At 72.9% G+C, this 46,878-nt stretch carries 42 protein-coding genes and 2 tRNA genes; 11 read left to right on the top strand and 33 right to left on the bottom strand.

The window, feature by feature from the left end:
• Window positions 1–57: 57 nt before the first annotated feature.
• On the top strand, window positions 58–1,590 hold the full coding sequence (locus PV721_RS10210; protein WP_319722552.1) for an amino acid permease: 1,533 nt from the start codon (window positions 58–60) through the stop codon (window positions 1,588–1,590).
• Between the two features lie 90 nt (window positions 1,591–1,680).
• On the opposite strand, the gene PV721_RS10205 is transcribed toward PV721_RS10210, so the two are convergent.
• From PV721_RS10205 to PV721_RS10190, 4 genes are all read right to left on the bottom strand, one after another.
• On the bottom strand, window positions 1,681–4,647 hold the full coding sequence (locus tag PV721_RS10205) for a serine/threonine-protein kinase (protein ID WP_319722551.1): 2,967 nt from the start codon (window positions 4,645–4,647) through the stop codon (window positions 1,681–1,683).
• Between the two features lie 172 nt (window positions 4,648–4,819).
• Window positions 4,820–5,968 (bottom strand): FHA domain-containing protein, encoded by a 1,149-nt coding sequence (locus tag PV721_RS10200; protein WP_319722550.1) that lies wholly within the window; start codon window positions 5,966–5,968, stop codon window positions 4,820–4,822.
• Between the two features lie 187 nt (window positions 5,969–6,155).
• Window positions 6,156–6,530, bottom strand: coding sequence for a hypothetical protein (locus tag PV721_RS10195; protein ID WP_319722549.1), 375 nt, complete (start codon window positions 6,528–6,530; stop codon window positions 6,156–6,158).
• A gap of 245 nt (window positions 6,531–6,775) precedes the next feature.
• Window positions 6,776–6,849, bottom strand: a tRNA-Pro gene (locus tag PV721_RS10190).
• Between the two features lie 110 nt (window positions 6,850–6,959).
• On the opposite strand from PV721_RS10190, the gene PV721_RS10185 reads away from it, so the two are divergent.
• The gene (locus PV721_RS10185; protein ID WP_319722548.1) at window positions 6,960–7,445 is read left to right on the top strand and encodes a DUF309 domain-containing protein; all 486 of its coding nucleotides are present in this window, start codon (window positions 6,960–6,962) and stop codon (window positions 7,443–7,445) included.
• Here PV721_RS10185 and PV721_RS10180 read toward each other — a convergent pair.
• From PV721_RS10180 to PV721_RS10165, 4 genes are read right to left on the bottom strand one after another with little or no spacing between them, the layout of a single operon-like run.
• On the bottom strand, window positions 7,422–7,817 hold the full coding sequence (locus PV721_RS10180) for a VOC family protein (protein WP_319722547.1): 396 nt from the start codon (window positions 7,815–7,817) through the stop codon (window positions 7,422–7,424). The two genes, PV721_RS10185 and PV721_RS10180, sit on opposite strands and share 24 nt — an antisense overlap.
• 4 nt (window positions 7,818–7,821) lie before the next feature.
• Window positions 7,822–8,478 carry a LutC/YkgG family protein gene (locus tag PV721_RS10175; protein WP_319722546.1) on the bottom strand — a complete coding sequence of 219 codons (657 nt, stop codon included), beginning with the start codon at window positions 8,476–8,478 and terminating at the stop codon, window positions 7,822–7,824.
• Window positions 8,475–9,947, bottom strand: coding sequence for a lactate utilization protein B (locus tag PV721_RS10170; RefSeq protein WP_416371070.1), 1,473 nt, complete (start codon window positions 9,945–9,947; stop codon window positions 8,475–8,477). The genes PV721_RS10175 and PV721_RS10170 overlap by 4 nt, the downstream gene beginning before the upstream one ends.
• A gap of 17 nt (window positions 9,948–9,964) precedes the next feature.
• The gene (locus tag PV721_RS10165; protein ID WP_319722544.1) at window positions 9,965–10,720 is read right to left on the bottom strand and encodes a (Fe-S)-binding protein; all 756 of its coding nucleotides are present in this window, start codon (window positions 10,718–10,720) and stop codon (window positions 9,965–9,967) included.
• An 18-nt stretch (window positions 10,721–10,738) separates the two neighbouring features.
• Here PV721_RS10165 and cobF point away from each other — a divergent pair, with 18 nt between their 5' ends.
• The gene (cobF, locus tag PV721_RS10160) at window positions 10,739–11,491 is read left to right on the top strand and encodes a precorrin-6A synthase (deacetylating) (RefSeq protein WP_319722543.1); all 753 of its coding nucleotides are present in this window, start codon (window positions 10,739–10,741) and stop codon (window positions 11,489–11,491) included.
• Here cobF and PV721_RS10155 read toward each other — a convergent pair.
• The 3 genes from PV721_RS10155 to PV721_RS10145 form a co-directional block, all read right to left on the bottom strand.
• Window positions 11,478–12,740, bottom strand: a complete 1,263-nt coding sequence (locus PV721_RS10155) for an aminotransferase class V-fold PLP-dependent enzyme (RefSeq protein WP_319722542.1) — start codon at window positions 12,738–12,740, stop codon at window positions 11,478–11,480. The genes cobF and PV721_RS10155 overlap by 14 nt on opposite strands.
• Before the next feature lie 227 nt (window positions 12,741–12,967).
• On the bottom strand, window positions 12,968–14,641 hold the full coding sequence (locus PV721_RS10150; protein WP_319722541.1) for a glycoside hydrolase family 71 protein: 1,674 nt from the start codon (window positions 14,639–14,641) through the stop codon (window positions 12,968–12,970).
• Between the two features lie 303 nt (window positions 14,642–14,944).
• Window positions 14,945–16,363, bottom strand: coding sequence for a family 2B encapsulin nanocompartment shell protein (locus PV721_RS10145; protein ID WP_319722540.1), 1,419 nt, complete (start codon window positions 16,361–16,363; stop codon window positions 14,945–14,947).
• Window positions 16,364–16,664: 301 nt separating this feature from the next.
• Between PV721_RS10145 and PV721_RS10140 the strand changes: the two genes are divergently transcribed.
• On the top strand, window positions 16,665–17,819 hold the full coding sequence (locus PV721_RS10140) for a family 2 encapsulin nanocompartment cargo protein terpene cyclase (protein ID WP_319722539.1): 1,155 nt from the start codon (window positions 16,665–16,667) through the stop codon (window positions 17,817–17,819).
• 25 nt (window positions 17,820–17,844) lie between these two features.
• On the opposite strand, the gene PV721_RS10135 is transcribed toward PV721_RS10140, so the two are convergent.
• Both PV721_RS10135 and PV721_RS10130 read right to left on the bottom strand, forming a co-directional pair.
• Window positions 17,845–18,399, bottom strand: coding sequence for a hypothetical protein (locus PV721_RS10135; protein ID WP_319722538.1), 555 nt, complete (start codon window positions 18,397–18,399; stop codon window positions 17,845–17,847).
• A gap of 69 nt (window positions 18,400–18,468) precedes the next feature.
• Window positions 18,469–19,845 (bottom strand): tetratricopeptide repeat protein, encoded by a 1,377-nt coding sequence (locus PV721_RS10130; RefSeq protein ID WP_319722537.1) that lies wholly within the window; start codon window positions 19,843–19,845, stop codon window positions 18,469–18,471.
• A gap of 318 nt (window positions 19,846–20,163) precedes the next feature.
• On the opposite strand from PV721_RS10130, the gene PV721_RS10125 reads away from it, so the two are divergent.
• The 3 genes from PV721_RS10125 to PV721_RS10115 all read left to right on the top strand — a co-directional run bounded on the left by PV721_RS10125 (window position 20,164) and on the right by PV721_RS10115 (window position 24,454).
• Window positions 20,164–21,573 carry a family 2B encapsulin nanocompartment shell protein gene (locus PV721_RS10125; protein WP_319722536.1) on the top strand — a complete coding sequence of 470 codons (1,410 nt, stop codon included), beginning with the start codon at window positions 20,164–20,166 and terminating at the stop codon, window positions 21,571–21,573.
• Between the two features lie 12 nt (window positions 21,574–21,585).
• A complete protein-coding gene (locus PV721_RS10120; protein ID WP_319722535.1) occupies window positions 21,586–23,850 on the top strand; it encodes a terpene synthase family protein in 2,265 nt (754 codons plus the stop codon).
• A gap of 190 nt (window positions 23,851–24,040) precedes the next feature.
• The gene (locus tag PV721_RS10115; protein ID WP_319722534.1) at window positions 24,041–24,454 is read left to right on the top strand and encodes a hypothetical protein; all 414 of its coding nucleotides are present in this window, start codon (window positions 24,041–24,043) and stop codon (window positions 24,452–24,454) included.
• 16 nt (window positions 24,455–24,470) lie between these two features.
• On the opposite strand, the gene PV721_RS10110 is transcribed toward PV721_RS10115, so the two are convergent.
• The 8 genes from PV721_RS10110 to PV721_RS10075 all read right to left on the bottom strand — a co-directional run bounded on the left by PV721_RS10110 (window position 24,471) and on the right by PV721_RS10075 (window position 32,719).
• Window positions 24,471–25,205, bottom strand: coding sequence for a hypothetical protein (locus PV721_RS10110; protein ID WP_319722533.1), 735 nt, complete (start codon window positions 25,203–25,205; stop codon window positions 24,471–24,473).
• A 276-nt stretch (window positions 25,206–25,481) separates the two neighbouring features.
• Window positions 25,482–27,701 (bottom strand): NADP-dependent isocitrate dehydrogenase, encoded by a 2,220-nt coding sequence (locus tag PV721_RS10105; protein WP_319722532.1) that lies wholly within the window; start codon window positions 27,699–27,701, stop codon window positions 25,482–25,484.
• 202 nt (window positions 27,702–27,903) lie between these two features.
• Window positions 27,904–28,257, bottom strand: coding sequence for a DUF805 domain-containing protein (locus tag PV721_RS10100; protein ID WP_319722531.1), 354 nt, complete (start codon window positions 28,255–28,257; stop codon window positions 27,904–27,906).
• 313 nt (window positions 28,258–28,570) lie between these two features.
• The gene (locus PV721_RS10095) at window positions 28,571–29,386 is read right to left on the bottom strand and encodes a chitosanase (RefSeq protein WP_319722555.1); all 816 of its coding nucleotides are present in this window, start codon (window positions 29,384–29,386) and stop codon (window positions 28,571–28,573) included.
• 139 nt (window positions 29,387–29,525) lie between these two features.
• A complete protein-coding gene (locus PV721_RS10090) occupies window positions 29,526–30,155 on the bottom strand; it encodes a GNAT family protein (RefSeq protein ID WP_319722529.1) in 630 nt (209 codons plus the stop codon).
• Window positions 30,156–30,242: 87 nt separating this feature from the next.
• Window positions 30,243–31,325 carry a magnesium/cobalt transporter CorA gene (gene corA / locus PV721_RS10085; protein ID WP_319722528.1) on the bottom strand — a complete coding sequence of 361 codons (1,083 nt, stop codon included), beginning with the start codon at window positions 31,323–31,325 and terminating at the stop codon, window positions 30,243–30,245.
• Window positions 31,326–31,398: 73 nt separating this feature from the next.
• Window positions 31,399–31,791: a TOBE domain-containing protein gene (locus PV721_RS10080; protein ID WP_319722527.1), complete on the bottom strand. Its 393-nt coding sequence runs from the start codon at window positions 31,789–31,791 to the stop codon at window positions 31,399–31,401.
• A 10-nt stretch (window positions 31,792–31,801) separates the two neighbouring features.
• Window positions 31,802–32,719 (bottom strand): LysR family transcriptional regulator ArgP, encoded by a 918-nt coding sequence (locus PV721_RS10075; RefSeq protein WP_319722554.1) that lies wholly within the window; start codon window positions 32,717–32,719, stop codon window positions 31,802–31,804.
• A gap of 69 nt (window positions 32,720–32,788) precedes the next feature.
• Between PV721_RS10075 and PV721_RS10070 the strand changes: the two genes are divergently transcribed.
• The 3 genes from PV721_RS10070 to PV721_RS10060 all read left to right on the top strand — a co-directional run bounded on the left by PV721_RS10070 (window position 32,789) and on the right by PV721_RS10060 (window position 35,800).
• On the top strand, window positions 32,789–33,412 hold the full coding sequence (locus PV721_RS10070) for a LysE/ArgO family amino acid transporter (protein WP_319722526.1): 624 nt from the start codon (window positions 32,789–32,791) through the stop codon (window positions 33,410–33,412).
• A 91-nt stretch (window positions 33,413–33,503) separates the two neighbouring features.
• The gene (locus PV721_RS10065; protein ID WP_319722525.1) at window positions 33,504–34,538 is read left to right on the top strand and encodes an NUDIX hydrolase; all 1,035 of its coding nucleotides are present in this window, start codon (window positions 33,504–33,506) and stop codon (window positions 34,536–34,538) included.
• Window positions 34,539–34,594: 56 nt separating this feature from the next.
• Entirely contained in the window at window positions 34,595–35,800 is a 1,206-nt protein-coding gene (locus tag PV721_RS10060; protein ID WP_319722524.1) for an MFS transporter, read from the top strand.
• 44 nt (window positions 35,801–35,844) lie between these two features.
• Here the strand turns inward: PV721_RS10060 and PV721_RS10055 are convergent, their stop codons facing one another.
• The 4 genes from PV721_RS10055 to PV721_RS10040 all read right to left on the bottom strand — a co-directional run bounded on the left by PV721_RS10055 (window position 35,845) and on the right by PV721_RS10040 (window position 41,554).
• A complete protein-coding gene (locus tag PV721_RS10055) occupies window positions 35,845–37,290 on the bottom strand; it encodes a glyceraldehyde-3-phosphate dehydrogenase (RefSeq protein ID WP_319722523.1) in 1,446 nt (481 codons plus the stop codon).
• A gap of 132 nt (window positions 37,291–37,422) precedes the next feature.
• Window positions 37,423–39,081, bottom strand: a complete 1,659-nt coding sequence (locus PV721_RS10050; protein ID WP_319722522.1) for a phospholipase D family protein — start codon at window positions 39,079–39,081, stop codon at window positions 37,423–37,425.
• Window positions 39,082–39,233: 152 nt separating this feature from the next.
• Window positions 39,234–40,148, bottom strand: coding sequence for a hypothetical protein (locus PV721_RS10045; RefSeq protein ID WP_319722521.1), 915 nt, complete (start codon window positions 40,146–40,148; stop codon window positions 39,234–39,236).
• Window positions 40,145–41,554 carry a phenylacetate--CoA ligase family protein gene (locus PV721_RS10040; protein ID WP_319722520.1) on the bottom strand — a complete coding sequence of 470 codons (1,410 nt, stop codon included), beginning with the start codon at window positions 41,552–41,554 and terminating at the stop codon, window positions 40,145–40,147. The genes PV721_RS10045 and PV721_RS10040 overlap by 4 nt, the downstream gene beginning before the upstream one ends.
• 397 nt (window positions 41,555–41,951) lie before the next feature.
• On the opposite strand from PV721_RS10040, the gene PV721_RS10035 reads away from it, so the two are divergent.
• Window positions 41,952–42,719: an IclR family transcriptional regulator gene (locus PV721_RS10035; RefSeq protein WP_319722519.1), complete on the top strand. Its 768-nt coding sequence runs from the start codon at window positions 41,952–41,954 to the stop codon at window positions 42,717–42,719.
• A gap of 69 nt (window positions 42,720–42,788) precedes the next feature.
• Here the strand turns inward: PV721_RS10035 and PV721_RS10030 are convergent, their stop codons facing one another.
• From PV721_RS10030 to PV721_RS09995, 8 genes are all read right to left on the bottom strand, one after another.
• Window positions 42,789–43,040, bottom strand: coding sequence for a hypothetical protein (locus PV721_RS10030; protein WP_319722518.1), 252 nt, complete (start codon window positions 43,038–43,040; stop codon window positions 42,789–42,791).
• Window positions 43,041–43,254: 214 nt separating this feature from the next.
• Window positions 43,255–43,328 (bottom strand) — tRNA-Pro (locus tag PV721_RS10025).
• Between the two features lie 154 nt (window positions 43,329–43,482).
• Window positions 43,483–43,845, bottom strand: coding sequence for an MmcQ/YjbR family DNA-binding protein (locus PV721_RS10020; protein WP_319722517.1), 363 nt, complete (start codon window positions 43,843–43,845; stop codon window positions 43,483–43,485).
• Window positions 43,846–43,917: 72 nt separating this feature from the next.
• A complete protein-coding gene (locus PV721_RS10015) occupies window positions 43,918–44,487 on the bottom strand; it encodes a GAF domain-containing protein (RefSeq protein ID WP_319722516.1) in 570 nt (189 codons plus the stop codon).
• Entirely contained in the window at window positions 44,484–45,134 is a 651-nt protein-coding gene (locus PV721_RS10010; protein WP_319722515.1) for a GTP-binding protein, read from the bottom strand. The genes PV721_RS10015 and PV721_RS10010 overlap by 4 nt, the downstream gene beginning before the upstream one ends.
• The gene (locus PV721_RS10005) at window positions 45,112–45,531 is read right to left on the bottom strand and encodes a DUF742 domain-containing protein (RefSeq protein ID WP_319722514.1); all 420 of its coding nucleotides are present in this window, start codon (window positions 45,529–45,531) and stop codon (window positions 45,112–45,114) included. The genes PV721_RS10010 and PV721_RS10005 overlap by 23 nt, the downstream gene beginning before the upstream one ends.
• Window positions 45,528–45,962 carry a roadblock/LC7 domain-containing protein gene (locus PV721_RS10000; protein ID WP_319722553.1) on the bottom strand — a complete coding sequence of 145 codons (435 nt, stop codon included), beginning with the start codon at window positions 45,960–45,962 and terminating at the stop codon, window positions 45,528–45,530. Before PV721_RS10000 ends, PV721_RS10005 begins: the two co-directional genes overlap by 4 nt.
• 35 nt (window positions 45,963–45,997) lie before the next feature.
• The gene (locus tag PV721_RS09995) at window positions 45,998–46,231 is read right to left on the bottom strand and encodes a hypothetical protein (RefSeq protein WP_319722513.1); all 234 of its coding nucleotides are present in this window, start codon (window positions 46,229–46,231) and stop codon (window positions 45,998–46,000) included.
• Window positions 46,232–46,878 lie beyond the last annotated feature (647 nt).

The following is a 46,878-nucleotide window of genomic DNA, read 5'->3' as shown; positions in this document are numbered from 1 at the left end:
GCCTTGCGGTCCTGGCGGACGGTCGGCGCGGTTCGGGACATGGGGAGGTACCTCCCCATGTCCCGAACCGCGCCGACCGTCCGCCAGGACCGCAAGGCCCCGCCCCGGCAGGACGAGGAGGAACGACTGAGGGAACTCGGCTACCAGCCCGTCCTCGCCCGCCGGATGGGCGGCTTCGGCAACTTCGCCATCAGCTTCTCGGTCATATCCGTCCTGTCCGGCTGCATGACCCTGTACGGCTTCGGCCTGGGCACCGGCGGTCCGGCCGTGATGATGTGGGGCTGGGTCGGCGTCGGCCTCTTCGTCCTGTGCGTGGGTCTCGCCCTGGCCGAGGTGACCAGCGCCTACCCCACCTCGGGAGCGCTCTACTACATGGCCGACCGGCTCGGCGGACGCCGCTGGGGCTGGTACACGGGCTGGCTCAACCTGCTCGGCCTGCTCGGCGCCATCGCCGGCATCGACTACGGCGCCGCCCTGTTCACCGGCGCCTTCCTCAACCTCCAGTTCGGCTTCGTGCCCACCGCGGGGTCGACCTTCCTGATCTTCCTCTGCATCCTGCTGCTGCACGCCGTGCTCAACCTCTTCGGCGTCCGCCTCGTCAGCGTGCTCAACTCCGTCAGCGTCTGGTGGCACCTGGCCGGCGTGGCCGTGATCGTCGGCGCCCTGGCGTTCGTCCCCGACCACCACCAGTCGCCCTCGTTCGTCTTCACCGAGTTCGTCAACGACACCGGCTGGGCCAACCCGTTCTACGTGGCCGCGGTCGGCCTGCTGCTCGCCCAGTACACGTTCTCCGGGTACGACGCCTCCGCGCACCTCTCGGAGGAGACGTCCAACGCCTCCGTCTCCGCCGCCAAGGGCATCGTCCGGGCCATCTGGGTCTCCTGGATCGCCGGGTTCGCGCTGCTCGCGGGCCTCACGTTCGCCATCCAGGACTACGCGGCCGTCCAGGGCAGCGCCACCGGCGTCCCGCCCGCCCAGATCTTCCTCGACGCCCTGGGTTCCGGCGGCGCCACCGCCCTGCTCCTCGTCGTCATCGTCGCGCAGCTCTTCTGCGGCAACGCCGAGGTCGCCGCCGCGAGCCGGATGGTCTTCGCCTTCAGCCGCGACAACGCCCTCCCCGGCTCCGCCCTGTGGCGCAAGGTCAGCAGCCGTACCCAGACCCCGGTCCCGGCCGTCTGGCTCTCGGTCGTCGTCGCGGGCGTCCTGGCGATCCCCTCCCTCTACTCCGCCACCGCCTACGGGGCCGTGACCGCCATCAACGTCATCGGCATCACCCCGGCCTACGCCATCCCGATCTACCTGCGCCTGCGCGCCGGCAACCGCTTCCAGCCCGGCCCGTGGAGCCTGGGCCGCTGGAGCAAGCCGATCGGCTGGACCGCCGTCGTCTGGGTGGCCGTGGTCACCGTCCTGTTCTGCCTGCCCCAGAAGTCGCCGGTCACCATCGACTCGATGAACTACGCGGTGATCGCCCTGGCGGTGGTCCTGGTCCTGGCCAGCGCCTGGTGGTACGCCGCCCGCCGCTCGTACGGAACCCCGTCGGCGTACGGCAACGCCCGCGAACAGGCCGAGATCGCCGAGGGCATCGTCTGACCCCTCCCCCGCGTGCTGCTCCCGGAAATGACCGAGGGGCCGTTTCGGACTCACCGAAACGGCCCCCGATCCGCGGCTGCGAAGCCGCGGTCATCCCTTCAGCCGGCGCAGGCGTTCCGCCCACCGGTGCCAGAGGACGGACCCCGGGTGTTCGGCCGTCAACCGGGCTATCTCCTCGGCCGCGCCCGCCACACCGCTCTCCTCGGCCCAGCGGTACCAGTCGACGGCGTTCCCGTACGCGCCGCGCTGTTCGTGGGCCCGAGCGCCCTCCAGCATGGCGGCGGTGTCGCCGGCCTTGCCGGCTTCCAGCAGCCAGGACAGGGCCGCCTGGACGTGCTCGGCGCTGCCCGCCTTCAGTTGGGCCCGGGCGATCTGCCGCATGGCCCGGACGTTGCCTGCCTCTGCGGCCCGCTGCCGCCATGCGAACGAGTTGGCGGTGTCCAGCCCCACCAGGGCGAGCATGGCTTCGACGTCGCCGCCCTCGGCGAGGTCGCGGTAACGCTGTAGCGCCTGCCTGAGGTGCTGTTTGCGGTCGACGGCGCGGTTGGTCGCGTCGCGCAGTACGAGGTGCAGCCGGGCGATGTCCTTCTTGGCGGTACCGTCACCGAGTTGTTCCGCCCGAAGAAGGCACTGCAGAGCCTCCCACGGCCGGTCGCCCCGCTCGTGCCGCACCGCGGCGGCCCGCAGCGAGGCCTGGTCCGGCTGCGCCCCCTCGTTCGGCGCGGCGGTCTTCGGGGGCGTCCGTCCCGCGGCGCTCTTCGAGGCGGCCTCGGCTGCGACTTTCACAGGCGCGGTCTTGGCTGCAGCCTGCTTCTGCACGGGCTCGGCCGCAGCCTTCTTCGGCGCGGGCTTCGGCGTGGTGGAAGCGGCCGGCCTGGTGCCGGCCAGCGCCGCACGGAGGCGTTCCGCTTCGAGGGTGGCCTTGGGGTGCCCCTTCTCGGCGGCGCGCTGGTACCACTTCAGCGCTTCCGGGGCCCGTGCCGTCTGCTCCAGGATCTCCGCCGCGTCGATCATGGCCGCCCGGTGGCCCTTGGCTGCGGCCACGCGGAAGTGGGCCAGCGCGTCCGGAAGGTTGCCCTGCTGCTTCAGCGCACGCCCCACGCAGTGCATCGCGTCGGTGTTGCCCGCGGCCGCGGCCCGGCGGTACCAGTCGAGGGACTCGGACTGCTCCTTGGGATCCGAGGCCAGCAACTGGGCGGATATCACCATGGCGTGGACATGGCCGGCCTTGGCGGCTTTCCGGTACCAGGTGAGGGCTTCCTGCCGGCGCTTCGCCCGCAGGTGCCACCCTGCCAGTTCCAGCATCGACTGCACCAGGCCGTCGCGGGCGGCTGCCTCATGGTCGCGCATCAGCGTCGCCTCCGCGTCCTCCGCGTCCTTGGCCTCCTTCGCCTCCCTCGCCTCCTTCGCAGCGGACGCATCGGACGCATCGGACGCCTTGGAGCCCTTGGAGGCCTTGGACACCTTGGAGGCCTCGGCGCGGGCCAGCGCGGCGCGGACGCGGGCCACCGCCTCCGGGGCCTTCTCGTGCTTCCTCCCCGCGGCCCTCTCGTACCACGCGAGGGCCTCCACCAGCCCTCCGGGCTCCTGCTCCAGCAGGCCGCCCAGCCGCATCGCCGAGTGGAGGTCCCCGCCCTCGGCCGCCCTCCGGTAGAGGGGTGCGGCCTGGTCCCGCTGTTCTGGGAAGTGCTGCTCGATCAGCTGCGCCGCCTCTCTGGCGCCGGTCGGGTTGCCGGCCTCGGCCGCTCGCCGGAGCCAGGACAGCGCCTGCCGCCAGTCGCGGACCGAGCGGCAGGCGGAGGCCACCTGGCGCATGGCCTCTGAGCTCCCGGCCTCGGCGGCGGCCCGGTACCGGGCGCCGGGCTCACCCGCGTACGCCTTGCCGGCCGCGCCCTTCCGGGCGGGTGCCATCGGCGGATTCACCGGTGCCGGCGCCGCCTTCGGAGCGGCCGGTGGGGAGACCTGCCGCGCGGCCGGCCCGGCGCCGGTCGGGGGCTGGGTGGTCGCCTCGTGGAACGACAGCCCGGGCGGTGCGGACGGGAAATCGCGCTCGCGGACCGGCCGGACGGCCGGCGGATCGGGCGCGCCGGCCACAGGGCGTCCGGGGCCGGGGAGGTCCGGCGGTCCCTGCTCGGGGCGCCGGTGGCGCATCGGTTCCGCAAGGTCCACGGCGAGGTCCGACAGTCCGGCGAGCGCGCTCCGCAGCCCGGGCGGCAGCCACTCCTGCTCCTTCGGGGACACGCTCGGCGGCAGCAGTCGGGCGAGCTCCGCCGGCGTCGGCCGGTCCTGCGGCCTCGGTTCCAGGCAGGACTGGACGGTCTTGTCCACGCCGGACGGCAACCCGTCCAGCCGGCGGCGCCCGTGCAGGATGTTCGCCTGGATCTGGGCCGCGGAGCCGGGCCCGAAGGGGTGCCGGTTCAGCGCCGCGTACGCCAGCACCACGCCGAGGGCGAAGACGTCGCTCGCCGGTCCCACCCGCTCGTCCCGGAGTTGTTCGGGCGAGGAGAAGGTGGCAGTGCGCGGGGCGGCCCCGGAGCCGGTCAGCGTGGCGCCGCCGGCCGGGGAGAGGTTCCGGGCGATCCCGAAGTCGATGACGTACGGTCCGTCTCCGGCCAGCAGGACGTTCGCGAGCTTGAGGTCACGGTGCACCAGGTCCGCGGCGTGGATGCTCCGCAGGGCGGCGGCCAGACCTGTCGCCAGGACCCGCCACGTCCGCTGGGGCAGCGGGGCCCCGCAGTGGTCGAGCGCGTCCGCCAGGTCGACCCCGCGGATGTAGCGGGCGGCGAGCCAGGGTTCGGCGGCATGCGTGTCGGCGTCCACCACCTGGGCGGTGTACGTGCTGTCGACCGCGCGGGCCGCTTCGACCTCGCGGGCGAACCGGCGGCGGAAGCGCTCCGGGTTCCCCGCCAGGTGCTCGGGCCTGATCGTCTTGAGCGCCACCCCGCGGCCGAACTCGCTGCGGGCGAAGTAGACGTTCCCCCAGCCGCCGCGGCCCAGCAGGGCGAACAGCCGGTACGGACCGATCGTCTCGGGATCGTCCTCCCGCAATGGCTCCAACTCGACTCCCCCACGATCCACCGGCCGTTACAGCACCCCGCCGGGCGCGCACGGGATCGACCCGCCGGTCCCGTAGGCCGTTCGAACACTCCTACCGCCCTGCCGGCCCCGCTGCCACGCCACCCGTGGCGGTGCGACGTCCGCGCGTCGCCGGCCGGCTCCCGTTCCGAGCTCAGTCCGTGCTGGTCAGCTCGTCGCCGGCCCGCGCGCGCCTGGGCGGCTTCGCCCGTACGCCATCGCCGCGTTCCCCGGGCCACCGCTGGCCACTGCGCCGGAGGACGACCCCGGGGACGAGCTCGATCTCGTCGTCGGGGCCGAATCCCCGGAACAGCCGCTCCTTCGGCACGCCCTCGGAGCGCCCGTCGAGATGCGGAAGGGGCTGCCACGGCGTGGGCTCACGCCCGGGCCGCAGGGTGCGGATCCGGCTGCGCGCGGTGCTGGCGTCCAGGACCCTGAGGGTGCCCCGACGCGAGACGATCACCAGATGGTGCCGACTGATCCTGGCCCGGCGGCCGTCCGAGAGGTGGCGCTCCTCGATCGAGGCGAGGTGACCGCGCCCGAGGACGAACTCCCGGCTGTCGTCCTCGGTGAGGTTCTCCCAGGCCTGGCAGACGCCGTCGACCATGATCTTGAGCTGTAGCCGGGGGCGGCGTGGTCCGAGGTCGGTCAGCAGCACCCGGTGGAACCGGCAGACCACCTTGCCGGCCCGGATCGCCGGGCTGGGGTTGCAGGGCGTTCGCGGGCAGCGCCAGGAGCGTTCGAGCACCTCCGAGCGCGGGCGGCCCCGGAAGTCCAGCAGGTTCCGCGCCTTGAGGTCGTCGCGCTCACCCTCCTGGGAGATCACCCGGTCCGCGAACACGCGCATGTCCCGCAGGAGCAGCCGGACCGAGCCGTCGGCACGGCGCTGCGGCTCGAGGAAGTGCTCGCGGTCGCCCTGGATCCACGGGTGCTCTCCCCGGTGCCCACGGAAGTAGTCGCGGCTGATGACCTGGGTGCCGAGCACCTTCGCATGGTCGAGCAGGTCCGGGTCCGCCTTGGCGATCGCGGCGATCAGGCCGCGGTCCAGCCATTCGCGCAGCAGCGCGAGCTCGGCGGGGTCGGGGAAGTCGGGCGCGGACCGAGGGCCCAGCAGATTGTCGTCGGCGATCGCGTGGACGGTCACTTCCTGGTCCCCGGTCCACTCCCGCAGCGCCGCGAGGACCAGTTGCAGTCGTTCGAGCGAGCGCGGAGCGCTGCCGCCGAGCTCCCTGTCGCGGACCACGTTCGAGAGGTCGATCAGATAGTCGGCCTGGGCGGCCTCTCCCCGTAACTGACGTTCCATACGGCGGAACGCCGCCAGATCGCTCGCCACGCCTCTCCCACTCACTCGCCGGTCCCCTACGGTGACAGGAGGAGAGGCTATCGGCATCCGGGGCCGCGCACTCCGCCGTCCGCGCGATTTGGCGTTCTCCAGGGCTCGTTCGGGAACATCCCCCCGGTATCCGCGACCACGCGGTCAGGCCGGCAGGTCACGGCAATGCGAGCTCTTCCCCGATGCAGATCACCGTGATGCTGAGGCACCGAGGATGTGGCGGACGATGGACGCGGCTTCCTTCCGGTTGTGGTCCAGCCAGTCCGTGAGGTGTTCGCGGACGACCTCGGACGTAGGCGTCCGCTTCGGGGTTGCGGAGCCTGGTCCGGGTGGAGCCCTCGAAGACGGGATGGGCGAGTCTTACGGAAACGACCGCGGTCAGCCCCTCGTGGACGGCTGCGGCCGTGATGTCCCCGTCGTCCGCAGAGAGGTACCCCTCCCGGCGCGCGTAGTCGTTGACGAGGTCCGTCAGCGCGGTACGGAAGCCCTCTTCGTGGGCGCCGCCCTCGCGGGTGCGGCACCCACCGAGCATGGGCGCCGGCGTGCATGGTCGTGTCGCGATTGCATGGATCGGTCAACCGCACGCAAGCCGGGAGCGGGGGCCGGCGATCCCTCGAACGTCGGTGGCGTTCCGTGCACCTCGTTCGCTGCCCGTCACGGCCGATGCCGCCGTCTGACGCGCACTGACCGCGCTGGTCCCCCACGAGTCCCCAAAAACGATCAAGGGGCCGTTCTGGATTGCTCCAGAACGGCCCCTTGAACTGCGACTCTTTCGAGTCGGGACGACAGGATTTGAACCTGCGACCCCTTGACCCCCAGTCAAGTGCGCTACCAAGCTGCGCCACGTCCCGATGTGCCCTCGACCTGCGGGTTTCCCCGTGCTCGGCGGCACATGCAGAACATTACCGCACGCCGAGGGGTGTCCATGCACCGGTGATCGGCGAGGGGGGAGGATGGGACGGTGAACGCACGGGATCGAGATGGTGGGGGGCGGGCGCGGAGTGCGCGGCCCAGGGATGGGCTCGGGCGGCCGCTGCCCTACGGGGCGGCCGGGGTCGAGCGGCAGCCCGAGGGGGTGGTGCGCTCGCCCGCGGAGACCGTGCGGGAGGCGCAGCGGCTGCTGGACGCCGGGATGCCGTTCCACGCGCACGAGGTGTTCGAGGACGCCTGGAAGTCGGGGCCCGAGGGCGCCGCCCCGCTCTGGCGGGGACTGGCGCAGCTCGCGGTCGGGCTGACGCACGCCGCGCGCGGCAACGCGGTCGGCGGGGCGCGGCTGCTGCGGCGCGGGGCGGCCGGGATCGAGGGGGTGGACGGAGGGCCGTACGGGATCGACGTGCCGGGGCTGGTGCGGTGGGCCCGGGAGCTGGCCGGCCGGGTGGAGGCCGGCGGCCCGGCGGTCGATCCCGTACGGGAGGCTCCGCGGCTAGCCGGCGGCGGGCTGGAGTAGGTCCCAGCGGTTCCCGTACAGGTCCTCGAAGACGGCGACGGAGCCGTACGCCTCGTGGCGCGGCTCCTCCAGGAAGCGGACGCCCTCCGCGGTCATCCGGGTGTGGTCGCGCGTGAAGTCGTCGGTGTGGAGGAAGAAGCCGACGCGGCCGCCGGTCTGGTCGCCGACCCGGGAGCGCTGGGCGTCGTCCTTGGCGCGGGCCAGCAGCAGGGCGGTCCCGGTGGCGCCGGGCGGGCGGACCACGACCCAGCGGGAGCCGTCCGGGCGCACGGTGTCCTCGGCGAGGTCGAAGCCGAGCGCGCGGGTGTAGAAGTCGATGGCCTCGTCGTAGTCGTTGACGACCAGGGCGGTGAGGGCGATGTGGGAGGGCATGACCCTATTGTGCGTCGAGGAGGACGACCTCCAGGGTGCGGGGGCCGTGGACGCCCTCCACCCGGTCCAGTTCGATGTCGCTGGTCGCCGAGGGGCCGGAGATCCAGGTCAGCGGGCGGGTGGGGTCGAGGCGCGCGAGGGCCTGCGGTACGGAGTCGACCAGCTGGTCGGGGAGGCGGACCACGCAGACGTGGTGGTCGGGGATCAGGGTGATGCGGCGCCTGCCCTGGTCCGGGCCGCCGTCCAGGACGATCGTGCCGGTCTCGGCGACGGCCAGGGCGCAGCCGGTGACCACGCTGTCGACGGCGTCCAGTTCGTGTGGGGTGGACTCGGCGCGGTCCTGGACGAGGGCCGCGTCGGCGGCCGCGAGCCAGTGCGCGGGCAGGGCGGGCGGGACGAGGACCGTCCGGGCGCCGCGCGCGGCGAGGAGCCGGGCGAGGAGCTCCGGGAGGCCGGCCCCGTCGGTGCGGTGGACCTTCGCGCGGTACTCGGACAGGTGGGCGGCCAGCAGGTCGGCGCTCTCGGCGGGGGTGCGGTCGCCGTGCACGAGGAGGTAGTCGCGGGGGATGTCCGCGACGGGTGCCGCCTCCGGACCCGGCCCGGGTCCGGGCTGCGGCAGCGCCCGGCGGATGCGGGACAGGATGCGGTCCTTGCTGGTCACTGCGGGTTCCCCCGTTCTCGGGTCCACCAGTCGCGGAAGGATTCGGGGGGTACGGCGGGCAGCTCGCGGGTGTCGGTCCAGGCCCGGCCGGGGCCGGGCAGCCGGCGCGGCGCGAGCCGGCGGGCCCGGGCCAGCAGCCGCTCCCCCGCGCGCAGGGCCCCCGGACGGTCCAGGAGCAGCCGGGCGGCGCGCATGGCGGCCCGTTCGGCGGTGTGGCCGTGGGCGGGGCGGATCCGTACGCGCACGCCGTCCCGCGTCACCGGGCCGCCCTGGGCCACCCGTTCGCGCAGGTGGACGAGGACCTCGGGGATGTCGATGGCGACCGGGCAGACCTCGTAGCAGGCCCCGCACAGGGTGGAGGCGTAGGGCAGGGAGGCGTCGATCTCGCTGGCGGTGCCCCGGAGTTGGGGGCTGAGGATGGCTCCGATGGGGCCCGGGTAGACGGAGCCGTAGGCGTGCCCGCCGGCGCGCTCGTAGACCGGGCAGACGTTGAGGCAGGCGGAGCAGCGGATGCAGCGCAGGGCCTGCCGGCCGGTCTCGTCGGCGAGGGTGTCGGTGCGGCCGTTGTCGAGGAGGACGAGGTGGAAGGCGGAGGGCCCGTCGCCGTCCGCCCCTCTCGAAGGGCCCAGTCCGGTCCACATCGTCGTGTACGGGTTCATCCGCTCGGCCGTCGAGGAGCGCGGCAGGGTCTGGAGGAAGATCTCCAGGTCGCGGAAGGTCGGGACGACCTTCTCGACGCCCACGACCGAGATCAGGGTCTCGGGCAGGGTGAGGCACATGCGCCCGTTGCCCTCGGACTCGAAGACGACCATGGTGCCCGTCTCGGCGACCATGAAGTTGGCGCCGGACACGGCGACCTTGGCGCGCAGGAACTTCTCGCGCAGGTGCAGGCGTGCGGCCTCGGCGAGTTCCCGCGGGTCGTCGCCGAGCGGTTCGGGCGCCGGACGGCCCCAATTCCCCATCTCAGTGCGGAAGATGTCCCGGATCTCGGCCCGGTTGCGGTGGATGGCCGGGACCAGGATGTGGGAGGGACGGTCATGGCCGAGCTGCACGATGAGCTCGGCGAGGTCGGTCTCGTACGCGGCGATCCCGGCGGCCTCCAAGGCCTCGTTGAGCCCGATCTCCTGGGTGGCCATCGACTTGACCTTGACGACCTCCCGCTCGCCGGTGGCCCGGACGAGGTCGGTGACGATCCGGTTGGCCTCGTCCGCGTCTGCGGCCCAGTGGACGGTGCCGCCGGCGGCCGTCACTGCCTCCTCCAACTGCAGCAGGTAGTGGTCGAGATGGCGCAGCGTGTGGTCCTTGACGGCCTTGCCCGCGGCGCGCAGCCGGTCCCAGTCCGCCAGTTCGGCGACGGCCCGCGCCCGCTTGTCGCGGATGGTGTGCGTGGCGTGCCGGAGGTTGGCGCGCAGCACCCCGTCCCGTACGGCCTCACGGGCCGCCCCGGGAAAGGCGGGGAAGGCGGGCATGCCCAGGTGGACGCCGGTCACGACAGCGGTTCCTCCTCGGTGGCGGCCAGGATCTCCGCGAGGTGCACGGCCCGCAGCGGGGCGTCCGCGCGGCGGAGCAGGCCGTCGAGGTGGGCCAGGCAGGAGTTGTCCGCCCCGCACAGCACCTGCGCGCCGGTGGCCGCGGCAGCCGTGATCTTGTCGGTGCCCATCGCGGTGGACACGTCCGGGTTCTTGACGGCGAAGGTGCCGCCGAATCCGCAGCACTCCTCGGCGCCCGGCAGCTCGACCAGCTCCAGGCCCTTGACGGCGGCCAGCAGCCGCCGCGGCCGGTCCCCGAGCCCGAGGCCGCGCAAACCATGACAGGACGGGTGGTAGGTGACGCGGTGCGGGAAGTACGCGCCCACGTCGGTCACCCCGAGCACGTCGACGAGGAACTCGGTCAGCTCGTACACGCGCGGCGCCAGGGAGCGCGCCGCCTCCGCCAGCGCGGTGCCGCGTCCCTCGGCGGCCGCCTTCCGGCCGATGCGCGGGTAGTGCTCGCGGATCATCGCGGCGCAGGACCCGGAGGGGGTGACCACGTACGCGTAGCCGGCGAAGGCCTCCGCGGTACGCCGGACGAGTGGTTCCGTCTCGTGCCGGTAGCCGGTGTTGTACTGCGGCTGCCCGCAGCAGCTCTGGGCCGCCGGGAAGTCCACCTCGACGCCGAGCCGCTCCAGCAGGCGCACGACGGCGATGCCGGTCCGCGGGTACAGCGCGTCGTTGACGCAGGTGATGAACAGGGCGACGCGCATGACGGGCAGAATAGCCGGGTGAAGAAGTTCTCAGTGATCGGCATAGGCGCGGGCGACCCGGACCATCTGACCCTCCAGGCGGTCAGGGCGATCGGCGCGGCGGACGCATTCCTCATCCTGGAGAAGGGCGAGGAGAAGGCGGATCTGACCGGGCTGCGGCGCGCGATGCTCGACGCGCACGCCCGGCCCGGCCACCGGCTGGTGGAGGGCCGCGACCCGGACCGGGACCGGACCCCCGCCGACTACGCGCCGACGGTGGACGGCTGGCGCAGCGCGCGGGCCGAGCTCTTCGAGCGGTTCATCGCGGAGGACCTCGCCGACGGCGAGACCGGGGCGTTCCTGGTGTGGGGCGACCCCTCCCTGTACGACTCCACGCTCGCGATCCTCGACGAGGTGCTGGAGGCCGGCCGGGTGGCCTTCGAGCACGAGGTCGTGCCGGGCATCAGCAGCATCTCCGCGCTGCTGGCGCGGCACCGGACCAATCTGAACCGGGTCGGGCGCCCCGTCCAGATCACCACGGGGCGCCGGCTCGCCGAGGGCTGGCCGGACGACGTGGACGACGTGGTCGTGATGCTCGACGCGCGGCACGCCTTCACCGCCCACCTGGACCAGGACCTCTACATCTACTGGGGGGCCTACGTGGGCACACCGGACGAGATCCTGGTCTCGGGGAAGCTGGCGGAGGTCGCGGGGCGGATCGAGGAGCTGCGCACCGAGGCCCGCGCCCGCAAGGGCTGGATCATGGACACGTACCTGCTCAGGCGCGGCTGACGGCCCGGGCGAGGTACTCGGGCAGGGCGGCGGCGAGCCGGGCGTACTCCCGGGGCCGGTTGTAGATCTGCCCGCACACGCGGATGCCGCCGCCGCCCGGCCAGGGCCAGACCAGCACCCGGACGCGCAGCCGCGCCGCGAGCTCCTCGCGCAGGGCGCGGGCGCCGTCCGGGGTCCCGGCGACTCCGGGCGGCAGCCGCAGGGCGCGCATGGCGAGGCCGTCGGTGTGCGGGAGGGGCGTGAGCCCGGGGATCCCGGCGAGCAGTGCCGCGCCGTGGGCGGCGAGGGCGCTGTTGTGGGCCCGGACCTTGGCCGCGTCGAGGCGTTCGATGAGGTCCAGTCCGTCGGGGGCGGCGAGCCAGCCGGTGTAGTCGGCGGTGGCGCGGTTCTCGACGGACCGCGGGAAGCCGTGCCGGTCCTCCCAGGACGGTACGAGCGCGCGGATCCGGTGGCGGTGCTGCGGGGCGACGGCGAGGATCGCGCTGCCGGAGGGGGCGTAGCCCCACTTGTGGAGGTTGCCGAACCAGAAGTCGGCGCCGCCGGCGAGGGGGTCGGCGAGCATGCCCGGGGCGTGGGCGCCGTCGACGACGCTGATGACGCCGCGTTCCCGCAGGTCGGCGAGGAGCCGGGGCGAGGCGATGATCCGGGCGGTGGGCGAGCTGACGTGGTCGAGCACAGCCACCCGGGTACGGGGCGTCAGCGCGGCCAGCACGGTCTCGCGTACGGCGTCCTCGTCGGGCAGGTGGGGATCCAGGGCGACGGTGGTGACCGGGGCGCGGCGGGCGGCGGCCGCGACGACGGTGCCGTAGCCGTGGTCGGTCACCAGGATCTCGTCGCCGTCCGCGAGCGGGACGGCGTCGAGGGCGAGGTTGGCGCCCTCGGTGGCGTTGGAGATGAACGCGAGCCCGTCGGGGTCGGCGCCGAGGTGCGCGGCGATCCGCGCGCGGGCCGCGGCGAGGCGGTCCGGGACGGCGATGAAGAAGGCGTCGGGATCGGCGTGCGCCTCCGCGCGGAGCGCGGCCTGGGCCTCCTGGACGGGGACGGGGACGGCTCCGAAGGAGCCGTGGTTCAGGTGGGCGACGCGGGGGTCCAGGCGGAACAGCTCGGGCCCCCCGGGGAACCCTGCGGGGTGCCCTGCGGGCAGCTCGGCGGGCGGCTCGGCGGCGTGCCCTGCGGGCGGCTCGGCGGGCGGCTCGGCAGGGAAATCATCGGGGGCATCGGCATCGGCGGGGCGTGTCGGCTCGGGCATGCGACCTCCGGGTGTGCGGCGCGGCTGTCGCCCGGATCATCTCCCGGCGCCCGCCGAAGCCGGAAGACCGCCACCGACGGGCGCTGCCGCGCAGGCAGCTGGGGCTCCGCCCCGGACCCCGCGCCTCAAACGCCGGCGGGGCTGTGTGTCAGCCCCGCCGGCGTTTGAGGCGCTGGGGGTTCCTCCGGACGAAGTCCGGGGGTTCGGGGCCGGGGCCCCGGGCCCGGCTACGGTTCGCGGCCGCTCGTTGCCGCGTAGTACTGGAGGTCCTGTACCTCCACCGCGTGGTCCACCCGGTACGGCAGGTCGACCTTCGCCGCCGCCTTGCCGTCCCGGACGATCTGCGCCGAGCTGGTGCCCGTCTTCAGCGGCAGCAGCTGCGAGTGGATCCCCGCCGGGGCCTCGTGGCTGCCCTTGGCGGATCCGACGGTCGTACGGACGACGGCGGGCGCGGAGAGGAAGCTGAGCACCTCCACCGTGTCCCGGGGCGGCGCGCTCCCCTTTCGCAGCGACATCACCAGCGACTGGTCGCCCGTCGGGTCGGCGCTCGCGAACTGGGTGCGCGCGGTGAGGTACAGGGTGTCCCGGACGATCTTCGGCCAGCTGCCCGTCTTGAACCGGGTGAGGTAGTACGAGCTCAGATCCAGGTAGGCGTGCCCGTTGTGCAGGGAGGGTGCGAACTGGCTGCCCTCCGAGTAGTCGTTCCAGGTGGTGAGCTGCACCCAGTCGGCACCGTCCTCGATGGCGTGCGTCCAGGTGGAGCGCAAAGTCGCGGTGTTGCCCGCCTCGTCGTAGATGCCCTGGTTGGGGCGGGCGTCCTGGACCGACACGGGCTGCATCCAGATCTTGCCCATGCCGTGGGCCCGCTGGACGTCGCGCGTGGAGCTCTCCTGGCCGACGTAGCTGCGGCTGCCCCACTCGGAGAACCCGTGGCTGATCGGGGCGAACTCCCCGCTGTGGGCGCCGAAGTCGAGGAAGAGCGGCACGAAGGCGGTGCGGATGCCGTGTTCGGACTTGAGGGCGCCGAGCACCTCGGTCCACCAGGCCACGCCCTTCGCCTCCGCCTTGAACGGCGAGACGACGAGGCGGCCGTCGGGCAGCCGGTGCGCGGCGGGGGCGTCGGCGAGCGTGGCGATCGCCTTCGCGAGCTCGCGTGGGTCGTCGGTCTTCAGCGAGGTCATGTCCGGCATGAGCATGATCTTGAACGCCGGGTCCACCGAACGGGACGCGGCCATCAGGAGGTTGGAGCGGTCCCAGTTCTTGCCGGAGAGGGAGAGCAGGTCGAGGGTGAAGCCGTCGATGCCCGCCGCGCGGGCCGTGCGCACCTCCTGCTGGAGGTTGGCGTATTCCCAGTCGCCGCTCTTCGGCGCCACGGGCAGCGGCCGGTCGCGCAGCAGGCCGCCGTACCTGCCGTGCTTCCCGCTCTCGCCGTCCGGGTCGAGGTAGTTGCGGGTGTAGTAGTCGTTCGCCGCGCTCGCGTTGTCGAGGGAGAGCGGGTACGGGGTGAAGTAGTGGGCGAACACCAGCTTCTTGCCCGCTTCGCCGGAACGCAGGGCGGCCGGCTGCGGCATGTCGAAGGGCAGGGCGCCGGAGGGGCGCTCGGCCCCGGTGTCCACGGCGTCCTCGGGGTTGCCCTTGGCGGCCGCGCCCTTGGTGGGGGCCGGGGTCCCGGCCGGTGGCGGGGTGGCCGGGCCGGTGGCGCCGGCCGTGGCGCCGCCGTCGGGGCCGGTGGCCTGCGAAAGGTCGGCGGCCGGGGCCGAACCGCTGCGCACGGAGGCCCCGTCGTAGGGGTCCCAGGCGATGCCGGTGGCCGCGCAGACACCGACCAGGAGGAAGGCGGACAGCAGCAGGGCGAGCAGCGGTCTTCGGCCCCGGAAGGCCGGCCGACGGCGGTGCGACACGGGCCGGGGCACGCCGGGCACGCCGGGCACGCCGGCCGCGCCGGACGCTCGCGTCGGGCGCCGCCTCCCGCGGCCCCTCCCGTTCCCCGTCCCGTGCTCCGTTCGACGGTCCGCTGTCATCCTGGTCCCTCCCGCGCATATGCCCCGAGCGGGGGCTGCACAGCAGTAGAGCCCATTACCGGCGTGCGGACAACCGTTCCCAGATGCCCGGGCCCGGGCACGTACGTCACCCGCACCACCGGAACTACGCCGCCGCGCCAACGCACGCGCCACGGTCGGCGGTCGGCGGTCGGCGGGACGGGTTCAGTCGGAGCGGGCGGCGGCGATGTCGGCGTTCTCCAGGATCCCGATGGCGTCGGGTACCAGGATCGCCACCGAGTAGTAGGAGCTGACCAGGTAGGACATGACCGACTTCTGGTCGATGCCCATGCAGCGGACGTTGAGCCCCGGTTCGATCTGCTCGGGGATCGCGGCCGGGCGCAGGCCGATGACCCCTCCGTTGTCCTCCCCGGTGCGCAGGGCCAGGATCGAGCTGGTGTGCCCGCCCACGACCGGGATCTTGCCGCAGGGCAGCAGCGGGACACCGCGCCAGGCGGGGATCTGCTTGCCGTGCACGTCCACGGTGTCGAGGGTCAGGCCGCGCTTGTTGCACTCGCGGAGGAAGGCGGCGACGGCCTTGGGGTGCGCGAGGAAGAAGGCGGTTCCCCGGCGCATGCTGAGCAGGTCGTCCATGTCGTCGGGGGTGGGCGGGCCGGACCAGGTGCTGATGCGCTGCCCGTAGTCGGCGTTGTGCAGGAGGCCGAACTCCCGGTTGTTGAGCAGTTCGGACTCCTCGCGCTCGCGCATCGCCTCGACGGTCAGCCGCAACTGCTGCTCGAACTGGTTCATCGGGTCGTTGTAGAGGTCGGCGACCCGGGTGTGGATCTGCAGGACGGTCTGGGCGAGGCTCAGCTCGTACTCGCGCGGGCTCAGTTCGTAGTCGGCGAAGGTGGCGGGCAGCCGGGCCTCGCCCGCGTGGCCGGAGGCGAGTTCGATGTCGGCCTCGCCCCGCCGGTTGACGGGCCGCCGGCCGTTCTCGACGTACTGCTCCAGGTGGGTCCGCAGGCTCTCCGAGCGGGCCAGCACCTCTTGGAAGGCGCTCCACCGCAGCACCATGACGGTGCCCGCGGTGGCGGCCCGGACGGTGTACCCCCAGCGCGGTTCGGCCTGGCCGAGGGCGTCGTCGCCGAGCTGGTCCCCGTCGGCGACCACGCCGAGCAGTTCGCTGCCGCCGTACTTGCCCGACGCCCGCTTCTCGACGCGGCCGTGGGCGATGATGAACACCTCGGCGACGGGGGCGCCCGCCTCGACGAGGACGTCCCCGGCGCGCAGGTCGCGCTTGACGAAGCGCAGGGCCAGCTCCTCCAGGACGGCGGCTTCGGCGTAGCCCTTGAGGACGGGCAGTTCGGTGAGGGTGGGGGCGAGGATGCGCACGTCGTCCGCACCGGCCTGGACGAAGGAGACCCGGCCGCGCCCGACGGCATGGGTCAGCCGGCGGTTGACCCGGTAGGTGCCGGCGCCCAGGTCCACCCAGGGCAGCATGCGCAGCAGCCAGCGCGAGCTGATGCCCTGCATCTGGGGTACGGACTTGGTCGTCGTCGCGAGATTGCGGGCCGCGGCGGTGCTCAGGCTCAGCTGCCGGTCGTCTGCGGGGTCCAGGAGTGGCTGCGCCTCTGCGGTCATGCGGGGTTCCTCCCTGCGTCGGTCCACGCGGAGCGTGCTGCACGCTCACCGTGGGGCGCGGGGCGCCGGGCGCGGTAGCCCGCTCCGGCCCGGGGGCTGTTGAAAATCCCCGGCGGTTGAAGGCATGCACGCATGTGCGAACTCCGGGGCGTGCGTACACCCGTGCAGGCTTTCAACGCCGCCGGATCTTCAACGGACGGACGGGGCGCCGGACCTACCGGGCCGGGGTCCGCCACCGCTCCATGGGTGGGTGTGCCGACCCGCAGGAGGAGTCATGCCAGGAGCCATGCCAGGAGGAGCCGTGACAGCAGGTGCCGTGCACCGCGTCCCCGCCCGCGCCCCGGGCCGCCCCGGCGCCGCGGCCGCGGGTCCGGCGGAGGTCCTGGGCCGGCTGCTCGGCGGCCGGAGCGGCCTGGGGGCCGCTCCCCCGCGCGCCGATCCCGGGCGCGCCGGTCCGGACCACGCCGGTACGGACAGCCGTGCGGGTACGCGTACCGGCGCGGCGATCGTCATCCCCCCGCTGTACTGCCCCGACGCCGTACGGGACGACCCGGCGCTGGCCGACACGGTGAACGAGGAACTCGTCCGGTGGGCCGCCGGCATCGGGATCTACGCCGGTCGCCTGGACATGCTGCGCTCGTGCCACTTCGGCCGGCTGATGATGCTCGCGCACCCCGACTGCGACGACGCCGACCGGCTGCTGGCGGCTGCCCGGTGCGGGCTCTCCGAATGGGCCGTCGACGACCACTGGGCCGACGCCGGGGAGGACGCCGACCCGCGGCTGATCGGCCTGCGCCTGGCGTTCGCGCACGCCGTGGTCGACCCGGTGCGGCTGCCGCCCCGCTACGAGCGGCGGTTCGAGGAGCAGGTGGAAGCCGAACCCGTGCTGCGCGCCTTCCGCTCCGCGCTGGAGCACCTCGCCGATTTCGCCTCCCCCACCCAGGTGACCCGCCTGCGCTACCAGCTGGCGGTGATGTTCGTCGGGTACAACCACGAGGCCGAGTGGCGGATGTCCGCCCGCCGGCCGCCGGTCTGGGAGTACCTGCTGCACCGGTACGAGAACGGCTTCTTCCCCTGCATGGGCCTCACCGATCCGGTCGGCGGCTACGAGGTCCCCGCGCACGAGTTCGCGGACGCCCGGGTGCGGCGCACGTACATGTACGCGGGGGTCGCCAGCTGCCTGCTCAACGACCTGTACTCGATGGCGCGGGAGGAACCCGGCGACACCGGCCTCCCCCGCCTGATCGCGGCCGAGGAGCAGTGCTCGCTCCAGGAGGCCGTGAACCTGACGGCCGAGGTCCACGACGAGATCATGCACACCGTCGAGGCGGAGTCGGCCGCCCTGGCCGCCCTCGGCTCGCCGGCGCTGGGCCGCTTCCTGGAGGGGATCTGGAACTGGATGGGCGGGGCGAAGGAGTGGCACGCCACGAGCCCCCGCTACCACGGCACCGCGTAGGAGCCGAGCGCTGCGGGCCGCTCTCTCAGATCTTTCCCGAGACCACCCGGATCCGGTGGCCCAGTTCCCGTCCGAAGGCCTCGGTGAAGCGCGGGTGCAGGGGCGGCCAGTCGTCGAACTCGAAGCCGATGTGGCCGAAGGCGAAGTAGTCGTCGGTCCAGTTCCACTCCGGAAGCGGAGCGCTGTGGGCGCAGACCGGGCAGTCGAGATCGGCCGCACCCGTCGTGTGCCAGGCGTCGAGGGCCTCGCCGGGCCAGTCGGGGGCGGCACTCCGGCAATGGGGGCAGAGCGCGGAAGGGGTGTCTCCCCGGCCGCCGTAGAAGACCGTACGGCCCACGACGACGCGCACCTCGTCACCGGGCTCCTCCTCCAGCCCCTCGATGCGGGCACGCCAGTCCCAGGAGACCAGGTCGACGGCCTCCCGCCAGCGTGGACCGGCCAGGTACACCACCTCGCCCCGCCACGGCACCGGGCGGACGAACCCCTCCGACTCCAGCCACCCCCTGCCGCGCTCGCCCCCCGCGGCCGCCTCCTCCGCCGAGGCGTCCAGGTCCACCACGGTCTGCCGGTAGGTCCCCACGGGCCCTCCCCCCTCACTCGGTGCGGTCGACCCTACTGATCCGGTCCGCCACAGGACGCGGGAGGGGCCTCAGCCGAGCCCGCGGACCCGGACCAGCAGCGCCCGCGCCGTGCGGTTGCCCCCGACGGTCCGGAGGCGTCCGCGCAGCCGGCCCACGGCGTCGTGCACCCGCGCCGAGTCCAGGTGGGGCACCACGTCCAGCATCTCGTGCCAGGTGGCACAGGCCCGTTCCAGATGGCCCTGGTTCAGGTGGAGTTCGGCGAGCCGCGCCAGGGTGACGGCCCGCGCGCGGCGCTCGCCGGGAGGCCGGTGCCGCAGTGAGGTGCCGAGCGCGGCGATCGCCCCGCGCGCGTCCCCGAGGGCCGCCAGCGCCTCGGCCTGCTGGTGGGCGAGCGCTGCGTGATGGTAGTCGCCGATGGCCGCCCGCTGCCCCGCCGAGCGCTCCAGCAGCCGTTCCGCCTCGCCCAGCCGGGCCACCGCCGCCCGCCGGTCGCCGCAGCCGGCCTCGGCGACCGCCAGCTGCCCGGTGACGAACGCGGCCTGCAGGGTGGGCAGCCTTCCCGCTTCCCGGGCGGCCGCCTCCGCCAGCTCCCACGCCTGTTTGCGGTGGCCCAGGTGGTGGGCCTGGACGCTCATGGCCCGCAGTACGGGCGCCCAGCACTGCGGGTCCCCCGCCTCCTGGCCGAGCCGCAGCCCCGCCCGGTAGTACGCCTGGGCCGTGCCCTGCTGGTTGCCGTCGAAGCACAGGAAGCCGGCGGTGTAGGCGAGCCGCGCGGCGCAGCCCAGCAGCCGGTGCCGCACCGCGGGTGCGGCGCCGGCGCGCAGCCAGGGCGCCACGGTGGTGGCGAGGTAGCGGGTCAGGGCGGGCCTTGCCAGGCCGCTGCCGAACATCATGTCGGCGTTGCGGAAGACCGGCAGCACGGCCTCGGCGGCCTCCACGTGGTGCTGCCCGATCCGCCCGGTCGGCCGGTCGGGCGCCCCGGCTCCTTCCGGCGGCGGCCAGCCGGGGGGCCGCCAGGCGGAGGAGTAGACCGGGATCTCCCCCAGCAGGGCCGCCGCCTCGGTGCCGGGGCCGGCGGCCCCCGCGGCGCCCGCACGGACGCCGGCCACCACCGCCGAGAGGTCCGGTGCGAGGACCTCCGTGCCGTGCGGGCCGGTTCCGGTGCGCTCGCGCATGCGGGCGGCGCCGGCCGGCCGCGCGAGACCGGTGTCGGCGGGGCTGACGCGACGTCCGGTACGCCGGCTCAGTGCCTCGGCGGCGAGGGCGACGACGTGCGCGGGGGGCCGGGTTCCTGCCAGCCAGTGGGATATGGAGGTGCGGTCGTAACGCAGGGTGAGGCCGGCCTCGGCGGCGACGCCGTTGACGGCGCGTGCGAAGTCCTGCCCGCTCCAGCGCGCGTCGGTGAGGAGGGTGCGGAGTCGTCCGTTGGGTTCACGCTTGGCCATCAGAACCGCCCAGCTCGTACACGTGTCCATCCATTCAACGCGGTCGGACATTCAACACGGCGGGGCCGGGACGGATGTACCGGGTGAGGCCGTCCTGCCCCTAACTAGACGTGTGCACCCGGTGGCACTCGGTCACACCGCGTGGCCCTGGCGTACGGGAGCACAGCAGATCGCGCGGAGCGGGACCGCCCCTTCCGGTCACTCCCGCACACCACCCCCCGCCCGGCCCCGGAGGGAGCACCGACCGGCAGAACACACCACCGTCGCGCACGGCACCCGCGCCACTCCCAGGAAGACCGACCGAGAGGAAGGCCCGCCATGTCCGTCGACCCCAGCACCGAAGTGAGCGCCGACCACCTGACCGCCGCCACCCGGCAGAGCCTGAGCACCGAGGCCGCCCGGAATCTGGCCACCACGACCAAGTCCGCGCCGCAGATGCAGGGGATCAGCTCGCGCTGGCTGCTGAAGATCCTGCCGTGGGTGCAGACCGGCGGCGGCACCTACCGGGTCAACCGCACGGTGAGCTACACCGTCGGCGACGGACGCATCACCTTCGTGAAGACCGGGACCGAACTCCGCGTCATCCCGCCGATGCTCCGCGAGCTCGGCATGCTCCGGAACTTCCCCGACGACGAGGTGGTCAAGGCCATCGCCGACCGGTTCGTGAAGGAGGAGTTCCGCAAGGGCGACGTCATCGTCCGCCGCGGCGAGCCCGTCGACAAGATCTTCCTCATCGCCCACGGGCGGATCGAACGGCTCGGCACCGGCGCCTACGGGGACGAGGCGAGCCTGGACGTGCTGAGCGACGGCGACCACTTCGGCCACCACCCGCTGCCCGACGCCCGCTGGGAGTTCACCGCCCGGGCGCAGACGGACGTGGTGACGATGACCTTCAACCGGGGCGACTGGGACGCGGCGCTGAACAGTTCCGCCGCGCTGCGCCGGCACGCCGAGGCCTATCTGGAGGCCGAGCGCGTCGGCCGCCGGGGCAGCGACGCCGTGGACCTGTCCGCCGGGCACACCGGCGAGGTGATGCTGCCCGGCACGTACGTGGACTACGACCTGGACCCGCGCGAGTACGAGCTCAGCGTCGCGCAGACCGTGCTGCGCGTGCACTCCCGGGTCGCCGATCTCTACAACAAGCCGATGAACCAGTCCGAGCAGCAACTCCGGCTCACCGTGGAGGCATTGAGGGAGCGTCAGGAGAGCGAGCTCGTCAACAACCCGGAATTCGGACTGCTGCACAACGCCGACTACGAACAGCGGGTCTACGCCCGTACCGGTCCGCCCACCCCCGACGACATGGACGAACTCCTCAGCCGCCGCCGCGGGTCGCAGTACTTCCTCGCCCACCCGCGCACCATCGCCGCCTTCGGCCGCGAGTGCAGCCGGCGCGGCCTGTACCCGGACAGCGTGGACTTCCAGGGCCACCGGGTCCCGTCCTGGCGGGGGGTGCCGCTGCTGCCCTGCAACAAGATTCCGGTGACGCCGGAGCGGACCAGCTCGATCCTCGTCCTGCGCACCGGCGAGGACAACGAGGGGGTGATCGGACTGCACCCGGTGGCGCTGCCCGACGAGTACCAGCCGGGCCTGTCCGTCCGTTTCATGAACATCAACGAGCAGGCGATCATCTCCTACCTGGTCACCGCGTACTACTCCGCGGCCATCCTGGTGCCCGACGCCGTCGGGGTGCTGGAGAACGTAGAGATCTCCCGATTCGACGACTGAGGGGGCCTCGTCATGACCGCTCGGCAGGAGAGCGACCGGCAGGAGAGCGCTGCGGGGCAGCCCTTCGAGCTGCCCGAGTTCTACCTCCCGCATCCCGCCCGCCTCAACCCGCATCTGGAGGAGGCCCGGACGCACAGCCGCGCGTGGGCCGCGGAGCGGGGGATGCTGGACGGCTCGGGCGTGTGGGGCCCGGCCGACCTGGAGGCGCACGACTACGCGCTGCTGTGCGCCTACACCCATCCCGAGTGCGACGGCCCGATGCTCTCGCTCGTCACCGACTGGTACGTGTGGGTGTTCTTCTTCGACGACTGGTTCCTGGAGCGGTTCAAGCGCACCGGTGACCGGGCGGCGGGGCGGGCCGCGCTGGAGCGGCTCACGCCCTTCATGCCCGCCGATCCGCGCGCGTCGATGCCCGAGCCCGCCAATCCGGTCGAGGCGGGCCTCGCCGACCTGTGGCGGCGTACGGTGCCGGGCCACTCGGCGGACTGGATCGCGCGCTTCACCCTCAGCACCCGCGATCTGCTCGACGAGTCGCTCTGGGAGCTCGACAACATCAACATCGGCAGGGTGTCGAACCCGATGGAGTACGTCGAACAGCGCCGCAAGGTGGGTGGCGCGCCCTGGTCGGCGGGGATCGTCGAGCACGCGGTGGGCGTGGAGGTGCCCGCGTCGGTCTCCGGAGAGCGGGCGCTGCGGGTACTGCGCGACTGCTTCGCCGACTCGGTCCACTTCCGCAACGACCTGTTCTCGTACGAGCGGGAGATCGGGAAGGAGGGGGAACTGAGCAACGGGGTGCTGGTCCTCGAGCGGTTCTTCGGCTGCACCACCCAGGAGGCCGCCGACCAGCTCAACAACATGATCACCTCGCGGCTCCAGCAGTTCGAGAGCACCTTCTTCACCGAACTGCCCGTGCTGTTCGCGGAGAAGGGCCTCGGCCCGGACGGGATCCTCGCGGTCCTCACCTACGCGCGCGGACTACAGGACTGGCAGTCCGGCGGCCACGAGTGGCACATGCGCTCCAGCCGGTACACGAAGACCCGCCCGGGCCGCACGGAGGAGGGCCTGCCCGGGTGGCTGCGCGGCCCCTCCGGGCTGGGCACCACCGGCGCCAACGTCAAGGCGTTGCTGGGCGTGACCGGCGGCGCGCGGAGGCTGCGCCGGCACGCCAACGTCCCGCACCCGGTGGGCCCGTCGGTCATCCCGGAGTTCTACCTGCCGTACCGGAACGTGCTCAACCCGCACCTGGCGGGCGCACGGGAGCGGCTCATCGAGTGGAACCGGGCGATGGGCATCCTGGACGAGGGCATCTGGTGGGAGGAGAAGGCGCGGGGGTACGACTTCGCGCTGTGCTCGGCGGGCATCGACCCGAGGTGCTCGGCGGAGGCGCTGGACATCAGCGCGGGCTGGCTGAGCTGGGGCACGTACGCAGACGACAGCTACCCCCTGGTCTTCGGCACCCCCCGGGCACTGGGCGCGGCCAGGGCGCAGACGCAGCGGCTGCGCGCCTGCATGCCGCTCGACCTGTCCGCGCCGCCGGCCGCGGCCAACGCGATGGAGCGGGGGCTGGCCGACCTGTGGCGGCGCACGGCCGCGCCGATGGGGACGCGCGGCCGGGAGATGTTCCGGTCGGCCATGGACCAGGTGCTGGACAGCTGGCTGTGGGAGCTGGACAACCAGGCGGCCAACCGGGTCCCGGATCCGGTGGACTACCTGGAGATGCGCCGGGTGACCTTCGGGTCGCCGATGACGATCTCGCTGGCGCGGATGGCGCACATGGACGTGGTTACGGAGGAGGTCTACGGGAGTTCGGCCGTGCAGTCCCTGCAGGCGGCGGCCTTCGACTACTCGGCCGTCATGAACGACGTGTTCTCCTACCAGAAGGAGGCGGAGTACGAGGGCGAGCTGCACAACCTGCTGATCGTCGTGGAGAACTTCTTCGACTGCGACTACCCTACGGCGCTGCGGGTCGTGAACGACCTGATGACCTCGCGGATGAAGCAGTTCGAGCACGTGGTGGCCAACGAACTGCCCGTCATGTACGCGGACCACGGGCTGGACGCGGCGGCCCGCGCAGCCCTGGACCGCCACGTGGACGAGCTGAAGCGGTGGATGGCGGCGATCGCCGTCTGGCACGCCGAGACGCGGCGGTACCGGGAGGAGGATCTGAAGCGCCACCACGCGCACCGGCCGGCCGTGGCGGCGGGCGCCGTGACGCCCAATCCGCCGGGCCGGGGCAGGCAGCTGCCCCCGGCTCCGCATCTCCCCGCTTGGGCCTGACCTGCGGGGCTGCGGAGCCACTCGCCGGAATGCGACATTCCCCTGGTCTTACGGCGCAAGTGGCGCATAATCATCGTCACGCGGCTCGATCGAACCCTCCTGCCGCACTTGGTCACGCATGCGATGGGGGGGCATCGTGCCGATGAGGGAATTGCGGACAACCACCATGCTTCCGGCGACATCCAACGAAATGTCCCGCCTGCTCACCGCTGTCCGGCGGGGACGGGTACTGACCGTGGCGGGGGGCCTGCGCGAGCCGCGGAGCCTGCTGGTGCGGGAGATCGCGCGGCGCCTCGCGTCCAACTTCTACGACGGGGTGGCCGTCGTCGCCATGGACCCGCTCCACGGCGGCTACGGCATCCGCGAGCTGACGGCCGAGCTGCGCTCCGTGCCCGGCATGCCCGTGCCGCCCCGCGGGGCGGCGAACGCCGCTTCGTGGCTGGCCGAACGGGACATGCTGCTCGTCTTGGACGGCGCGGAGCAGCTCGGCCCGGACGCCCTGGCCTGGCTGCGGAACCTGCTGTCCGTGGCCCCCGGGCTGCGGATCCTGGCCGCCGGCCGGTCCCCGCTGGCGTTCGAGCAGGAACGGATCCACCGCCTCTGACCGCGGGCTCCCGGCGTCAGTCGAGCTGCCGGCCGAGCTCGCGCCACACGGGGGCCGGGCAGCGCCCCTGGGGCCGCGAGGTGAGGAACAGCCGGTAGTCGACGCGGCGCGGCGGCAGGCCACTCTCCACCCAGTGGTCGCGGCCGGAGTGCTGGTCCCATCCGTCGTTCGGCATCCGGATGTGGTCGGAGCGCCCGTCCTTGTCCTTGCTGGTGATCTGGGCGACCTCGGCGTGATCGGCGTGGGCCGCCAGCACCACGCAGTAGTGGCGCAGCTGCCGCGCCGGGTCCTCGCGCAGCGGCACCATGGCCAGCCAGATCTCCCCCGGGGCGGGGAGGCGGGGGGACGCGGCGACGGGCCGGCCGCCCCGGGAGGCGTCCCACCGGCGGACCGCGACGACGAAGGCGAGTGCCACCAGCCCGGCGGCCATGCTCTCCGCCGTGGCGCGGACGTTCCACACCGGGTGGTCGCCGACCTTGCTCTCCGTCCACCACAGGGCCGCGGCCACCAGGGTGAGCAGGCCCGCCGCCCGGGCCGGCACCAGCCACCACACGAAGGCCCGGCGGCGGCTCGCGAAGAGCGCCAGGACCAGGGCCACGACGACCGGAACGGCATAAGCGACGAGGTGCTGCGCGAAGCCGTGCATCTGCTGCGGCGGCGTCTGCTCCGCCAGCAGATCGGGCAGGGCGAGCGGCACGGCCAGCAGATATCCGACCGTGGGCAGGACGAACACCAGGAGCAGGAGCCCCACGCATCCGATGCCGGCGCACGACGTGTCGGAGCGACGTCCCACAGATCCCCCTCGAGGTCACGGACCGCGAACGCTAGCGCAGGGCCCCCTCCCCGGCCACCATGTCCGGAATACAGGTCCCGTATACGGGTCCGGGATACGGGTCCGGGATACGGGTCCGGGATACGGGTCCGGGATACGGGTCCGGGATACGGGTCCGGGATACGGGTCCGCCCCGGCCGGGCGCGATGCCGGCCGGGGCGGAACACGTACGGCTGCCCGCCGCTGGGCCCGGGATCAGCCCAGGGTGGCGATCGCCTGGTTGAAGGTCGCGGACGGGCGCATGATCGCCGCGGCCTTCGTGGCGTCGGGCTGGTAGTAGCCGCCGATGTCGGCCGGGGAGCCCTGCACCGCGATCAGCTCGGCGACGATGGTCTGCTCCTGCTCGCCCAGCGTCTTGGCGAGCGCGTCGAAGGCCGCGGCCAGCTCGGCGTCGTCGGTCTGCTTGGCCAGCTCCTGCGCCCAGTACAGGGCGAGGTAGAAGTGGCTGCCGCGGTTGTCGATGCCGCCCAGCTTGCGGCTCGGCGACTTGTCCTCGTTGAGGAAGGAGCCGGTCGCACGGTCCAGGGTGTCGGCCAGCACCTGGGCGCGGGCGTTGCCGGTGGTGGTGGCGAGGTGCTCGAAGGAGACGGCCAGCGCGAGGAACTCACCGAGGGAGTCCCAGCGCAGGTAGTTCTCCTTGACGAGCTGCTGGACGTGCTTCGGGGCGGAGCCGCCGGCGCCCGTCTCGAAGAGGCCGCCGCCGTTCATCAGCGGGACGACCGACAGCATCTTGGCGCTGGTGCCCAGCTCCAGGATCGGGAACAGGTCGGTCAGGTAGTCGCGCAGCACGTTGCCGGTCACCGAGATGGTGTCCTCGCCGCGGCGGATGCGCTCCAGGGAGTACGCGGTGGCCTTGACCGGGGAGAGGATCTCGATGGTCAGACCCTCGGTGTCGTGCTCGGCGAGGTAGGTCTTGACCTTGGCGATCAGCTGCGCGTCGTGCGCACGGTCCTCGTCCAGCCAGAAGACGGCCGGGACGCCGGTGGCGCGGGCGCGGGTGACGGCGAGCTTGACCCAGTCCTGGATCGGCAGGTCCTTGGTCTGGCAGGCGCGGAAGATGTCACCGGCGGCGACCTCCTGCTCCAGGACCGTGTTGCCCGCGGCGTCGACGACGCGGACGGTGCCCGCGGCGGCGATCTCGAAGGTCTTGTCGTGGCTGCCGTACTCCTCGGCCTTCTGGGCCATGAGGCCGACGTTCGGCACCGAGCCCATCGTGGACGGGTCGAAGGCGCCGTGGGCGCGGCAGTCGTCGACGACGACCTGGTAGACACCGGCGTAGCTGCTGTCCGGGAGGACGGCAAGGGTGTCGGCCTCGGCGCCGTCCGGGCCCCACATGTGGCCGGAGGTGCGGATCATGGCCGGCATGGAGGCGTCGACGATGACGTCGGACGGCACGTGCAGGTTGGTGATGCCCTTGTCGGAGTCGACCATCGCCAGGGCCGGGCCCTCGGCGATCTCGGCGTCGATGGACGCCTTGATCGCGTCGCCCTCGGGCAGCGCGCCCAGGCCGTTCAGGATGGCGCCGAGGCCGTCGTTGGGCGACAGGCCGGCGGCGGCGAGGGTCTCGCCGTAGCGGGCGAACGTCTTCGGGAGGAAGGCGCGGACCACGTGGCCGAAGATGATCGGGTCGGAGACCTTCATCATCGTGGCCTTGAGGTGCACGGAGAACAGCACGCCCTCGGCCTTGGCGCGCTCGATCTGGTCGTTCAGGAAGGTGCGCAGGGCGTCGACGTGCAGGACGGACGCGTCCACGACCTCACCGGCGAGGACCGGTACGGAGTCGCGCAGCACGGTGGTGGCGCCGTCGGCGGCGACGTGCTCGATGCGGAGCGTGCCGGCCTCGGCGATCACGGCGGACTTCTCGGTGGAGCGGAAGTCGTTCGCGCCCATGGTGGCGACGTTCGTCTTCGACTCGGGGGTCCAGGCGCCCATGCGGTGCGGGTGCGCCTTGGCGTAGTTCTTCACCGAGGCGGGGGCGCGGCGGTCGGAGTTGCCCTCGCGCAGGACCGGGTTGACGGCGCTGCCCTTGACCTTGTCGTAGCGGGCGCGGGTCTCGCGCTCCTCGTCGGTCTTCGGGTCGTCCGGGTAGTCCGGGAGGGCGTAGCCCTGGCCCTGCAGCTCGGCGACCGCGGCCTTGAGCTGCGGGATCGACGCCGAGATGTTGGGCAGCTTGATGATGTTGGCCTCGGGGGTCTTCGCCAGCTGACCGAGCTCGTGGAGGGCGTCGGCGATCCGCTGGCTCTCCTCCAGGTATTCGGGGAAGCTGGCGATGATCCGACCGGCCAGGGAGATGTCACGGGTCTCGACATTCACACCGGCCGTCGACGCGTACGCCTGGATCACAGGCAGGAAGGAATACGTCGCGAGGGCCGGGGCCTCGTCAGTGTGCGTGTAGATGATGGTCGAGTCAGTCACCGGATGCTCCGCTCCACAGTCTGCGTCTCTCGTCTGCAACATTGCTCGACATCAAGATATCTCGTGATCGGGCCGGTCTGGACAGCCCCCTGCCGCCAGTCCGGGAGACGCGTGTCACGCGGACCCCCCGAACGGCGAAAAGCGCCGCCCCCGCTGTTCCCAGCCGGGGGCGGCGCTCAGCCGTGAAGGCTTGCGAACCAGGTCAGGCCTGGACGGCCTTCGGGTTCACGCCGTACTGGTTCGGCTGGTCGTTGCCGGCGGTGGCCAGCAGGACGATGAGCCAGATGAAGCCGACGAGCGGCACGAAGCTGATGAGGAACCACCAGCCGGACTTGCCGGTGTCGTGCAGGCGGCGCACGGTCACGGCGAGGTTCGGGAGGAAGGTGCCGAGCGCGTAGAGCGCGTACAGCCACGGGGAGGTGCCGATGACGGCGTCCAGGATCGAGACGATGATCAGCGCGGCCACGTTGAAGAGGAAGAACATCCAGTACTCCTGGCGGCGGGCGCGGCCGGAGAAGACGGTGTACTTCTTGAGGACGTCGACGTAGTAGTTCATGGGTCCCCCCAGAGGACGGTTGGTTCGGCCCGTCCTGCTGGAGCAAGCCGGGGCAGAACTTATGCCCCCCTTACGTCGCGGTCAAGCCAGTTGGCGCGAAGCCAAATCGGCTGGACGGGAAGATTTCCGGCATCGAATGTGCGACTGAGGAGCACAGGAGTGACGTCGTGTCCTCAGAAGTCCGAAAAGTCCATCCCGCGCGCCTACTTGACACCCCGGCAGCCACCTCGATCGTTACCCACATCGTTACCGCACCGCGACACCGCGGCCCGGGCCGCCTGGAGGAGGGTCCGGCCCCGGGCCGCCGCGGGCGTCAGCCGATGTGGAAGGAGTCCCCGTAGACCTTCCAGTCGAGCGGGGTGTTGAGGTTCAGGTTGCCCTTCTTGAGGAAGACCCGCTGCGCGGTGTCGACCCGGCTGGTGTCGCTGTGCGCCTCCTCCTGCTTCATCGCCCAGACCCTGGCGTCGAGGAAGGCGTTGAGGTACGCGGTCTCGTTGCCGCCCTGCGACGGGGGCTTGGCCTTGGACAGGGCGCGCTTGCGGATGTTGCGGAAGCTGGTGGGGTCGGTGCCGTCACCGTGCATGACGATGGCGTCGTAGTAGATGAACTGGCCGAGCACACCGATCCCGTCGGACCTGCCCTGCTGCACGGACGGGTTGAAGTAGACGCGGTCGCGCTCGTGGTCCTGGGCCTTCTTGAACTCGGCGTCCTGAGCCGCCTTCGCCCAGTCCCTGGTGAAGTTCGGGTCGAGGCCGGCGTGGGAGTCGCTGCCGTCGACCCTGCGCAGGGCGGGCAGGTACGTGGCGAGCACGTTGCCCGGCTTGACCCGGGTGTAGTGCTCGACGAGGTCGAGCATGTCGCCGGTGCCGGAACAGAAGCCGATGATGCCGGCCGTGTAGCCGCGACCGTCGTCTATGTCTTCTATGTACTTGTACTGAGCCTTCCAGTCCAGCGAGGAGTTCTCCGCACTGGAGACGATCTGCATGGCGATCTCCTTCTTCGCCGGATCGTCGAGTCCTACGGCCGCTGCCGCCGCGGTCTCCGCCGTGGGGGCAGGGGCCGCGGTGGCGTGGGCGGCGACGGGGGCGGCGATGAGCGCGCTGCCGAGCAGAGCGCCGATCGCGAGCATCTTGCGGTGGGGGGTGATCACAAGGCCTCCGTGGGGTAGTTGAGGCGTCCCTACTTCGTTAGGAAACTTTACTACCAGATCTGACGACAGCTCAAGACCCGTGCGTCACACGCCGATCGCCGTGACCGCCCGCTCCGCGTCAGGCCCGACGGGCGAGACGGGCCGTCAGTTCCCTCTTGGCGTCCGGCCATTCGGGGCGCGTGATGCTGTAGACCGCGGTGTCTCGGATCCAGCCGTCGCGCATCACCATGTGGTGGCGCAGGACTCCTTCGTGCGTCGCGCCGAGCCCCGATATCGCCGCCCGCGACCTGCTGTTGTGCACGTCGGTGAGGAACTCGACGCGGTTCATCCCCATGCCCTCGAAGGCGTGCGTGAGCATGAGCAGCTTGGCCTCGGTGTTCGCGCCCGTCCCCTGCCAGCTCCCGCCGAGGAAGGTGAAGCCGATCTCCAGCCGCCGGTACGCCGTGTTGATGGCCATGAGCCGGGTCGAGCCGGCGATCCGGCCCGTCGCGACGTCCACCGTCGCGTACGCGATCTGCGTGCCCTGCGCCCGCGCCGCCAGCGCGTCGTCGATGAAGCCGCGCACCTCGTCGGGGTGGGGGACGACCGTCACCGGGAGCTCCCACAACCTCCCGTCCCGGACCGCCTCGCACAGGCCGTCGTGGTGCCGGTGCGCGAGCGGCTCCAGCCGGACCCGGTCGCCCGCGAGCCCGTCGGCCGCCCCTCCCTCTGCCGTGCCGCCGTCCCGCTGCGCCGTCGTCCGCTCCATGTGCGACCCGCCCGTTCCCTGTCGATCATCGGTGACAGGCGGACCCTATCCGGCGTCCGCGCCCGCCCCGTCAGGGATTTCGCAGGGTCAGAGCCAGCCGTTGCGCCGGAAACCGCGGTGGATCACGAAGCAGGCGACCGCCATGACGCCGAGGACGAGCGGATAGCCGTAGGTCCAGTGCAGTTCGGGCATGTGCTCGAAGTTCATTCCGTAGACCCCGCAGACCATGGTCGGGACGGCGACGATGGCCGCCCACGCCGTGATCTTGCGCATGTCCTCGTTCTGGGCGACGGTCACCTGCGCGAGGTGTGCCTGGAGGATGGAGTCGAGCAGGTTGTCGTAGGCGCTGATCTGCTCGGTCGCCCGGGTCAGGTGGTCGGCCACGTCCCGGAAGTACGCCCGGATCTCCGGCGGGATGACCGGTATCGGCTGCGTGGCCAGCTGCTCCAGGGGGCGGCCCAGCGGTGCCACCGCCCGCCGCAGCTCCAGGAGTTCGCGCTTGAGCTGGTAGATCCGGCCGGCGTCGCCGCGGCCGCCGTTCTCGCTGAAGACCGCCGTCTCGACGGAGTCGATGTCGTTCTGCACGGCGTCCGTCACGGCCACGTAGTCGTCGACCACGTGGTCGACCATGGCGTGCAGAACCGCGGCGGGCCCCTTGGCCAGCTGGTCGGGGGAAGCCTCCAGCTCCTCGCGGACCGGGCCGAGGGTGCCGCTGCCGCCGTGCCGGATGGTGATGACGAAGTCCTCGCCGGTGAAGGCCATCAGCTCGCCGGTGTCCACCACCTCGCTGGTCGCGGTCAGCTCCTCGTGCTCCACGTACCGCACGGTCTTGAAGACGGAGAACAGCGTGTCGTCGTAGCGCTCCACCTTGGGGCGCTGGTGCGCGTGCACGGCGTCCTCGACCGCGAGGGGGTGCAGGCCGAACAGTTCGGCGAGCCCGGCGAGCTCGGACTGGGACGGCTCGTGCAGGCCGATCCAGACGAAGCCGTCGCCCGCCTTGCGGACCCGGCGCAGCGCCTCCTCGACCTCCGCGCAGTCCTCCTGCCGCACGCCGTCCCGGTAGACGATGCAGTTGACCACCGCGCTGCCGAGCGGGGAGCGGGCCGGGTGGCTGAGGTCGACGGCCCGCCGGTAGCCGCGGCGCACGGCCCGGCGCAGGTTGCTGAACATGGACAAGGACGTACTCCCCTTCGGCGGTTCACCGGCCAGTCTGCCATCGCCGCCGGGGCGTCCCCGCCGGGCCTCAGGTCCGGTCGATGAACACGCTCGTCGACTTCACGCGCGCCGTGGCCCGCGCCCCCACTTCCAGCCCGAGCTCCTCCACCGCCTCCCGCGTCAGCAGCGAGACGATGCGGTGCGGCCCGGCCTGGATCTCCACCTGCGCGTCGACCGTGCCCAGCTTCACGCCGGTGACGATCCCCGGGAAGGCGTTGCGCGCCGAGGTGTACGGGGCCTCCTCGCCGTCGCCGGCCTCCTGCGCGGCCTCGACGCAGAAGGCGGCCAGGTCCGGACCGTCCACCATCCGCCGTGTGCCCTCCCGGCGGGTGGGGAACCGTTCCGCGTCCGCCCAGCGACGGGCCGTGTCGACGCTGACGCCGAGCATCCGGGCAGCCTGTCCGATCGTGTAGGACTCCATGGTCCGCAGCTTAGGGGCCCCGGTGCGAGGGGCTGCGCAGGGCCTCCCCGGCCACCGCCGCGACCACTTCCGCCACCGTGGACAGCGCCGGCGAGTCGAGCTTCCACTGCTGCCAGTACAGCGGCACGTCCATCGGCCGCAGGGGCTCCAGGAGCACCAGTTGCCCCGTCCGCACCAGCGGCCGCGCCTGCTGCTCCGGCACCAGCCCCCACCCCAGTCCCGCGACCACCGCGTCGCGGAACCCCTCCGAGGTCGGAATGTGGTGGCGCACCGCTCCCGCCCCGGCCGCCGCGTCCCCCGTCAGCGACCGGACGAAGGCGTCCTGGAGGTCGTCCTTGCGGTCGAACACGATCGTCGGCGCCTCCCGCAGATCGCGCTCCGGCGCCCCCGTCAGGTACCGGGCCGCGAACCGGGGGCTCGCCGTCGGCAGGTACCGCGCCAGGCCCAGCAGCCGTACGCTGCACCCCGCCACCGGGTCCGGCGAGGAGGTCACCGCCGCCATGACCTGCCCCTCCCGCAGCAGCGCCGTCGTGTGCGACTCGTCCTCGCGGTGCAGTTCGATGCAGACCGGCGGATCCTGCGGGACGCGGGTCAGGGCCGGCAGGAACCAGGTGGCGAGGGAGTCCGCGTTCACGGCGATCGGCAGTCGCACCGGGCCGGTCCCGTCGGCCATGCCGAGCTCGGCCCGCGCGTCCCGTTCCAGCCGGGCCAGCTGCCGGGCGAAGCGGACCACCACCTCTCCCGATTCCGTCGCCCGCACCGGTTTCGTCCGCATCAGCAGCACCCGCCCGGTCCGCTGCTCCAGCGCCTTGACCCGCTGGCTGACCGCGGAGGGGGTCACGTGCAGGGCGGCGGCCGCGGCGTCGAACGTGCCCTCGTCCACCACCGCGAGCAGCGTGCGCACCTGGTCCAGAGGAAGCTCATCCATCACGAGCGCTAATGGTACGTAAAAATCCTTAGCTGTACTGAACAGAGGTCGGTGCCTACGGTCGACGACATGACACACGGCACTTTGACCGCGGCCCTCGCCGGCTTCGGCACCGGCTTCTCCCTCCTCGTCGCCATCGGCGCGCAGAACGCCTTCGTCCTCCGCCAGGGCGCGCGCCGCCACGCGGTCCTCGCCGTGGTCGCGATCTGCGCCGTGTCCGACGCGCTCCTCATCGCCCTCGGCGTCGCCGGCGTCGGCGCCTTCGTCACCGCCTGGCCGGCCGCCCTGACCGCGGTCGCCCTGGCCGGGGGCCTCTTCCTGGTCGGCTACGGGGTCCTGGCCGCCCGCCGGGTGCTGCGCCCGGTCCCGGGCGCCGCCCTCAGCACGGAGGGGGCCGCCGCCGGATCCGGCCGCCGGGCCGTGCTGACCTGTGTGGCCATGACCTGGCTCAACCCGCACGTGTACCTGGACACCGTCCTGCTCGTCGGCTCCCTCGCCGCCGACCGCGGGGACCTGCGCTGGGCGTTCGGCATCGGGGCCGGCCTGGCCAGCCTGACCTGGTTCGTCAGCCTGGGGTACGGGGCCCGGCTGCTGAGCGGCCTGCTCGCCCGCCCGTCGGCCTGGCGGGTGCTGGACGGGCTCGTCGCGGCGACGATGGTCACCATGGGCGGCCTGCTGCTGGCCCGCGCCTGAGCCGCATGTCGGCGGCGGGCACCGGCCGGAGCCCCGGCATAGTGCTCCTGCCGACGACCCGATGGACGAGACACAGCCCCAGGAGCCCGCCGTGACCGACCGCCCCTCCCCCGACGCGGTGCGCGAGTACCACGCGGCCCGGCCTGCCCCGCTCGTGGCCGCCACCGGGATCGTCCCGGACACCCGCGGGCGGGTCCTCGTACTGGCCGCCTCGCACGAGGCGGATCCGCAGCTCCCGGGCGGGACGGTCGGGGCCGCCGAGACCCCGGAGGCCGGGCTGGCCCGCGCGTTGCGGGCGGAGCTCGGCCTCCACGTGCCCGTCGGCCGGCTGCTGGCGGTGGACTCCCGGCCCCCGGGGGCCCTCGGCCGCGCCCTGGTCGTGCACGTCCACCTGGTCGGGCCGCTGACCCCGGAGGAGGCCGCGACGCTCTCGTTCCGGGACGGCGGGATCACCGAGGCCCGCTGGCTCCGGCCGGACGAGGCCTGCGAGGCACTGCCGGCCCGCACCGCACCCCGGCTGCGCGCCGGCCTGGCCGCCCTGCACACCGGCTCCTTCGCCCACCTCGTCGACGGCGTGCCGCAGCCGGGCTCCCCGGCCGGCCTGGACCCGGCCCGGCGCCTCGCCCTGGAACACTCCGGCGCCCTCGACGCGGCCAGCCACCGGGCCAGCCGGCCCAAGGCCGTGACCGCCGCGAGCGTGGTGTTCACCGCCGCCGACGGCCGGGTCCTGCTGGTCCAGCCCGCGTACGGCCGGAGCGACCGCTGGAACCTGCCCGGCGGCGGCATCGACAGCGACCTCGGCGAGACCCCGCGGGCCGCCGCCCGGCGGGAGGTCCACGAGGAACTGGGCCTCGACCTCGCCCCGGGACGACTGCTGGCCGTGAACTGGTCGCACAAGCCCGGCCGTCCGGCACGCATCCGCTTCCTCTACGACGGCGGCTCACTCGACTCCGCCGTCCTCGACCGGATCCGCCTCGACCACACCGAGCTCCTCCAGTGGCGCGCCGTCCCGCCCGCGGAGCTCCCGGGCCTGGTCAAACCGGCCCTGCGGCGCCAGATCACCGCCTGTCTGACCGCCCGCGCCACGGGCGCCGGCCCGCTGGAACTCCACGCCGGCCGCCCCTGACGGCCGCGGCCCCGCCCGGCGCGCCGGGCCGCGGCCGCGGGGTTACCGTCGGCGGCATGGACGGTGATCGCCGAAGGTGGCGCCAGTGCTTGCTCGCCGGGGCGGTCTTCGCCGTGTGCATGGCCGGCACCACGCTGCCGACCCCCCTCTACGGCCTCTACCAGGAGAAGTTCGGGTTCTCCGAGCTGATGGTGACCGTGGTGTACGCCGTGTACGCCTTCGGGGTGATCGGCGTACTGCTGCTGGCGGGCAACGCCTCGGACGCCGTGGGCCGTCGGCCGGTGCTGCTGGCCGGCCTGGGCTTCGCGGCGGCGAGCGCCGTCTGCTTCCTGTGCGCCACCGGCATGGGGTGGCTGTACACGGGGCGGCTGCTGTCGGGTCTGTCCGCCGGGCTGTTCACCGGCGCGGCGACGGCGTACGTGATGGAGCTGGCCCCCCGCAGCGGCGCCTCGCGGGCCACGCTCGTGGCGACGGCCGCCAACATGGGCGGGCTGGGCTGCGGTCCGCTGCTCGCCGGGGTGCTCTCGCAGTACGCCCCCTGGCCCCTCCACCTGACCTTCGCCGTGCACCTCGTACTGGTGGCGGCCTCGGCCGGCGTCCTGGCGGGGCTTCCGGAGACCGTGGCGCAGCGGCGGCCGCTGAGCACCGTACGCCCGCAGCGGCCCGGCCTGCCCGCGCAGGTGCGGCCGGTGTTCGCGCCCGCGGCGATCGCGGCGTTCGTGGGCTTCGCCCTGTTCGGGGTGTTCACCTCGGTCAGCCCGGCGTTCCTCGCCCAGTCCCTCGACGTGCACAACCGCGCCGTGAGCGGGGCGGTCGTCGCGCTGGCCTTCTTCGCCTCGACCGCCGGCCAGCTGGCGGTGGGCCGGGTCGGGGTGGGGCGCTCGCTCCCGCTGGGCTGCGCCGGGCTCCTCGCCGGACTGGCCCTGCTCGCGGGCGCACTGCTCTGGGACCAGCTGGCGCTGGTGGTGGCGAGCGCGCTCGTCGGCGGCGCCGGGCAGGGGCTGGCGTTCCGCGGGGCGCTGTCCGCGGTGGCCGCGGCCTCCCCGCCGGACCGGCGCGCGGCGGTGATCTCGACGCTGTTCGTGGTGGCGTACGCGGGCATCTCGGTGCCGGTGATCGGCGTGGGGCTGCTGGCGGACCCGCTCGGCCTCGAGGGTGCCGGGCTGGTGTTCATCGCGTGCATGGCCGTCCTCGTCTCGGGCGCGGCCGCCTACCTCCTGCACCGGCCGGTACGGGCGGGGAGCACGTCAGGCCCGGCCTGACGGCCGGGCCTGACGGGAACAGCGGGTGGAACGGTGTGCCGGGATCAGACCGCCGGGACCGGGTAGGTCGGGTACTCCACCCCGGACACGTGCTGGACCACGCGGATGACCTGGCAGGAGTAGCCGAACTCGTTGTCGTACCAGAGGTAGAGGATGGCGTTGTCGCCGTCGACCTTGGTGGCTCCGGCGTCCACGATCGACGCGTGGCGCGAGCCGACGAAGTCCATCGAGACGGCGTCGGGGGCCGTGGTGAAGTCGATCTGGCGCTTGAGCGGCGAGTGCAGGGAGACGTCGCGGAGGTAGTCGAGGACTTCCTCGCGGGTGGTCTCGCGGCCCAGGCGCAGGCTGAGGATGGCGATCGAGACGTCCGGGACGGGGACGCGGATCGAGCTGCCGGTGATCGGCGCCTTGAGGTTGGGCAGCGCCTTGGCGACGGCGGAGGCGGCACCGGTCTCGGTGATCACCATGTTCAGCGGCGCCGAACGGCCGCGGCGGTCGGCCTTGTGGTAGTTGTCCAGCAGGTTCTGGTCGTTCGTGAACGAGTGGACGGTCTCCACGTGACCGCGCAGGACACCGTACTCGTCGTCCATGGCCTTGAGCGGCGGGACGATCGCGTTGGTGGTGCAGGACGCGCAGGACAGGATCCGCTCGTCCGGCTTGATGGTGTCGTGGTTGACGCCGTGGACGATGTTCGGGACGTCGCCCTTGCCCGGGGCGGTCAGGACGACCTTGTCGATGCCGGGGCGCAGGTGGTTCGACAGACCCTCCCGGTCCCGCCACTTGCCCGTGTTGTCGATGAGGATGGCGTCCTTGATGCCGTACGCCGTGTAGTCGACCTCGGAGGGGTCGTTGGCGTAGATCACCTTGATGCTGTTGCCGTTGGCGATGATCGTGCTCGTCGCCTCGTCCACGGTGATGGTGCCCTGGAACTGGCCGTGGATGGAGTCGCGGCGCAGCAGGGAGGCGCGCTTGACCAGGTCCTGCTCGCCGCCGCCGCGGACGACGATGGCACGCAGGCGCAGACCGTTGCCGGATCCGGCCTTCTCGATGAGCAGGCGGGCGACGAGGCGGCCGATGCGGCCGAAGCCGTAGAGGACGACGTCGCGGCCGGCGCCGCGCTCGATCTTGTTCTCACCGGTGGCGCCGACGACGGCCGAGGCGGTGAACTCCTCCACCGACAGGCCGCGGTCGTCGGTCTTGTACGCCTCGGCGAGCAGGGCGATGTCGATCTGCGACGGGCCGAGGTCGAGGGTGGTGAGCGCCTGCAGGAACGGCAGGGTCTCGGTGACCGAGAGCTCCTGGCCGGCGATCTGGCGGGCGAACCGGTGGGTCTTGAGAATGCTGACCACCGACTTGTTCACCAAGGATCGGCTGTGGACCAGGACCGTGACGTCCCGCTCCCGGTGCAGCTTCCCGATGATCGGGATCATCGACTCCGCGATCTCCTCGCGGTTCTTCCAGCTGGTGAACGAGTCCTCATTGACAGTCACAGGATTATCTTTCGAGCTAGGCGGTGCTCATATGCTAACCCGACGCCGCTGCGGCCCCTCAAGCGGTACCCGCACGGGCCGGGAACGTGCGCTTTGCGCCGTAAAGGTGCCCCTGGTTGCGGTGCTTTGACCTCAGAAGACGTTCCGGCGCCGCATCCCCATCGGGCGGCCGTCCGGGTCGACCAGGAGGCGGTTCAGCGGAGCCGCGAGCAGCCGCTGCGCGGCGGGCAGGTCCGGCGGAACGTAACGGCGCAGCCGGCCGGGCGGCCGTGGACCGCGGCGGCCGCCGGCGTGCCAGGCGTCCAGCGCGGCGGCCGAGGCCGCGAAGGCCTCGAACGCGGCCACCGGATCGAGCAGCACGCCCGCCGCCTCCCGGCCCGCCGAGCCCGGCACGCCCGGGTCGTCCCGCGGGTCCAGGTGCTCGCGCATGAGTTCCAGGCGCAGCTCCCTCGCGAAGGCCCGCGCCCCGTCGCCGAGGCCGCCCGGATCGCTCGGAAGCCGCGGGTCCGGGGTCTCGTCGTACACGGCGCAGCCGAGTTCGGAGTCGTGGGTCCACGAGCGGAGGTTGATGTTGTCGGAGCCCACGGAAGCCCACACGTCGTCGATCACGCACACCTTGGCGTGCACGTAGACCGGGGTTCCGGCGTGGTTCTCCAGTCCGTACAGCGCGACGCGCCGACCGCCGGCGCGGCGTAGCTCCTCCAGGGCGTTGATCCGCCCGATGAGGTTCATGGGCCCCGTGAGGCGGCCGTCCTGCTCCGGGACCGTGGGGATGACGGCGATCAGCCTCAGCCCCGGATGCCCGCGCAGCGCCCGGGCGAAGTAGGCCACGACGCGCGGGGACCACAGGTACTGGTCCTCCAGGTAGATCAGCGCCCGGGCCCGCCGCAGCGCCTTGTCGTACGCGCGCGCGATGCTGCGCTCGCCGTCGGGGGCGAAGGGGTAGCCGCTCAGCAGCCGGTTGGGGTAGGTCCGCAGCAGCTGGACGGTCTGCGTGCCGCAGGGCGCCGGGTCGGCGGCCTGCGGGGGCAGGCTGTCCGCGCGGCTGTCCTCGCGGTGCGCCAGCGACCGCAGCCGGGTGAGCGGACTGCGGCTGAGCGGTGAGGGGTCCTCCCACCGCTCGCGGAAGACGGCTTCGACGTCGCCCACGGCCGGTCCGCGCAGGGCGAGCTGGACGTCGTGCCACGGCGGGTGCGGCCCGTAGGCGGGGGCGAGCGGCAGCGACTGGCGGTCGCCGTGGTGCGCGGCGTCGTCGTTGCGGTTGTGGCAGAGGTCGACGCCTCCGACGTAGGCGATGTCCAGTCCGGGGCGGCCGGGGTGGCGCAGCACCACCAACTTCTGGTGGTGGGAGCCGCCGGGCCGCACCCGCATGTCGAGCAGGCACTCGCCGCCCGCCTCCTCGATCTCCTCGCCGAGGTGGCGGTTCTCCGCCTCGCTGAACTGCAGGCCGTCGAGGTGGGAGCGCCAGAGCAGCCCCTTGACGACGACTCCGCGCCCGGCCGCCCGGCTCAGGACCGTGCCGATCTCCGTGCCGGGCCCGTCGAGGCGCTCGTCGGGGTCGCCGCGCCAGTCGGTGAACAGCAGCAGGTCGCCCGCGCGCAGGGCGCGGATCTCCGCCAGCAGCTCCGCGAAGTACGCGGTCCCGTGGACCAGGGGCCGTACGTGGTTGCCCCGCGACCAGGCCGCGCCGTCCGGGCGGCGCCGGTCGAGGCGCGTCGCCGCGTTGCCCCGTTCGCCGGCGGCCAGCAGCCAGTCGGCGCCGCCGGGGCGGGCGGCGTCCGCCGGCCTCACGACCGGCCCGTTCCAGGATCCACCGCACTTGCTCCGATCGTGCGTGCCGCCATCCCAGGCTAGCCGCCGCCGGGGCGGGCGGCCGTCCGGTGGTGACCCGGGCCCGCGCGAGGTCGTGCTCCCGCGGGCCCGGGCGGTCGTCGGGCCGGTGCTCAGCCCACGGGGTGCGCTTCGGCGCTGCGCACCGGGGCCTGCTGCACGGCCGCCGCGCGGTTCCCGCGGAAGGGCACGTCGACCATCCGCCGCTCCGGGCCGCGCCGGCTCAGGAACAGGTAGCCGACGAAGGCGGCCGGGCCGAAGAAGACCTGGGCGGGGATGAGGCCGGGAGCGTCACCGGTGGCCGCGGCGATCAGGTGCAGGGCGGCGACCGGGGCCACGGCTCCGAACAGCACCACCAGGGCGATCCCGGTCCGCAGCCCCGGCTTCGCGTACGCCTTGTAGGCGGTGGTGGTGAAGAGGGCGTAGGCCAGCAGGTCACCCATGCCGACGACGGCGCCGAGGTCCTCGCCGATGCGCAGGCCGGCGGCCGGGGCGTACGGATACCCCTGGACGGCTGCGGCGAGCTCCTGGGTCAGCGGTACGACCCAGGCGAAGAAGGCGTCGTAGACGGCGAGGGCGAGCAGGAACCAGGCGACGTTCTTCAAGCGCATGCCGCCCTGGACGTTGAGATTGGTGGCGGAGACCACGACCAGTCCGACGACACAGCTGTTCGCCACCCAGTAGGGCGGGGCGGTCTCGCCGAAGGCGAGGTGGGTGACGAGCACGCTCGCGATCAGTACGGAGATCAGCGCCCAGCGCAGCCGGCCGTTGGCGATGAGGGGCTGGTAGCCGACGGACAGTCCGCCCGCGAAGACCAGGGCGAGCACGGCCGGGAGGACGGCGCCGGGGAGGGCGAGGTAGACGTAGGGCAGGGCCAGGACGAAGCCCATCATCATGAAGATGTCCCTGCCGTTGAAGACGCCGACGGGCGGCCTCGCGGCGCGTACGGCGCGGAAGTAGGCGATCGTGCCGACGACGACCGCGAGTGCCAGGACGGCGGTGGCCGCGATCTGGAAGAAGACCGTCATGCGTGGCTCCGGGTGAAGGTGTGCTCCAACAGGTCACAGCGGAGGCGGAAGCGGCGCGCGGCCTCCTCGTCGTCCAGCGGCAGGACCGTGACGCGCGCGTCGATGCCCCGGGTCAGCAGCCGCTCGGTCACCTCCGCCGCGGTGGCGTTCCGGGAGGCGACCTCCACGTGGAGCCGGCCGTCGGCGACCTCGGCCCGGTGGCGCAGGGGCCAGGGCATTCCGGGGGTGCCGTCCAGGGCCTCCACGATCTCGCGCGGCGTCACGACGGAATCGGCGGTGCGCAGCAGCGAGCCCGCCTTGCCGAGGATCTGGGAGACGGCGGGCACGGCCGCGAGTTCGCAGCCCGGTTCGCCGTCCAGGGTGCGGACCAGGTCGCCGGTGTTGTACCGCAGGACCGGCATGCACTCCCGGTAGGGGTAGTACGGGGTCACGGTCAGCTCCCCGAGCCGTCCGGGCCCGGCGGGCTCGCCCGTCTCCAGGTCGAGCACCTCGGTGTACCCCATGTTGGGGTCGATGTGCAGGTGGCGCTTGCTGCAGGTGCGACCGCCGACGGGCAGCAGTTCGGTCATGCCGAAGTTGTCGCCGATGGTCTCGGCCCCGAAGGTCTCGCGCAGGGCCCGGGCGAAGGCCGGGGACACGATCTCTCCGCCGGCGTAGATCGCCCGCAGGCCGAAGTCGTCCGGCCCGTAGCCGCGTTGCCGTGCGGCGGTGAGCATCCGGGCCAGGTAGCTGGGGTTGCCGGTGAGCAGGGTGGGCCGGGTCCCGTTGCGGCCGAGCAGGTGCTCGACGGATTCCTCCGGCGGGACCTGGCCCACCACGTGGCACGAGGCGTTGACCATCCGGCACACCTCGACGTCCTCCTGGACGGCGGCCGTCGCCCGGGAGCTGAGGTTGATCTGCATCCGGTCGCCGGGGCGGATGTCGCCGCGCAGCACGACGGACAGGGCGATCAGCGCGGGCCAGAGCTCCATCTCGTAGCGGGAGAGCCACATCTGCACGGGGCGGCCGGTGGTGCCGGTCGTCTGCGTCGCCAGGTAGGGGGTGCTGCACAGGAAGTCGGCGGGGCGCTCGATCAGGTCGGCCTTGCGGGTCACCGGGATCCGGGTGAGCGTCTCGGTGGTCAGCCCGTCGAGGTCGATGCCGGCGAGCCGTTCCCGGTAGAAGGGGGAGCGTTTGGCGAGTCTGTTCACGGTCCGCTGGAGTGCGCGGTTCTGCAGGTCGCGGCGCTCGTCCGGGTCGGCGAACGGTCCGTCGGCCAGTTCGTCGACGTCGTCGCCGAGCGAGCCGAACTCCTCCAGTGTGGCGAGCGCGTCGGCGACGAGCCGCTCCACGGCCCTGACGTTCAGCCGCCGGCCGAACACCATGGCCATCGCCACCCGGACCTGCCGGACACCGGTTTCCAGCACTCGTGCCTCCCTCAGGCGTCAAGAAAAGGGGTGGGGGCGGCATGCGCCCCCACCCCCCGAGACAGCGTCAGCTGGCAGAGCAGCTGCCGAAGAAGACGGCCGTCATGGCACCCATGACGTACTTGAACTGCTTGGCGCTGGTCTTGATCGCGCTCATCGGATCCTCCTTGTTTCGTTGCTGTGGGACGAACGCACGGTTGCCGGTGTGATACCGAAACGTTTCGTCCCCGGGCGACAACACCCTGGCGCGTTCGCAACACACGGGCAATGATCGGGTCCGTTCAACGGACCGGCGGAAGCGGAGGGCGACACCACCGTTCTCGCTGATGAGCCGGGACGAACGGGGAGTTACGGACCCATCCGACCGATGGGCTCCGTGCGAAAGGGGGACTCGCTCATGGCCAGATCCGGCGCAGAGGGGCGGGGTGTACTGGAGGGTGCGTTCGCCCTCATGGAGGTGCTCGCACACGGCGAGGAAGTCGGCCTGACCCGCCTGGCGACCGACGCCGACCTGCCGAAAGCCACGGCTCACCGGTTACTGGGGCAGCTGGTCGCACTCGGCGCGGTGCAGAGCCGATCGGGCCGCTACCGGCTCGGGCCGCGCACGTTCCGCCTGGGACAGGCCTGGCACCCCGCGCGCCTGCTGCGCGCGGCCTCGGCCCGGCCGCTGCGCGAACTCGCGGCCGTGAGCGGCCGGCTGAGTCTCAGCCTGTCGGTGCCCGAAGCGGGGCACACGATCATCGTCGGGGGCATCCGCGGCGAGGTGGACGAGGTCTTCCCGCTGCACTCCGGCGCCGTCCTGCCGCCCGGGAGCGCCGCGGAGCTGATCCTCGCGGCTTCCAGCCCGTCGGCCGAGCTGCCCAGGGGGTGGACGAAGCCGACGTGGACCCGTGAGGTCACACGGGCCCAGGAGCGGGGTCTCGCCTTCGAGTACGGCCAGTGCGTGAGCACGCTGTCGTGCGTGGCGGCGCCGGTGTTCTCCACATCGGGCCAGGTGGTGGCCGCCGTGGCGGCGACCGCCCTGGACGGCAAACAGATCGACCCGCTCGGTGAGGCCGTGGGCCGCGCGGCGGCGATGATCAGCGCCAACCTGACCAGGCTGCCCGCCTCCGCCCCCACGCCCGGGGCGCAGGTCCGGCACCCCGCGATGGCGCGTCCGCACTAGGCAGCGCGCGAGGACGCCATGCCCGCCCCTGCCGGGGCGGGCATGGCGTCGCCGGATACCGGAGGCCGCTCACCACCAGGAGCGGGCCATGCCCCACCTGTACGTCATGCGTCGGTGGGAACGGTCCCGCGGGCCGACGACCTGCCGGTATCCATGCCTGACGGTCGAGCCGCCGTCCGCGGAAACCGCGCTCGTGGTGACGTTGCCGGGGTGCGGCGCCGCCGGGGCGGCGAAGGCACTGGAGGAGACCGAGGCGCCGCCCGCGACCAGGGCGGTCGAGGCGGACAGCAGGACCAGACGCCGGGTCCAGGTGCGGGCCATGGGGATGCTCCTTGAAGGGGTTCGGGTGGGCCGCCTGACCTGCCGGGGCCGTGTCTCCATTGAGCCCCGCGCGGTCGCACCGCGTCATGCCGCTGGATCTCGGGGCTTGACAGCCGAGGGCCTGCGTCATCCGCGCGTCCGAAGGATCCCGGAAAACGGTCAGGGGCCGTTTCAGATTGCTCTGAAACGGCCCCTGATCTGCGACTCTTTCGAGTCGGGACGACAGGATTTGAACCTGCGACCCCTTGACCCCCAGTCAAGTGCGCTACCAAGCTGCGCCACGTCCCGATACCCGCTGACCTGGGGTTTCCCTTGGCCGAACGCGCATGAGAACGATACCGCATTTCTGTGGGTGGTCGCGCGCACCTTTTCTGCTACCGGTTCCACGTGGCCCGCCGGGGCAGCGGCGACCGGTCTTTCGCCGTACGGCGGCGCCGCGCGCTCAGCCCGCGTCGCCGGACAACTCCGGATGGGCCGCGACCAGCCGCTTCGGGGCCGCCTGGAGCCAGGAGTCGGTCAGGATGGAACGCAGCTCGGCCGCGTCGCCCAGGGCCTCCAGTCGGACCCGGATCCAGGCGTAGTTGTCGTCGTGGCCCGGCCGCATGAAGAACTTCTCCGGCTCCGCCGCGAGCAGCTCGGCCCGGTCCTCCTTGGGGCATTTCACCCCGATCGAGGTGTCGTCGTCGGCCAGCGCGACGAAGATCTTCCCGCCCACCCGGAAGGTCGGCATGCCCCAGGCGGGCTTCTCGCTGCTGTCCGGGAGCGACAGCGCGATCAGGCGGACGTCCTGCGCGGTCGTGGCCATCCCCGAGACTCCTCTCCAACCACCGGTGAACCCTCGTCCGACGACCGTAGCCCCCGCCACTGACAACGGCCCTCACCCCCTCCGGTCCGCCGCGCGGGCCTCCGCCCGGTCCTCGCGTTCGTGCACCAGCGCCACCAGTTCCGCGGCCAGCGCCTTGACGGCGGCGAGCCCCTGCGTCCCCCACCGCCGCGGCACCACGTCCACCGCGCACACCGTGCCGAGCACGATCCCGCGCCGGTCCGTCAGCGGCGCGCCCGCGTACGAGCGCACCCCGCTCCCGTCCACCACTGCGTTGCCCGCGAAGCGCGCGAAGTCCCGTACGTCCTCCAGCACCAGCGCGCGCCGCCGGACCACCACGTACGGGCAGTAGCCGTGGTCGCGGGCCAGGACCCGCGCCGGGTACCCGCGGGCCGGGGCTTCGGCCGTGTGGTGCAGCCCGGCGAAGAACTGCCGTTCCTCACCGATGAAGTTGACCCCCGCGTACGGGGCGTCGAGCACGTCGGCGGCCCGCCTCGCGAAGGCGTCCAGTTCGGGGTCCGTCCGCTCCCCCAGACCCAGCTCGCGCAGCCGGACGACGCGCGCGGGCGCCTCCCGGTCCACCGGCGTGAGCAGCAGGTGTCCGGTCGATTCGTAGTACGTCATGGCGGTTCCCCCGACTCCGAGGACGAAGAGCTGACTGTGGCGGTGGCGGTTGCTGGGGCTGCGGCTGCGGCTGCGGACATGCACAGGAGGTGCCGGACGAGGGCGGCCAGCGTCCCCGTGCCGGAACTGGTCAGGCGCGCGTCGCACCGTACGACGGGCACCTCGGGCCCGAGCCCCACCGCTTCGCGGACCTCGTCGGTCGTGTAGCGGTGGGCCTGATCGAACTCGTTGACGGCGACGATGAAGCCGATCCCGCGCCGCTCGAAGAAGTCCACGGCGGGGAAGCAGTCGGCGAGGCGGCGGGTGTCGGCGAGCACCACCGCTCCGAGGGCGCCCGCGCACAGTTCTTCCCACAGGAACCAGAAGCGGTGCTGTCCGGGCGTGCCGAAGAGGTAGAGCACGTGGCGCTCGTCCAGGGTGATCCGGCCGAAGTCGAGGGCCACGGTCGTGGTGGTCTTCGCCTCGACGCCGTGCAGCGGGTCGGCGGCCGCGCTGAGGTCGCTGAGCAGTTCCTCGGTGCTCAGCGGCTCGATCTCGCTCACCGCGCCCACGAAGGTCGTCTTGCCCGCGCCGAAACCGCCCGCGACCAGGATCTTCAGGGTCACGGGGGCGGGCGCGGGGGCTTCACAGTCGTTTGCGCAGGCCATCGAGCACCGCCCTCAGCAGTGACTGGTCGGTGGCGGCGAACGCGTCGCCGCCGATGCCGGGGAACCTCGGCGCCTGCACCATGACGGCCCCGTGTTCCATCAGGTCGGACAGCAGCACCTTCACCACCGCGGCCGGCAGCCGCAGCTGCCCGGCCACCTCGGCGACGGTGACCGCCGCGGCGCCCGCGCACAGCCGCAGCACGAGGGTGTGCTCGGGCCCGAGCGGGATCCGCGGGCGCACCCCGGTCGCGGTCACCAGCGAGAGCAGGTCGAGCGCGACGCCCGGCCGGGTCCGCCCGCCGCTGGCGGTGTACGGGCGCATCACCCGGCCCGCCGAGTCGTCGAGCCACGGCGTGTCCCGCCCCGCCGCGTACGCCCCCGTACCGCGCGCCCTCATCGCTCCGGGTCGGCGGCGGGCCGCCGCGGCGGGGCCGCCAGGTACGGACGTACGCTCTTGACCAGCATCGCCATCTCGTAGCCGAGCACCCCGACGTCGGCCTCGCGGTCGGCGAGGACGGCCAGGCAGGTCCCGGATCCTGCCGCGGAGACGAAGACGAGCGCGGTGTCGAGTTCGACGACGACCTGCCGTACCTCGGCGCCGTCCCCGAAGCGGGAGCCGGCGCTGCGGCCCAGCGAGTACAGGCCGGAGGCGAGGGCCGCCAGGTGGTCGGCGCTGTCGGCGTCCAGCCCGTGCACGCAGGTGACGAGCCCGTCGGCGGTGAGGAGTACGGCGCTGCGCGTGTACGGCACGCGCTGCACCAGGCCGCTGAGCAGCCAGTCGAGGTCCGAGAGCCGGCTGCCGGTCTTCGTCGCCACTTCGCCGCCCATGGGGATGTGCTCCTTGCTGAGGTGGTTTGTCGGGGTCATAGCTGGTTCTCCGACTGGGCGAGGCCGAAGCCCCGCTGGAAGGCGGCCATCAGGCCGGGATCGTGCAGCGGCTGCTCGGCGTCCGTGGCGGGCCGCGGTGCGGGCGCCTCGCGCAGTTGCGGCGCCAGATGCTGCTGCGCCCGCCGCCGGGGCAGCGCGGGCCGCTCCTCCTCGTCCCCGGGCTCGCCGGGCAGGCCCGCGCCGTAGGCCCACTGCTCCCCCTCGCTCATCTCGCCGGCCCGCTGAGCGGGCAGCGCCGCACCCCCGGCCGCGCCGGAGGCCGACGGCCCCCCTCGCCCCGGCAGGACCGGGGCTCCGGCCCAGGACCCGGCCACCGGCCCGCTCGCGGGCTCGCCGGAAGCCGTGTCCGCCGCTCGGGGAGCGAGGGTCGGTGCAGGGGCCGAAGATGCCGCCGACCCATCGGCGGCGGCCGGGAACCCGGCGCGCGCGGCTGCTTCGTGCCCGGGCTCGGACCCGGACCGGAACCAGGGGCCGGCCTCCGGCTCCGGCTGGGGCGCGGCCGCGGGCCCGGTCCAGGGCTCGGCCGCAGCCCTGGCCCCTGGAGCGCCCTCCAGCCACCTCAGCGGCCCGCCCCCGGTCGCAGGCCCGGGCCAGGACCCGGCCTCCGGCCCCGGCAGGGGCCCGGCCGGAGCCCCGGCCCGAGGCTCGGGCGCCGTACCGGGCACGGGCCCGGCCGGAGCTCCCGCTCGCGGAGCGGGGCCGGGCTCGGCCGGGGGGCGGGCCCCGCCGCCGTGTCTTATACACACGTCCGGGCCCACCCGAAAGGCCGAAGCACCCGAAGCCGCCTTTTGTCTGAAAACAAAAAACGAAATGGAAACAGGGAACGCAGAAACCCCGGGTGGAGGAGCGAAAAACC

This window comes from Streptomyces sp. MB09-01 (assembly GCF_033794505.1).
In the GTDB taxonomy this organism is placed as follows: Bacteria; Actinomycetota; Actinomycetes; order Streptomycetales; family Streptomycetaceae; genus Streptomyces.
Note: the sequence above shows the minus strand (reverse complement) of the source record. Positions and strands in the feature narration are given on the sequence as shown.

Coding starts and splice junctions, on each gene's coding strand:
- PV721_RS10095 (WP_319722555.1), bottom strand. CDS start 29,386: ATGCTCGCGATCGGCGCTCTGCTCGGCAGCGCGCTCATCGCCGCCCCC.
- PV721_RS09995 (WP_319722513.1), bottom strand. CDS start 46,231: ATGAGCGAGGGGGAGCAGTGGGCCTACGGCGCGGGCCTGCCCGGCGAG.
- PV721_RS10130 (WP_319722537.1), bottom strand. CDS start 19,845: ATGGCCAAGCGTGAACCCAACGGACGACTCCGCACCCTCCTCACCGAC.
- PV721_RS10195 (WP_319722549.1), bottom strand. CDS start 6,530: ATGCTCGGTGGGTGCCGCACCCGCGAGGGCGGCGCCCACGAAGAGGGC.
- PV721_RS10035 (WP_319722519.1), top strand. CDS start 41,952: ATGGCCAGATCCGGCGCAGAGGGGCGGGGTGTACTGGAGGGTGCGTTC.
- PV721_RS10090 (WP_319722529.1), bottom strand. CDS start 30,155: ATGGAGCGGACGACGGCGCAGCGGGACGGCGGCACGGCAGAGGGAGGG.
- PV721_RS10060 (WP_319722524.1), top strand. CDS start 34,595: ATGGACGGTGATCGCCGAAGGTGGCGCCAGTGCTTGCTCGCCGGGGCG.
- PV721_RS10030 (WP_319722518.1), bottom strand. CDS start 43,040: ATGGCCCGCACCTGGACCCGGCGTCTGGTCCTGCTGTCCGCCTCGACC.
- PV721_RS10070 (WP_319722526.1), top strand. CDS start 32,789: ATGACACACGGCACTTTGACCGCGGCCCTCGCCGGCTTCGGCACCGGC.
- PV721_RS10155 (WP_319722542.1), bottom strand. CDS start 12,740: ATGCCCGAGCCGACACGCCCCGCCGATGCCGATGCCCCCGATGATTTC.
- PV721_RS10045 (WP_319722521.1), bottom strand. CDS start 40,148: ATGACGGTCTTCTTCCAGATCGCGGCCACCGCCGTCCTGGCACTCGCG.
- PV721_RS10115 (WP_319722534.1), top strand. CDS start 24,041: ATGTCCCGCCTGCTCACCGCTGTCCGGCGGGGACGGGTACTGACCGTG.
- PV721_RS10010 (WP_319722515.1), bottom strand. CDS start 45,134: ATGGCCTGCGCAAACGACTGTGAAGCCCCCGCGCCCGCCCCCGTGACC.
- PV721_RS10075 (WP_319722554.1), bottom strand. CDS start 32,719: ATGGATGAGCTTCCTCTGGACCAGGTGCGCACGCTGCTCGCGGTGGTG.
- PV721_RS10100 (WP_319722531.1), bottom strand. CDS start 28,257: ATGAACTACTACGTCGACGTCCTCAAGAAGTACACCGTCTTCTCCGGC.
- PV721_RS10200 (WP_319722550.1), bottom strand. CDS start 5,968: ATGGAACGTCAGTTACGGGGAGAGGCCGCCCAGGCCGACTATCTGATC.
- PV721_RS10165 (WP_319722544.1), bottom strand. CDS start 10,720: ATGCGCGTCGCCCTGTTCATCACCTGCGTCAACGACGCGCTGTACCCG.
- corA (WP_319722528.1), bottom strand. CDS start 31,325: ATGTTCAGCAACCTGCGCCGGGCCGTGCGCCGCGGCTACCGGCGGGCC.
- PV721_RS10005 (WP_319722514.1), bottom strand. CDS start 45,531: ATGAGGGCGCGCGGTACGGGGGCGTACGCGGCGGGGCGGGACACGCCG.
- PV721_RS10180 (WP_319722547.1), bottom strand. CDS start 7,817: ATGCCCTCCCACATCGCCCTCACCGCCCTGGTCGTCAACGACTACGAC.
- PV721_RS10210 (WP_319722552.1), top strand. CDS start 58: ATGTCCCGAACCGCGCCGACCGTCCGCCAGGACCGCAAGGCCCCGCCC.
- PV721_RS10080 (WP_319722527.1), bottom strand. CDS start 31,791: ATGGAGTCCTACACGATCGGACAGGCTGCCCGGATGCTCGGCGTCAGC.
- PV721_RS10170 (WP_416371070.1), bottom strand. CDS start 9,947: ATGCCCGCCTTCCCCGCCTTTCCCGGGGCGGCCCGTGAGGCCGTACGG.
- PV721_RS10015 (WP_319722516.1), bottom strand. CDS start 44,487: ATGACGTACTACGAATCGACCGGACACCTGCTGCTCACGCCGGTGGAC.
- PV721_RS10120 (WP_319722535.1), top strand. CDS start 21,586: ATGACCGCTCGGCAGGAGAGCGACCGGCAGGAGAGCGCTGCGGGGCAG.
- PV721_RS10145 (WP_319722540.1), bottom strand. CDS start 16,363: ATGACCGCAGAGGCGCAGCCACTCCTGGACCCCGCAGACGACCGGCAG.
- PV721_RS10000 (WP_319722553.1), bottom strand. CDS start 45,962: ATGGGCGGCGAAGTGGCGACGAAGACCGGCAGCCGGCTCTCGGACCTC.
- PV721_RS10020 (WP_319722517.1), bottom strand. CDS start 43,845: ATGGCCACGACCGCGCAGGACGTCCGCCTGATCGCGCTGTCGCTCCCG.
- PV721_RS10125 (WP_319722536.1), top strand. CDS start 20,164: ATGTCCGTCGACCCCAGCACCGAAGTGAGCGCCGACCACCTGACCGCC.